Origin of the sequence: Streptomyces sp. NPDC048277, assembly GCF_040652235.1 — a bacterium.
Taxonomy (GTDB): domain Bacteria; phylum Actinomycetota; class Actinomycetes; order Streptomycetales; family Streptomycetaceae; genus Streptomyces.
In genome coordinates this window covers 276,380-334,050 of the sequence record NZ_JBEZLQ010000014.1, presented here as the reverse complement: position 1 = coordinate 334,050, position 57,671 = coordinate 276,380, and the positions used below count along the sequence as shown (strand labels likewise).

Annotated in this window: 50 protein-coding genes and 1 pseudogene (1 of these 51 cut by a window edge); 24 read left to right on the top strand and 27 right to left on the bottom strand. The window is 67.6% G+C overall.

The features are described from left to right. Nucleotides 1–478: the beginning of a serine hydrolase domain-containing protein gene (locus AB0D85_RS29690; protein ID WP_362326684.1), read on the bottom strand. The gene continues 908 nt to the left of window position 1, outside the view; 478 of the gene's 1,386 nt are visible here — the first part of the coding sequence; it begins with the start codon at nucleotides 476–478; its stop codon lies beyond the left edge, outside the window. Nucleotides 479–716: 238 nt separating this feature from the next. Here AB0D85_RS29690 and AB0D85_RS29685 point away from each other — a divergent pair. After that, nucleotides 717–1,091, top strand: a pseudogene (locus AB0D85_RS29685) (dihydrofolate reductase family protein); the annotation flags it as partial. A 287-nt stretch (nucleotides 1,092–1,378) separates the two neighbouring features. Here the strand turns inward: AB0D85_RS29685 and AB0D85_RS29680 are convergent. Beyond that, nucleotides 1,379–1,975: a hypothetical protein gene (locus AB0D85_RS29680; protein ID WP_362326681.1), complete on the bottom strand. Its 597-nt coding sequence runs from the start codon at nucleotides 1,973–1,975 to the stop codon at nucleotides 1,379–1,381. A 284-nt stretch (nucleotides 1,976–2,259) separates the two neighbouring features. Here AB0D85_RS29680 and AB0D85_RS29675 point away from each other — a divergent pair, with 284 nt between their 5' ends. The 5 genes from AB0D85_RS29675 (at nucleotide 2,260) to AB0D85_RS29655 (ending at nucleotide 9,499) form a co-directional block, all read left to right on the top strand. Beyond that, the gene (locus AB0D85_RS29675) at nucleotides 2,260–3,510 is read left to right on the top strand and encodes a hypothetical protein (protein WP_362326678.1); all 1,251 of its coding nucleotides are present in this window, start codon (nucleotides 2,260–2,262) and stop codon (nucleotides 3,508–3,510) included. Nucleotides 3,511–4,522: 1,012 nt separating this feature from the next. After that, entirely contained in the window at nucleotides 4,523–6,676 is a 2,154-nt protein-coding gene (locus tag AB0D85_RS29670) for a hypothetical protein (RefSeq protein ID WP_362326675.1), read from the top strand. Then, nucleotides 6,676–7,146: a hypothetical protein gene (locus tag AB0D85_RS29665; protein ID WP_362326672.1), complete on the top strand. Its 471-nt coding sequence runs from the start codon at nucleotides 6,676–6,678 to the stop codon at nucleotides 7,144–7,146. The genes AB0D85_RS29670 and AB0D85_RS29665 overlap by 1 nt, the downstream gene beginning before the upstream one ends. 312 nt (nucleotides 7,147–7,458) lie before the next feature. Next, nucleotides 7,459–8,496 (top strand): hypothetical protein, encoded by a 1,038-nt coding sequence (locus AB0D85_RS29660; RefSeq protein ID WP_362326669.1) that lies wholly within the window; start codon nucleotides 7,459–7,461, stop codon nucleotides 8,494–8,496. A 283-nt stretch (nucleotides 8,497–8,779) separates the two neighbouring features. Next, nucleotides 8,780–9,499: a hypothetical protein gene (locus AB0D85_RS29655; protein WP_362326665.1), complete on the top strand. Its 720-nt coding sequence runs from the start codon at nucleotides 8,780–8,782 to the stop codon at nucleotides 9,497–9,499. 91 nt (nucleotides 9,500–9,590) lie between these two features. Here the strand turns inward: AB0D85_RS29655 and AB0D85_RS29650 are convergent, their stop codons facing one another. The 4 genes from AB0D85_RS29650 to AB0D85_RS29635 all read right to left on the bottom strand — a co-directional run bounded on the left by AB0D85_RS29650 (nucleotide 9,591) and on the right by AB0D85_RS29635 (nucleotide 11,769). After that, nucleotides 9,591–9,881, bottom strand: coding sequence for a hypothetical protein (locus AB0D85_RS29650; protein ID WP_362326661.1), 291 nt, complete (start codon nucleotides 9,879–9,881; stop codon nucleotides 9,591–9,593). 85 nt (nucleotides 9,882–9,966) lie between these two features. Next, complete coding sequence (locus AB0D85_RS29645) at nucleotides 9,967–10,368, bottom strand: DUF6527 family protein (protein ID WP_362326658.1); 402 nt, start codon at nucleotides 10,366–10,368, stop codon at nucleotides 9,967–9,969. Continuing rightward, nucleotides 10,365–11,534 (bottom strand): ThiF family adenylyltransferase, encoded by a 1,170-nt coding sequence (locus tag AB0D85_RS29640; RefSeq protein WP_362326655.1) that lies wholly within the window; start codon nucleotides 11,532–11,534, stop codon nucleotides 10,365–10,367. Before AB0D85_RS29640 ends, AB0D85_RS29645 begins: the two co-directional genes overlap by 4 nt. Further along, nucleotides 11,509–11,769: a multiubiquitin domain-containing protein gene (locus AB0D85_RS29635; protein WP_361671989.1), complete on the bottom strand. Its 261-nt coding sequence runs from the start codon at nucleotides 11,767–11,769 to the stop codon at nucleotides 11,509–11,511. The genes AB0D85_RS29640 and AB0D85_RS29635 overlap by 26 nt, the downstream gene beginning before the upstream one ends. 152 nt (nucleotides 11,770–11,921) lie before the next feature. Here AB0D85_RS29635 and AB0D85_RS29630 point away from each other — a divergent pair, with 152 nt between their 5' ends. Next, the gene (locus AB0D85_RS29630) at nucleotides 11,922–12,284 is read left to right on the top strand and encodes a helix-turn-helix transcriptional regulator (protein ID WP_362326652.1); all 363 of its coding nucleotides are present in this window, start codon (nucleotides 11,922–11,924) and stop codon (nucleotides 12,282–12,284) included. Between the two features lie 31 nt (nucleotides 12,285–12,315). Beyond that, on the top strand, nucleotides 12,316–12,876 hold the full coding sequence (locus AB0D85_RS29625) for an ImmA/IrrE family metallo-endopeptidase (protein WP_362326649.1): 561 nt from the start codon (nucleotides 12,316–12,318) through the stop codon (nucleotides 12,874–12,876). 40 nt (nucleotides 12,877–12,916) lie between these two features. On the opposite strand, the gene AB0D85_RS29620 is transcribed toward AB0D85_RS29625, so the two are convergent. The 5 genes from AB0D85_RS29620 to dnaB form a co-directional block, all read right to left on the bottom strand. Beyond that, on the bottom strand, nucleotides 12,917–15,571 hold the full coding sequence (locus AB0D85_RS29620; protein WP_362326646.1) for a TniQ family protein: 2,655 nt from the start codon (nucleotides 15,569–15,571) through the stop codon (nucleotides 12,917–12,919). Beyond that, nucleotides 15,568–16,686: an AAA family ATPase gene (locus AB0D85_RS29615; protein WP_362326643.1), complete on the bottom strand. Its 1,119-nt coding sequence runs from the start codon at nucleotides 16,684–16,686 to the stop codon at nucleotides 15,568–15,570. The genes AB0D85_RS29620 and AB0D85_RS29615 overlap by 4 nt, the downstream gene beginning before the upstream one ends. Continuing rightward, a complete protein-coding gene (locus AB0D85_RS29610; protein WP_362326640.1) occupies nucleotides 16,683–18,812 on the bottom strand; it encodes a helix-turn-helix domain-containing protein in 2,130 nt (709 codons plus the stop codon). The genes AB0D85_RS29615 and AB0D85_RS29610 overlap by 4 nt, the downstream gene beginning before the upstream one ends. Continuing rightward, a complete protein-coding gene (locus AB0D85_RS29605; protein ID WP_362326637.1) occupies nucleotides 18,809–19,477 on the bottom strand; it encodes a TnsA-like heteromeric transposase endonuclease subunit in 669 nt (222 codons plus the stop codon). Before AB0D85_RS29605 ends, AB0D85_RS29610 begins: the two co-directional genes overlap by 4 nt. A 251-nt stretch (nucleotides 19,478–19,728) precedes the next feature. After that, nucleotides 19,729–21,204: a replicative DNA helicase gene (dnaB, locus tag AB0D85_RS29600; RefSeq protein ID WP_362326634.1), complete on the bottom strand. Its 1,476-nt coding sequence runs from the start codon at nucleotides 21,202–21,204 to the stop codon at nucleotides 19,729–19,731. Nucleotides 21,205–21,663: 459 nt separating this feature from the next. Here dnaB and AB0D85_RS29595 point away from each other — a divergent pair, with 459 nt between their 5' ends. Beyond that, a complete protein-coding gene (locus tag AB0D85_RS29595; RefSeq protein ID WP_362326631.1) occupies nucleotides 21,664–23,001 on the top strand; it encodes an MATE family efflux transporter in 1,338 nt (445 codons plus the stop codon). A 182-nt stretch (nucleotides 23,002–23,183) separates the two neighbouring features. Here AB0D85_RS29595 and rplI read toward each other — a convergent pair whose 3' ends face one another. The 4 genes from rplI to rpsF form a co-directional block, all read right to left on the bottom strand. Then, nucleotides 23,184–23,630, bottom strand: coding sequence for a 50S ribosomal protein L9 (gene rplI, locus AB0D85_RS29590; RefSeq protein ID WP_046727591.1), 447 nt, complete (start codon nucleotides 23,628–23,630; stop codon nucleotides 23,184–23,186). Nucleotides 23,631–23,648: 18 nt separating this feature from the next. Beyond that, a complete protein-coding gene (gene rpsR / locus AB0D85_RS29585; RefSeq protein ID WP_003949403.1) occupies nucleotides 23,649–23,885 on the bottom strand; it encodes a 30S ribosomal protein S18 in 237 nt (78 codons plus the stop codon). 57 nt (nucleotides 23,886–23,942) lie between these two features. Next, a complete protein-coding gene (locus tag AB0D85_RS29580; protein WP_362326626.1) occupies nucleotides 23,943–24,548 on the bottom strand; it encodes a single-stranded DNA-binding protein in 606 nt (201 codons plus the stop codon). A 79-nt stretch (nucleotides 24,549–24,627) separates the two neighbouring features. After that, nucleotides 24,628–24,918 (bottom strand): 30S ribosomal protein S6, encoded by a 291-nt coding sequence (gene rpsF, locus AB0D85_RS29575; RefSeq protein WP_005482942.1) that lies wholly within the window; start codon nucleotides 24,916–24,918, stop codon nucleotides 24,628–24,630. A 264-nt stretch (nucleotides 24,919–25,182) separates the two neighbouring features. Between rpsF and AB0D85_RS29570 the strand changes: the two genes are divergently transcribed. From AB0D85_RS29570 to AB0D85_RS29560, 3 genes are all read left to right on the top strand, one after another. Continuing rightward, a complete protein-coding gene (locus AB0D85_RS29570; protein WP_362326622.1) occupies nucleotides 25,183–25,485 on the top strand; it encodes a hypothetical protein in 303 nt (100 codons plus the stop codon). 162 nt (nucleotides 25,486–25,647) lie between these two features. After that, a complete protein-coding gene (gene femX / locus AB0D85_RS29565; RefSeq protein ID WP_362326619.1) occupies nucleotides 25,648–26,769 on the top strand; it encodes a peptidoglycan bridge formation glycyltransferase FemX in 1,122 nt (373 codons plus the stop codon). Nucleotides 26,770–26,835: 66 nt separating this feature from the next. Then, nucleotides 26,836–27,867: an alanine racemase gene (locus AB0D85_RS29560; RefSeq protein WP_362326616.1), complete on the top strand. Its 1,032-nt coding sequence runs from the start codon at nucleotides 26,836–26,838 to the stop codon at nucleotides 27,865–27,867. Between the two features lie 89 nt (nucleotides 27,868–27,956). On the opposite strand, the gene AB0D85_RS29555 is transcribed toward AB0D85_RS29560, so the two are convergent. Beyond that, nucleotides 27,957–29,453: a glycosyltransferase 87 family protein gene (locus AB0D85_RS29555; protein ID WP_362326613.1), complete on the bottom strand. Its 1,497-nt coding sequence runs from the start codon at nucleotides 29,451–29,453 to the stop codon at nucleotides 27,957–27,959. A gap of 240 nt (nucleotides 29,454–29,693) precedes the next feature. Next, nucleotides 29,694–31,949: a transglycosylase domain-containing protein gene (locus tag AB0D85_RS29550; RefSeq protein WP_362326610.1), complete on the bottom strand. Its 2,256-nt coding sequence runs from the start codon at nucleotides 31,947–31,949 to the stop codon at nucleotides 29,694–29,696. Between the two features lie 756 nt (nucleotides 31,950–32,705). On the opposite strand from AB0D85_RS29550, the gene AB0D85_RS29545 reads away from it, so the two are divergent. The 4 genes from AB0D85_RS29545 (at nucleotide 32,706) to AB0D85_RS29530 (ending at nucleotide 36,256) form a co-directional block, all read left to right on the top strand. Beyond that, entirely contained in the window at nucleotides 32,706–33,389 is a 684-nt protein-coding gene (locus AB0D85_RS29545; RefSeq protein ID WP_362326607.1) for a helix-turn-helix transcriptional regulator, read from the top strand. A 43-nt stretch (nucleotides 33,390–33,432) separates the two neighbouring features. Continuing rightward, complete coding sequence (locus AB0D85_RS29540; protein ID WP_362326604.1) at nucleotides 33,433–34,515, top strand: inositol-3-phosphate synthase; 1,083 nt, start codon at nucleotides 33,433–33,435, stop codon at nucleotides 34,513–34,515. 130 nt (nucleotides 34,516–34,645) lie between these two features. Further along, nucleotides 34,646–35,968 carry an MFS transporter gene (locus AB0D85_RS29535; protein ID WP_362326601.1) on the top strand — a complete coding sequence of 441 codons (1,323 nt, stop codon included), beginning with the start codon at nucleotides 34,646–34,648 and terminating at the stop codon, nucleotides 35,966–35,968. Nucleotides 35,969–36,109: 141 nt separating this feature from the next. After that, the gene (locus AB0D85_RS29530) at nucleotides 36,110–36,256 is read left to right on the top strand and encodes a hypothetical protein (protein WP_362326598.1); all 147 of its coding nucleotides are present in this window, start codon (nucleotides 36,110–36,112) and stop codon (nucleotides 36,254–36,256) included. Between the two features lie 98 nt (nucleotides 36,257–36,354). Here the strand turns inward: AB0D85_RS29530 and AB0D85_RS29525 are convergent, their stop codons facing one another. Beyond that, on the bottom strand, nucleotides 36,355–37,797 hold the full coding sequence (locus tag AB0D85_RS29525; protein WP_362326595.1) for a CCA tRNA nucleotidyltransferase: 1,443 nt from the start codon (nucleotides 37,795–37,797) through the stop codon (nucleotides 36,355–36,357). A 289-nt stretch (nucleotides 37,798–38,086) separates the two neighbouring features. On the opposite strand from AB0D85_RS29525, the gene AB0D85_RS29520 reads away from it, so the two are divergent. From AB0D85_RS29520 to trxA, 7 genes are all read left to right on the top strand, one after another. Next, nucleotides 38,087–40,504 (top strand): DUF6049 family protein, encoded by a 2,418-nt coding sequence (locus tag AB0D85_RS29520; protein ID WP_362326592.1) that lies wholly within the window; start codon nucleotides 38,087–38,089, stop codon nucleotides 40,502–40,504. A 46-nt stretch (nucleotides 40,505–40,550) separates the two neighbouring features. Then, entirely contained in the window at nucleotides 40,551–42,872 is a 2,322-nt protein-coding gene (murJ, locus tag AB0D85_RS29515) for a murein biosynthesis integral membrane protein MurJ (protein WP_362326589.1), read from the top strand. 119 nt (nucleotides 42,873–42,991) lie between these two features. Beyond that, nucleotides 42,992–44,713, top strand: coding sequence for a protein kinase family protein (locus tag AB0D85_RS29510; protein ID WP_362326723.1), 1,722 nt, complete (start codon nucleotides 42,992–42,994; stop codon nucleotides 44,711–44,713). Nucleotides 44,714–44,748: 35 nt separating this feature from the next. Beyond that, nucleotides 44,749–45,474 carry an RNA polymerase sigma factor SigM gene (gene sigM, locus AB0D85_RS29505; protein WP_362326586.1) on the top strand — a complete coding sequence of 242 codons (726 nt, stop codon included), beginning with the start codon at nucleotides 44,749–44,751 and terminating at the stop codon, nucleotides 45,472–45,474. After that, nucleotides 45,471–46,358, top strand: coding sequence for a hypothetical protein (locus AB0D85_RS29500; protein ID WP_362326583.1), 888 nt, complete (start codon nucleotides 45,471–45,473; stop codon nucleotides 46,356–46,358). The genes sigM and AB0D85_RS29500 overlap by 4 nt, the downstream gene beginning before the upstream one ends. A 194-nt stretch (nucleotides 46,359–46,552) precedes the next feature. Further along, nucleotides 46,553–47,521, top strand: coding sequence for a thioredoxin-disulfide reductase (gene trxB, locus AB0D85_RS29495; RefSeq protein WP_362326580.1), 969 nt, complete (start codon nucleotides 46,553–46,555; stop codon nucleotides 47,519–47,521). Nucleotides 47,522–47,567: 46 nt separating this feature from the next. Further along, nucleotides 47,568–47,900 carry a thioredoxin gene (gene trxA / locus AB0D85_RS29490; RefSeq protein ID WP_362326577.1) on the top strand — a complete coding sequence of 111 codons (333 nt, stop codon included), beginning with the start codon at nucleotides 47,568–47,570 and terminating at the stop codon, nucleotides 47,898–47,900. A gap of 78 nt (nucleotides 47,901–47,978) precedes the next feature. Here trxA and AB0D85_RS29485 read toward each other — a convergent pair whose 3' ends face one another. The 9 genes from AB0D85_RS29485 to rpmH form a co-directional block, all read right to left on the bottom strand. Then, nucleotides 47,979–48,596 (bottom strand): GNAT family N-acetyltransferase, encoded by a 618-nt coding sequence (locus tag AB0D85_RS29485; RefSeq protein ID WP_362326574.1) that lies wholly within the window; start codon nucleotides 48,594–48,596, stop codon nucleotides 47,979–47,981. Nucleotides 48,597–48,932: 336 nt separating this feature from the next. After that, the gene (locus AB0D85_RS29480; RefSeq protein ID WP_362326571.1) at nucleotides 48,933–50,045 is read right to left on the bottom strand and encodes a ParB/RepB/Spo0J family partition protein; all 1,113 of its coding nucleotides are present in this window, start codon (nucleotides 50,043–50,045) and stop codon (nucleotides 48,933–48,935) included. Beyond that, entirely contained in the window at nucleotides 50,042–51,115 is a 1,074-nt protein-coding gene (locus AB0D85_RS29475; protein WP_362326720.1) for a ParA family protein, read from the bottom strand. Before AB0D85_RS29475 ends, AB0D85_RS29480 begins: the two co-directional genes overlap by 4 nt. A 298-nt stretch (nucleotides 51,116–51,413) precedes the next feature. Beyond that, nucleotides 51,414–52,130 (bottom strand): 16S rRNA (guanine(527)-N(7))-methyltransferase RsmG, encoded by a 717-nt coding sequence (gene rsmG, locus AB0D85_RS29470; protein WP_362326568.1) that lies wholly within the window; start codon nucleotides 52,128–52,130, stop codon nucleotides 51,414–51,416. 117 nt (nucleotides 52,131–52,247) lie between these two features. Next, on the bottom strand, nucleotides 52,248–52,760 hold the full coding sequence (locus tag AB0D85_RS29465) for a R3H domain-containing nucleic acid-binding protein (protein WP_362326565.1): 513 nt from the start codon (nucleotides 52,758–52,760) through the stop codon (nucleotides 52,248–52,250). A 15-nt stretch (nucleotides 52,761–52,775) separates the two neighbouring features. Then, nucleotides 52,776–54,089 (bottom strand): membrane protein insertase YidC, encoded by a 1,314-nt coding sequence (gene yidC / locus AB0D85_RS29460; RefSeq protein ID WP_362326562.1) that lies wholly within the window; start codon nucleotides 54,087–54,089, stop codon nucleotides 52,776–52,778. A 3-nt stretch (nucleotides 54,090–54,092) separates the two neighbouring features. Further along, complete coding sequence (gene yidD / locus AB0D85_RS29455) at nucleotides 54,093–54,458, bottom strand: membrane protein insertion efficiency factor YidD (protein WP_362326560.1); 366 nt, start codon at nucleotides 54,456–54,458, stop codon at nucleotides 54,093–54,095. After that, nucleotides 54,455–54,826, bottom strand: a complete 372-nt coding sequence (rnpA, locus tag AB0D85_RS29450) for a ribonuclease P protein component (protein ID WP_362326558.1) — start codon at nucleotides 54,824–54,826, stop codon at nucleotides 54,455–54,457. The genes yidD and rnpA overlap by 4 nt, the downstream gene beginning before the upstream one ends. A gap of 21 nt (nucleotides 54,827–54,847) precedes the next feature. After that, nucleotides 54,848–54,985: a 50S ribosomal protein L34 gene (rpmH, locus tag AB0D85_RS29445; RefSeq protein ID WP_015659252.1), complete on the bottom strand. Its 138-nt coding sequence runs from the start codon at nucleotides 54,983–54,985 to the stop codon at nucleotides 54,848–54,850. Nucleotides 54,986–55,359: 374 nt separating this feature from the next. Here rpmH and dnaA point away from each other — a divergent pair, with 374 nt between their 5' ends. Beyond that, nucleotides 55,360–57,267 (top strand): chromosomal replication initiator protein DnaA, encoded by a 1,908-nt coding sequence (gene dnaA, locus AB0D85_RS29440; protein WP_362326556.1) that lies wholly within the window; start codon nucleotides 55,360–55,362, stop codon nucleotides 57,265–57,267. Nucleotides 57,268–57,671 lie beyond the last annotated feature (404 nt).

Sequence of the window (57,671 nt, the reverse complement as noted above, 5' to 3'; positions counted from 1 at the left end):
TGTAGCCGGGGTTGGAGTAGTGGTGCCGGCGGCCGACGGGGTGCAGGAGGGGCTGTTCGCCGAGGACATCGCTCAGCTCAGGACGCAGCGAGCCCGGGGTGCGCTCCCACCAGGGCGCGGGCGACTCGGCCGCCAGCCCGCCGGTGTGCGCGAGGAGTTCGGCGATCGTCGCCTCCCCCGCACCGGTGCCCGGCAGATGCTTCTCCAGCGGATCGCCGAGATCGAGCAGCCCTTCGTCGCGCAGCCGGAGTACCAGAACGGCGGTGAACGTCTTGGTGATCGAGCCGATCCGGTACTGCACGTTCTCGTCGGGTCCGTGCCCGTCCACCGAGGTTCGCGCCCCGTGCCAGACGGCCCGCCCGCCCCGCACCACCGCCGCCACCAGCGACGGCGCCCGTCCTTCGGCCTGAGCCACGGCGATCCGGTGCAGCAGTGCCCGCCGGGTGGCGGGGAGCAGCTCTTCCTGGGTTGTCGTCATGTGCCCAGTCCACCCGGTGGGCGGACCGGCGTCGAGCTCATTTCGGTGGCGCGGTGGCACTTCCTCACGAGGGCGAGGCCGAGATCAGGCGGCTTGCCCGTGTCGGCCGAGTACACCACGCTGAGCCCCGAGGACGAGGAGTACCGGCGGGCCCAGATCGCGCACCGATGGGTTTCCCGAGCCGCGCTGGTCCATACGCCGGGCACCCACGGACGGAAGGCTGGGCCATGCGGAAACTGACCAGCAGCCCGGCGCCACCCCGGCGGAGATCGAGTTCGCGCGGAACTGGCGGGACACGCCGAAGGTGGTGTTCTCCTCGACGATCGACAAGGTCGACTGGAACGCCCGACTGGTCACCGGCGACGCGGTCGCCGAGATCACCCGGCTCAAGGCCGAGGACGGCGGCCCGATGGACATCGGCGGCGCGACGCTCGCCGGGGCGGCCATGCGCGCCGGGCTGATCGACGAGTACGTGATCGCCGCGCATCCGGTCCTGGTGGGCGGCGGCACGCCGTTCTTCACCGCGCTGGACAGCTGGGTGAACCTGAACCTGGTGGAGACGCGGACGTTTCCCGGCGGCGTGGTCCTGACCAGGTACGAGACGAGGCGCTGAGCGCCCGCCACGGAACAGCCGATGACAGCAGGGCCGTCCGTGGCATACCCCCAGCGCGGACTGTTGCCCGAAGGCCGCGCCGCCAGGACATGTAGGTTCTCACTTTCGGTGTCATGCGCCGACGCTATGACCTGGACGTTCCCCTCCAGTCTCACGACGTGTCGGCAGGCGGCTGTCTCAGATCGGTGTCATTTCCTCAGACTGCCCAGCCGGCTGCACCGCTTGTCCGCGTCCCGTCTGAGTGCACCACCACGTACGGAGATACGTGCACCGGCAAGCAGTTCATGTCATCGCGCGGGCATGACGGTGGCAGGGAGGCAAACCTCCAGGATGACTGCGGTGCCAGCCACGGCTCGGTCCTCGTGCATGGTGATCTGCTGGCCGGGCTGGACGTGCGTCCAGTGGGAGGGAGTGAGGGGCACAAGGCGAACCGTGGCTCGCCCGCCGGGCTCTAGCATGGGCATGTTCTCAACCCAGAGCCCAGCGATGCTGACCGCACGTCCGCCGGTGGGTGAGAGGAGACCGATGTCCCACATGGGCCGCAGAACACCCGCACCGGAGATTGGCGTCGTGCGTCGCGCCTCGGCGGCAGGGCGGAGCGTCAAATCCGCCCTGACCACGCCGTTGCGGAGCTCGGAGCATCGCCAATGGCACCAAGCCGCACTCCGCTCCAGCTGGAGCTGATCAGCCGCTTCGGCGAGCTTCTCCCAGAAAGCCAAAGGGAGCGAGTGAGCCTCCCCAAACTCCTCCAGCAGACCCAGGGCGATCTCCCACTCGTCGTGAACGAGGTAGTCCCAGACGTCTCCCACCGTGATGTCATTCTCGGTGGCGGTCTCTTCCGGAACCAACAGGAAAGCTGCTTCGAGCAACTCAGGGACGTCCATGCGCTCATTGTCGACCGCATGAACCTGCTGCCCGGTCCGGATGTCAGACCCTGCGCTTAGAGTGCGGCGAGATGGGGCCGGTCCCGAGGCCGCCAGCACCGGAAAACGGCAGCCTCCCTGGCCTGCTCGGGGGTGGTTTCGGCCCAACCAGCGTCCAGGCATCGTTGAGGGCCACGAGTGCAGCCTGTCAGCCCGGCCCCTTTGAGTACCTAATCGGAGTCAGTATCGAGCGACCCGGTGCATCGCACCCGCCCCGGGTACATTCACCGCGATCGGAGAGCATCGTGAAGAACAGCCCGTTGTGGCGAGTGGTTGACAACCAGAGTGGTACCCAGTCCATCGTCAGCACGCCCTCCGAGGCGGTCGCGTTCGTCAACAGCCGGTTCGACACCGATGACGACGACGAGCCGTTCAGCATCACCGAGGTCGGCCCTCTCCTTCCGAAGCCGCTCGGGATCATCACCGCATGGGCCGCCAAGAAGGACGGCGAGCGAACCGACGGGCGTACTGCTCCGATCACCATCAGGCCGGTTGTGACGGACAACGCCAGCGAGTGCGATGACGTCGTGCTCTGGGGCGACGTGTACGTCTCCTGGGACCACGACATGTACACCGTCGAGGAGCCGGACAGCTCCGAGTACAGCGAGGCTTACAGCGCAGCCGAGTTGAGCGCGATCCTCGACGAGTACGCCGACGACTACGAGTACGCGCCTGAAAGGCCTGAAGGGCCCGACAGCCACAGGTGGCCGAAACCGGAAGAGTTGATCACCTACGGCGCCCAGGAGTGTGCCAAGCGGTTCGGGCACCTCGACGACGACGCCCTGCTGTGGCTCGCTGCCACCCGCATCACGCTCGCCGTGTGGCGCAACACACCCGTCGAAAACTGGCATGCCGGGAAGAGTCCGCTCCACGACGGCACAATGATGCGGATCAACACGGCAACCACCCGACTCGTGCGCTCGATGCTGTCGTTCGACCATGTCGACTGGATCGGTCTCGGTCTCGCGATCGTCAACCCGTCCCGGGTTCTACCGACAGGGCAGTCCGTACTCGAGCTCGGGCTGGCCTGCCACAACCCTGACGACCCGGCGCACGAGGTTGATCCGCGAGAAGAACTCGCAGAGATGGCACAGGTCGCGATCTCATGGGGGCGAAGGTACTGCCTTCGCGAGAAGGAGTTCGGCCTGCGAACCCTGATCGAATCCTTCTGTGCGTCCGACAACGGCTGGTTCGGAGCACCGAGTTGGGGGCGCATCGTCGATCGGTTCCTTACGGCTGTCGACGACCGGGAGAATGCGCACTGGCGCATACACCAGGACAAGCCTTGGTTCGACGAGTGGTTCACCAACCGGCCGGCCGACATTGCGGAGACCACGGAATTTCGTCGGCTGCTCCTTGCCGGGCCCGACCTGCTGTCCGAGGAGGCCGCCGAATGGTGCGTGGATGGTGCCATCGGCTACGTCTGCCAGGACGACCACGCGAACGAATGCTGGCGGTGCGGTATCCCACCGGCAACGGAGTCCCCCAACGAGTGAACGTGGGCACCAGCATAGAAAGCATCAAATCCACTGACCGCGCTCTCTCCCACCTGCTCGGCGGCCTCCCCTGCTTAGCCAGTCGCGGCTCCACTGACTGGAGATGTGCGGGTGCTTCTGACGGATCTGTGGCAGCAACGCTGGCCCGGCTGCCCGCCGGTCGGTCACAAGCTCCGTGAGCCCTACAGGAATGTCTGGGTCCGCTTCCACAGTCCGTCGGGTCTTTGTCATCAGCATCACCGGCCTGCCGGTTTCTTGATAACCACGGCTTCCACGACACGGAGGTCGAGCAGGTCCACACGTTTGAGCGAATTCGGCCTCAAGAGCCTGGCCAATCTCACGGCGATGTCGTATCTGACATCCATCCGACATCGATCGTGAGATTCCGACACGCGAAATGAGGCCCTACAAGTCCTGTAGGATCCTGCGGCTCATATCCCCGGGCATCGCGGTGACCAGTGGGTTTTCGGGTTGTCTCACGTCCTGGCCAACCGCTTTCGCCTCAGGACGGGTGTCATTTCCTCAGCGAGGGCTAAGGGTAGGACTCGTGGCCGGGCCCAGTAAGTTGTCGCAATCGGCTGGCGATAGTTGGCCACACTGAGCGTGGTAGTTGATCAGGGTCAAGTCCCGAACGGAGCATCTGCCAGCGTACGTTCACCTGCACATTTGACAACTCCGCGCGATGACACCACAGTTAGTCACCGCCATATGACTACTGGTTACATGGCATCGCGTAACCGCTCCGGCTACACCGGAATCGCACACGCCAGACCTGTGAGCTGCGTGTGACGAGCGACTGGCACTTCACCACGGGACACCTCTCCGTGTGACCAGCGGCTCACCTGATCCCGCCGAATGCCGGTCGGCACGAACGGACCGGAGACGTGAACCGGGCTCGTGACGTGACGGCGCACGCCGCCCTCGGGAGGCGCGCAGCGGCCGTTTCGACGCCCAGCGTCAACGGTGAGGGGCTCTGCCCCGAAGCGCGCTACCTCCAAAGAGGACGCCTCTGATGATTACCAACTCGGCCGGGGACTTCGACTCCGATGAGTCGGCCATCCCGCCCTTGACGCGCCGTCCCGACGAGCCGAAGGCTCCGGAACCGGTTGCGAAGTTGCGCCATGCGTGGAAAACCATGGCGAGCAATTCTCTGTGCAAGGACGCCCTGGACGATGAGGCCAGGAACACCGTCACCTTCGGCGCCGTGGACCCGGCCCACCTTACGGCGCTTGCCAGTGTGAACAGCGACGTCAACCTGCTGTTCCGCAAGCCTGTCGCGGGCGGAGTTCTGTACCTGGTCGGACCACATCGTCGGTACCTCGACCTCATGATCCTGCCCGACCTCATCAACGGGCGCTGGGGCGACACCATCCTGACCGCCATGGATCCCAAGGCGGACGGACAGCCTCCGGCCTACAGCACGTTGCATGTCGCTGATGACACGGGTACGCAGCGCCCTCTGGCTGTGCTCACCATTCGGATGCGAGACCGGCACGCCCTGGCTGAGGCCGTGTACGACAGCATGGTCAACACCTACATGGCCGACTCGGCGCGGCGGAATGTCTACACCACCAGCATCCTCCAAGAGGGCGTCAAGGAGCCCCTGACGCTGTTCCTGATCCGGGTGCTGTTCGACGACGGCACACACGAGACCTACCTGGTCACCGGGGACGGCAACAGTAGGTTGATCAGCTTGTGGCTCGCCCGGACTGGCGGCGACATCCACGAGGCTGCCAGCGCGTGTGTGGCCTCCGTCATCGGTTCGGTCGACCGCAAGTCCCCCCGCAGCGCGGCGGAAATACGCCGTGCCCGGAACGCGGTGGCGGCCATGGCGCACCGTGTCAGGGCCGGCCTGGAGGAAGAGACGCTCACCGAGGCGACCCGACGTGAGGGCCATACCCTTAGCTTTCCGGCCATGGTCGTGGTCGGTGCCATGGACGACAGCGGTGCTGCTATGGACGACCTCGTCGTTGCCCGTGATGACCTTCTGAGTAACCTCCACACCCGAGTTACACCGTGGTCGGAGACCGCACAGAATTCCCAGGGCATGCGACGGGTCTACCGCAACGCCGGGACCACCGGTCTGGTCAACGATAACGAGTACAAGATCCTCACCGGTACCGCCCGAGTCGACGAACTCCGCACCCTCCACGGCCTTCCTCCGCACCGGCTGTGGGCCTCGGCTGTGCACCAGCAGGTTCTCCTGGCCGGAAGTCGGGCGGTGGAGATGACGGAACTGCTGCGCCAGGAATTTGGATTCCGGCGCGCCGACCGGCAGTTGATCGGCAAGCGCACAGGCGCGTTGATCCTTTCTCCTTACCGGAGCGACACCATCGACCAGGCGCTACGCGCCTTTGACAACGGCGGGACCATCACAGACCTGGTCTGGAAGCGCCCTTGGGAGCTCACGAAGGGATCAGATCCGGTGGAGGTCCTCGACGAGATCCTCACCAAGGCCCTAGTCGGTGACCAGGCAGCCATCGCGGAACTGACCGTTCTCGGGGGGACCGCCGCCATCCTGCGTGGGCTGATCACCCGTGACCGCGGCTCCAAGCTGGGAGTGAAGGCCGAGCCGCTCAAGACCCCCTACCGGGCCACTCCCACCCGGCTCCTCACGCTCCTGGCCTCGACTCTCGGGGGCCGCAAAATGTTGCATTCGATCGCCTGCGCCCACGTCACAGGCACTCAAACCGTCAAGGCGTTCCACACGCGCGTCGATGTGATCGACGGCCGCACGATGGAAGACGGCGATCCCGTCATCGACAAGGCCCGTGCCCAGGTGTCGATCCGCTTCGAGTGGGACCTGGCCTGGTACGCCGACACTAAGCTAGCTGAGGAGACGGTTGCCGCGACCCGGAAGGAGCTGGCTTCGGCCGGCAAGGAAGACGGCGAACTCCCCCTTCCTCCGCACGTCAAGGAGCAACGGAACCTCGACTCCGCGCTGACCTCCGCGACCAAGGCAGCGCACGCGCTCGCCGAACTCTCCGAGACGGACCCTCTGGGATCGAAGGTGTTCGGTTCCTGGGAGGCGGTCGACGAGTGGAAGCAGCGCCTTGACGGCGTCAAGGGTTTCCTGGAGTACGGACCGAAGAAGCCGTTGAAGCCGCTCACCGACGCCATGACAGCGATCCTGAACCGCAGCAACGAGGACGGGGAGGACGACTGATGCTTTCTCGAACCATTCGCCGCCCCCTGCTCGGCGTGGCCACATTGCTCCAGCCGCTGCTCTCGCCGATCATGCTGGCCGACGGGCAGGTCGACGAAGGGAAGCTCCAGGCATACACCTGCGCCGCGAGCCCGCACATCGTCCGTGCCCGGATCGTCGCGCCTGCGGCGGTGTATGTGGTGTGGGACGGGCACGGGACCTGCCGTTACGTCGGCAGTGTCTCCCGCGCCCGCGGTGACGCGGTAGCCGTCCGCCTGTACGAGCACCTGAACGACAAGGTCCACTGCGAGTCCAGATCGATCACGTGGATGCTCCTGTCGGTCCTGCCACTGCTAGCCGGCGCCCCCAAGTCGGTAGTGCGGGCAGCAGAGGGATGGGCGGCTCGCAACCTGGCGCCGTACGACGGCTCCCGGCAGCCCAGTGTGGAGTTCCACCTGCCGCCGCGGCTGTTGGCCCGTCGCCTGAGCTGACAAGGGCGCATCCCTGTGGCGCTCTGGGCGGCGTCACCGGGATCTGGTGCTGACAGGTTCTACCAAGCTGTGCAGCGTCGTGCCCCGAGCAGAAGCCGTCCCCCGTCGGGACGGCGCCAGACCCCCAGCCGACTACGGTCATGCCAGGCGCGACACAGGATGTCGAACTCACCTTCACCCTCGCAGTAAAGCTGTCCATCGCACCCCCTGCCCACGGGCGATGGCCCGTGTTGCCAAGGTTGTGAGTCGGCGAGCGGACGGACTGAAGTCTCCGTCACCGAAAGGCCGAACCGAGAGGAGAGCACGCCCACGATGGCAAACGAGAAGGAGGGCTCGGCGCCGGCCGAGCAGGCAGCGCTGGCGGCGGGCGGCGAGGACCTGGCCGCCGAGGTGCACTACCCGCCGGTGGACAACGGCCTGGACTACCTGGTCAGCGTGGTCGATCACCTACGTGGCGAGGAGGTCGGCCGCCGGGAGCTGAAGTACGCAGTGGTGCACCTACAAGCCGCCGTCGAGTGCCTGCTGAAGTACCGGCTGGAGTTGGAGCACTGGAGCCTGGTGTTCAAGAACCCCGGCGACGCAAGGCGCAGCGAGCTGGACGACGGCAGCCTGACCACCTGCACCGTGGACCAGACGATCACTCGCCTCGTAAACCTCGCGGGCGTCGCCATCAGCCCGAAGGAGGACAAGGATCTTAAGCAACTGGCCAGCCTCCGCAACCAGCTCCAGCACTACGGCCGCCTGCACGACACCAAGGTCAACCGGTACGTGATCGAGGCAAAGGCCGCGGACGTGCTGGAGTTCCTGACCCACTTCGTGGACTCCGAACTGCTGCCCCGCCTCGACCCACCGGACGGGGAGACGGCCGATTCTCTGGCACGTATCCGCGAAGGACTCGACGAGATCCGTGGCTATGTCGCGGCGCGGATGCGGCGGCTGCGCCCCAACCTCGACCCTGTGAAGTCCCGTACCGTCCAGTGCTGGAACTGCGACCAGTGCGCCTTGGTTGTCGGGGACGAAGAGGGCGCCTACTGCTTGTATTGCCACTACCGGCGCGGGCACGACGACATCGCGTTGGCATACGCGTACGAGGTCCTTGACCGCACCGAGTGGTCGGCCGTCCGCGGCGAGCTGGATCCGGTTTACGGGTGTCCAGCCTGCGACGTCGAGGCCTTGGTGCGTGGGGTGCTCACTGCGGCCGCCCCGAGGAACCCGGTCGACCTGTGCTTCCACTGCGGCGAGACCTTCTCAGGGATGGAGGAGTGCGTCCGCTGCGGGAAGCCGTTCGCGCCGACGGACAGCGAATCCGTCTGCGACGGCTGCCTGCTTGAAGCGATCGCCCCTGAATAGCTTCCGCCCTTTGCCGGAACCATGCGCGTCCCTTGGACGCGGCCAGCTTCGTCCGTGAGCTATAGGTGTGGCCCGCCTTTGCATCGAAGTTGGCCCGGTGTGCCAGTCTTCCCGCATACTCCAGTTAGTCGGTACGGCCAAAGCCTCCACCTCACGGGCCAGCCCCCGGTTCATCCTCTCCGCGCGCGCCGCGGAAGGCGGATCGAGAGACGGAAAAGAGGAAAGTGGTAGCTCGTCCCGATGGCGTGGACAGATCACAGGTGGCAAGAACAACGGGGTGGCAATGGGTAACGGTGAGGGCTTTACCGAGATCTCCCTGAGAGATCTCGGCCCCAAGCCGAGGGGCCAGATGATCACTCCGGCATGGCAGTACCTCAAAGCAGCCCACTCCAGCGTCCAAGGCATCTTCGACGGCCTGTCCGTGGTACGACGGACCCGGGCCGAGGCGCGCGAGGAATTCCGTGGGCGCCTGGGCACCGATGAACAGAACCTGCTACGTGCCGCGCTGGTGTTCACCTCCAGCGGGTTGGACGCCTGTTGTAAACGCCTTGTCCGGGATACGGCCTCGGTACTGATCGAGGGCAACGCGGACGCGGCGCGGAAGTTCGACGAGTACTTGGCCCACGAACTTGCCGTCTGCCCATCTGATGCGGTCGCCACCGCGATCCGCAGCAAAACGCCCCGTGACGAGTTGATCAAGTTGTATGTAGCGGCGCGAACGAAGGCGAGCATGCAGGGGAGCGAGGATCTGCGCAAGCGGGTGCGCGACCCTCTGGGGATACCCAACGCGAAGGTATCCAAGCAGCGGCTCGCGCCGCTCGACCCTTTCTTCACCGCACGCAATGACATCGTGCATGACATGGACTACGAGGACCCCAGCGGCACCGGTGCGAAACGGCACACCCGGGTCATGGAATCGGTCCGCGGCCAGTGCGACGAGGTGTTCGCAGTGGCGAGTGAACTCATCGCGGGTACCGCAGCGAATGTGCGAACCCTGCCCTGACCATCCCAACGTCTACTCGACACCTCGAAGATCACGCTCTTGGACGGATCAACTGTTGTTACCGGGTCCTCCGCCGATTAGTCAGTCCCTCTCACTCAACGGGCAGTCTCGCCGAACGACGACGCTCAATGGCCGTGATGACGTCTATCGTCGGAAGCGTCCCGTTGAGCGAGGCCAGAGTTAGCCAGTCACCACCCGGGCCGGTATCCAGCATCGCCTCGCACCACCAGCGCTTGAGAATGGCCTCCGCTTCCTCCGGAGCTGCCACAAGCAGCTCGCGATAGAACTCAAGTCGCTTCACGCTGTCCAGCGCGGCCGCGATGCCTGCCCCGTTTCTCGGTACGCGGTCTGGCTTGTGCTGGCGGACCGACAGTGCACTCATCGGGTATCCCTTCCGTCTACTGCAAGTCTGCCGCGCGGCAGACTCCCGATGGCCCGTTCTCAGAACTGTCCCGCCCGACGAGGACTCACCAACGCCATGTGCCCAACCGCCGACGCATCCTGGCAAACCGGCCGCCCACGATCTCGCCAGCTTGCTGCGCAAGCTCGTGCTGATCGCGTTCACGGTTCTCGGCGACCTCGTCAGGCGAGTACCGACGGCTCCACTGCACCTTGCCCTTGCGGATCCAGTAGTGCGATTGACACGACAAAGCCCAGTTGCCGACCGAAGGGGTCAGGGAGACGTTCTCGCCGTCGTAGGTGAGCGACCACTGCGCCGGCGACAACGGCGTGATCACCTCCTGTCCGCAGCCGCAGCAGCACAGGTGGCCGCAGGTGTTGTACGCGATCGAGATGTACAGCACCCCCTGCTTCATAGCCGCTGGAAAGCTCTCGACGAACTCCGGCCCAAGGAAGCCGCCTGCGGTCATGTCAGGTCCTCGTTGGAGATCTCGTTCGTGGTCAACGAGTAGGTTGCGAAGCCCTCTCCCGTCGCATCCGCATAGGTGCCGACGTAGCGCTTCCAGCGAATGACCGCAAGCACCGCGTTGAGCGCGTTCAGGTCAGCGGTCTGGATGTTGCGCCCGTAGTCGTCTCGTTCGGGTGCCGGGATCGGAATCCTGCGGCGGGCCTGCTCACGGCGCCCCGGCAGACTTGTCGTGACCCGCAGCAGACCGCCGAGTCGGCCGTCGGTCTCGTCGATGCCCAGTCCAACATCGATGAACGGCACGTCACGGGCCTCCAACCAGTCCATGATGACGGGCTTTCCCGCGGCGTCGTCCGACGCGAGGAAGACGAACGTCGCTCCTTGGAGGACTTCGAGGTTGTCCTCGTCCAGGTAGTCCTCGCACGCGGTGATGCCACGGTGCATGTTCGAATAGGCCGCCGCGAAGTACGCCGCCTTGTTGGGGCGGTTGCGCAACGTGTCGAGGGTAGCCGCGCCCGGCGCTCGGAAGGCGTTGTGGTTGTCGAGGGTATCGCCGTCGACAACCAGGATCGAGTCGACTTCGGTCTTGGAAACCTGGTCGAGGATGTAGCTCCCGGTCCCGCCGAGGCCGACGATCACGATCCGATGGCCCCGGTACCGCCGGTTGACGGCAGCGAGGCCTGCTCGCGACGTGGCTGTGTCCCGGTAGACGAACGGCGTGTCGTCGTCGATCTCCTGCCAGGCCGCGCCGGGGGTGGGCGTCACCGATCTGTCGAGCGCCTGTGCCTGGTCGGCGACCATCCGCGCATAGGCCGTGACCTTCGAGTACTGGTCGGGGTACCCGTTCGGCGTCGGCTTGCTGGAGAGCATGAAGCTCGCCTGCAGCCCCTCAGCGATCGCACGGGATTCGGGATTGGCCATCGCCAGTTTTCGGCCCTGCTCGTCGCAGGGGGTCGAACCTCCGAACCAGATGCGGTGGTCAGTGTCGGATACGACGCGGTCTCCGCTGACCGTCACCGGATAGGCGAGGAAGCCGTACTCGATGGTCCTCGCCTCGGTGACGTAGGGGATGTGCCGAACGAGCAGGTGCCCCGCCTGCACGACGACGTCGAACCCTTCGTCGAGCAGGCGGGACAGGTCAGGATCACGAACGAGAGGTGCGGTAGACATCGAAGACCATCCCCTCCTTCACCCGCACGCTGTGGCCGGCAGTCAGGCTCCCCGACCCGTGACCGTCGTGGCCGCGGCTGTACCGGACCGTAATGGTGTCCTCGCCGGTCCCGGGCTGGCCGGGGTAGGCGAGCTCGACCACCTGCTCAAAGGAGATCTCCTTCGCCGCCCAGGGATGCGATCGGGTGTTGACGATGATCGTGACGGGGCGGGGCCCGTGGTTGTCCTGCGTCATCGGGTACTCCTGCGGCGTGAGAAAAGGCCGACCGACACTCACGCCAGATGTCAATCGATGCTCGAAGTTTCGAGCAGCTACACTGTAGCAGAAGTGATCGACATGTCGAGCGCCATAAGAAGTCAGGGGCAGTGATGGGTGGCAGCCCGAGCGTGGACGTCAAGGCCTTGCATGCGGCCTTGGAGGCGGCACGCCTGGAAAGGGATCTATCTGGCCGACAGCTGGCGAAGGAGATTGGGGTAAGCGCATCCACCATCTCGCGCATGGCCAACGGGCTGAAGCCCGACGTCACGGCGTTCGCGGCGATGACGACGTGGCTGCGCATGCCGGCGGAGGCCTTCTACGTGGTTCCTGGCGCGGAGACACACGCCGAGGAGCCGGAGCTCGTGGCGTCCCTCGTTCCGCTGCTTCGAGCTCGCCGGGACCTCTCCGAAGGCGACGTGGACTACCTCCAAGAGGTCATCGGAGCGGCCGCACGGCGGTTCCGCACGGAACGTGACCCTCGGAGCAACTGAGGTGCGCTGGACGCAGGCCCTTATGCGAGAAGTGACCCAGGAGGAGCGAGCCGCGCTCGGCTTGAGACCCAACGCCCCGTGCGACCCGTACGCGCTCGCCGAGGAACACGGCATCGACGTGTACACGCTCGGCAGTCTGGTTGATTTCGGCGTCAACGCTGAAGTCGTCAGCCACTTCACGACGGTCGACTCGTCCGCGTGGTCGGCCGCACTGGTGCCCCTGGGAACGGCACGGATCATCATCGAGAATGAGTCGCACGCCGTAGCCCGGCGCAGGTCTAACATCGCGCACGAGCTTGGCCACCACCTACTGGAACACCCATTCGACAACGTGATCTTCGGTGAGGACCACAAGCGCCAGTTCAATGATGAGCAAGAGAAGCAGGCAACCTTCATGGCAGGCGAGTTGCTGATCCCGCTCGCCGCGGCGGAGCGCATGGCGTTCGACGGTTGGGACAACGCGCGCATCGCCGCTGTATACGGAGTGAGTGAGCAGTTTGCGCAGATGCAGATGAAGGGGCAGCGAGTCCGCGCACAGCGGGCCGCGAGCAAGTACGGATTCCGGTCTCCGACAGGGCGCCCTGGATCCTGATCCCGCGACAGTCCTGTCGCCTCGGGGCGAACTTCAGCTTTCACGGCTGTGCCCCATCTTGAGATCGGCGAACAGCTCTAAGCACGTTTCTCCCCAAGGAGGTCAGCTTCATGGGCCGACCACGTTCGGCTCTGGCCAGCAGCGGTCCGCCAAGCTCTCGTTCGATCCGGTTGATCTGTGCGACGAGGGCGAATGTGTTGAGACCCAGGCCGCTCGCGGCCGCGCCAAGACTGGGGTAGGCGGATGCGGCCGCGAATCGACTCAGACGTTCTCTAGCCCCCTGACCGCCGAGCGCTGGCCGAAGGATGTGCGGCGCTGTACTGGCCTGCTCGGCAGCGCGAAGTGCCTGGCTGTGGCTGGCTCCTCCGCGTGGCCGGAGAGGGATGTTGTGGGTGTGGGCCCAGCGGGCCATGTTCGCGGTGCTCATGCCGGTTTCGCGGGCGAGGTCCGACAGGGTTCGCCGACGGTGGACGTACTGCTCGATGAGCCAGTCCCGTTCGACGGCGCCGCGGCGTTTGTAGTCCTGTGGTCCCTCGCGAAGCGGGATGCCGTACTCCTTGGCAAGGTCGGTCAGCACTCTGCGGGAGAAGCCGGTGAGGGTGGCGATCTGCTGAAGAGAACGGTGTTCTTCGAGGTAGAGCTGAGTGAAGCGCTCTTCCGGGATGGTTTGCCGGGCTTGCCGCCGGATGCGGCCGGTGGCTCTGGCGGCGTTCTTCGTCAGCGGGGCTGCGGGGGCCGGGTGTTCATCGAGGACATGCCGGATGGCCTCGACGGTCGTGTCCAGGACTTGAGCGGCGTGCTGAACGGGGTGCTGGCGCTCTCGGACGAGCTGGTGCAGACGGGGCAGGTCGATGCGCGCCGGGTCGGGTCCGGGAAGGGAGAGCCCGGCCAGCAGGGCGGTGGGAGGCTGCCAAGTCACGGGCTCGTCGTGGATGTTTTGCGAGGCCAGGAACTCAAGTGCTTCCTGCTGAAGGACGTGTGCGAGTTCCGTGGTCTGAAGCGCGGTGAACTGCAAGGACGCCGCCCGGAACTCTGCGCTGTCGAGCCCACCCAGGTCGTCGGGCACGGACTCGGCAGGCAGGCCGCTCAGACGTCGGAAGAGCTGGCTGCGGACGATGCGTTCGCGCCGACCGGTCCCCGGCGGTGTTCCAGTGCGGCGGCAGATCTCCAGCCAGCGGCCATGGGGAAGCAGGCCCCTGTAGTCCAGGAGTCGGCGCTGGCCGTAGTCGATGGGGGTGCCGTTGTCATCGAGGTGGTCGGCGAGCCGGTCCAGGGCGGTGACGATGTCCGGCCATTGCGGAAGGTCGTCGAGTTCCTGGAGGAGGCGTGAGATCTTGATGCCGTCGGTGACGTCGCCGACCAGCCCGGCGGCCTGGACCAAGGAGGTGCGGCTGTCGGGAATCAGCAGCAGGGCGGCGAGAACGGGGGCCAAGGCCCGTGCGTGGATTCCTGCGGGCGGTGTGAGCCGGACCGTCCAGGACGGCCAGAACATCGTGGGGATCTTCCTGGCCCTCTGCTCGATGTCCCGGGTAGTCCTTGCCGGCCTGCGGGGATTCTCAGCCGTGGTGCGGTAGCGGAGGCGCTCGCTGGGGCGGAGGGAAGGGGCGAGGGCGGCCAGGTGCACGGACTGCAGCACCGGGCTGATTCCCTGGCCCCAGTCGTCGATGCTGGTGGCCGAGATCTGCGTGAGTTCCTCGCGTACTGCTTCCAGCAGGCTCCGCAGGGCCTCGCCGGCCGGATGGATTCCTGGCTGCTCCAGGATGCCCAAGGCCATGGTGACCGCGACCGCGGCATCCACGGCTCGCGGCGGGGCCATGAACCCCGGTCGATCCACCGCCTGTTCGGTGTGCGGGACGACCGGATCGGTGGTGAGGTGCACTTCTGCGATGTCGGCCTGCATCCGTTGACGCAGGACAGCAGCGGGAAGGTCGCTCAGGACGCGAATGCCCAGGGCCCGGATGTCGGCCAGCGCCGCCGGTGCCGGCTGGGGAACAGTCCGGTAGGGGCCGAAGGCCACCGTTGCCCCGTCGATGATCTCAATCACCCGATCCTGCGCCATGAGAACCGGATGGCCTGGAGGCAGGAGAAGCGTCGAAGCGCGGATCAGATCGGCGCCGCAGCCAGCCGTGATCGGGCCGCCGGAGCGGATCGGCGGATTCCCGCAGAGTTCCGGTTGGGGGACGGACCGGCCGGAACGGGGCCGCTGCCGCGGAACCTGCCCGCAGTTCGGGCAGCAGTCTGCCAGCAGCCGGCAGTGCCGGGTGCAGGCAAAGGAGAAACCGAGCCTCCAGGACAACTGCCAACGCCCACCGCTGGAGCGGAGGCAGTCCGGACAGAACCGGGATCCCCGTCCACGTCCCCAAAGGACATGCCGCGACACAGCCCGGCCTCCGGCACTCATCTGCAGGGCCCGTCCGTCGTAGTGCGCCAGGGTCATGGCGGTGACCGCCTCCGGGGCAGTGCCGGTGGCGTGCGCGACGGCAGCAGTCAACCGCTCGTCGAGGAAGATCGTCCAGTCCGCCGGGATGCCCCGGAACTGGTTTCCGGCCCGCTGCCGGACCGGGAAACCGAAGTGCAGCAGGACATCACCGAGTGTGGTGTCCATCCGCCCGGCCGTCGCCTCCAGCCAGGAGTCCAGTGCCTCGCCAGGCAGTGGAGGCAGCCGGATCGGCAGGGTGCGGATCGGCAGTCTCATGCCGCTCGTCGGCTCCGGGATCGCGGGCGGCTGGTCAGCCGCTTCTTCTCCAGCGCGGCCTGAAGTTCGAGGCGGGCCGCCTCGGACGCCTCATCGTTCTTCACCCGGTCCATCAGCTCCTGGTCGAGACGTTCGGCGCCGGTGCGGACCGCCCTCTGGCAGCCGCGGTTGATCAACGTCATCAGCGAGCCGATGTGTCCGGTGCTGCGGGCGAAGAGGTAGTCCGACAGGTCGTCCGCGAGCATGCCGGGGTGCTTGTCAGTGAGCACGACGCGCTGTTCGAGGGCCAGCAACATCTGCCGCCATTCCCGTCGCCCGGCCTCCGCGTCGATGGTGAACGGGCGAAGCCCGAGGCGGGTGGTGCGGCGGCCAGTCTGGGCCAGAGCGGTGTCGCGCCCGTTCGTCCCCTCGCCGAACAGTCCCTTCTCCGCGAGTTCGACCCCCACCATCAGCAACGTCACCGGGAACTCGTTGGCGATCCACTTCAGGTGATTGCTCACCTCGATGCCGCTCTTCTGTCCCCATTTCAAAAAGTGCAGATCGTCCAGAACCACCAGTCGGACATCGCAGGACAACACGCAGTCCAGCACCCGCCGTCCGAACTGGGCCGTGGTGCCCCGCCCTGTTCCAGGGTGGCCGAAGAACTCCAGCATGGCGCGGTTGAGATCCTTCATCCCGGTGTTCCCGGTCAGCCCGACCCGGCAGACGGGGATCCGTTCGTGTCCCTGGCTCGTGAACGGGCCCGCCTCCTCGATCTCCCGCTGGTGGAAGTCGCGGGCGAAGGCAAGCACCGAGGTCGTCTTGCCCAGCCCCGGGAACGCGTCGACGGCCACCGCCCCCTTGGCCTTGTCACCGTCCTGTTCGTTGCTGTCGACGATGTCCCACAAGTCCTCGTGGAGTTCTGCCAGTTGCGGCGTCTTGACCGGGCCGATGTTCGCGTGCCACTTCCGGCGCTGCCGGTCGTAGTCCGCCCTCTCCTGCGTGGCCAGGGACTTCACCTGTTTGCGGGTCAGCAGATCGGGCCGACAGCGGCGAGGGCCCTCGGCGAACGCCTTGAAGTCCTCCTTCCGCGACAGGGCGAGATTGTCCGGCTCCGGAACGCTGTTGTCGTTCACACGTCCTCCAGAGCATCGGCGTAGAAGTCGTTCTCTTCGGCGAGGTCTTCCAGATCGGCCTCGTCGTCGTCCCCTGTTTCCGTCACCAGGTCGGGTTCCTGCGGTTCTGGCGTCTCCTCGTCCTGGCCGAGGGCCTTGCGTACGGACGGAAGCGAGACGACCGTCTCCGCCTCTTCCTCGGGCAGTTCGATGGTGGCCTGCTCGCGTGAGAGCCGCAGGGCCATGCGCCGCTCGGCGATCGTGGTGCCCAGTCCGAGGTTCCACCGCTGAAGCAAGTCGGCAACAGCGAGCCGGTCGTTGGGGAAGCGGTACTTCGAGGCGGCCAGCTGCCGGGCGAATGTCAGCGCGTCCTCGCTCAGCGGCATCTCGGCCGACGGTGCGTGCTCCCAGGTCAGCGTGTGCCACTCGCGGGTTGTGGGGTTGCGGAAATAGATCTTGGTGATGTCGTCGGGGTCCGCCTGGAAGGGCCAGCCGTTCTTGACTGGACCGTCGTAGGGGCTGCGGATGCCCGGCTCTGGCAGGCCGGGGCCGCTGTAGCGGCGACGGCCGATCTCGACCCCGTAGTGCTGGACCGTGCGCCACTTCGTCTGCAGGAACTCAAAGGCCAGGTCCCGTTCGCGGGGTGCTTCGATGTAGCCCGCCCGGGCCATGCCGTGCTCGAACATCTTCGCCGGGGACATCCGCAGTCCCGGCAGGCCAGGATCGACCAGGTTGGAGTGCGGCCTGCAGTGATAGACCGCAGCGGTCCACTCCCGGATCATTGCCTCAAGCTCGTCGAGGAAGAAGAACGCGTCGTCCTCCGGGCTCTCGCCCCGCGAGTGGATGTCGGGACCCTTGTAGCCGGGCAGCACCTGCAGCAGCCCCTCACGCAGGGTCCGGAAATAGCGCTCCACCGGCCCCTTGTCCCGGCCCGTCCGGAGCCGAGCCGGCTGGATGGAGATGCCCATCCGGCGGCAGACGCTGGTCAGATGCTCCGAGACATAGACCTTGCCGTGATCGACCACCAGCGTCTCGGGAACCAGAGGAGGCGAGGCCAATCCTGGTCCGGTGGCGCCCCCGACATCGACCAGGACGGTGCGGGGAATGCCGTGCTCGGGCCAGACCGCGTGCCGCGGCCAATCCCGCCCCGCCGGCCTCGGCCTGAACGACTGGAAGAGCACCGCGCTGACATCCACCGCCTTCGTAGAGACCGGCGTCAGCCGAATCCCCGTGATGCAGCGGGTGTACCAGTCCATCCCGACACTCAACTCGGCCTGCACCCACTTGAGCGTCAGCGGGTCGAACGCGAAGACGTCCAGGCGGGTGGAGTCCATCAGCAGGTACTCGCCCGGCCGTGTCGGCCGCAACTTGCCATACGGACCCTCGGGCCGACCGGCGATATCCCGATTGCGCTTCGTACTAAGCCGGAACAGCGGATGCCGGCGCTCCAGCTCCTCCAGCAGCCGAAACGCCGTCGCCCGACTCGGCTGTGGCACCACCCCTTCACCGAACCGCGCAACCACCCGAGCCCGGGTCCGCTCGATCACCATCGTCCGCGACGGCCGCGACTGGTCGGTGTGCTCGACCATCACCTCCACCGCGGTCTCGACCCACCGGTCATCGACCGCGATCTGCGACTTCCGTGTCGGCCCCTTCCGGGGGGCGAGTCCAGCCTCCCCATGCTCCCGGAACTCGGCGATCCACCGTTTCAAGGTACGTAGACCCACGCCGAGTTCAGCGATCTTCGCCGCGTATCTGGCCTCCAAAGGCTTCTCCGGCGAGTACTCGGAGCGAGGTTCCTCGTCGCGTGCAAGTTCGGGGCTGCCAGACCGATAACCCGTCAGCACTTCGCGGATGTGCTCAGCTCGTTCCAGGACCTTCCGCTTCTCCGCCACGCCGAGCTGCCCGAGAACCACTGAGGCGATCTCACCCTCATCGTCCGCCGACGGTCCCGGGCCATCAGGACTGATGGCAGCACGGTCAGAGAAGAGCAGTTCCTTGAGTGACAACCGCAGAAGCCTCCCATGACCGTCCTTCAAGACCACCTCGTTGCCCGCCGTGGTCGCTGCCATCTCCACCACCTCGACGGACTCCCCGTCGTAGCGGAAGTGCGTACCGACTCCGACCCGAGCTCCCGCCCTGCTCACGCTGCCCTCCTCAGAATGTGTGAAGGGCCGAGCGGCCGGTCGAGATCAGTGAAAAGAGTCTGCGTCCAGAGCAAATGATGGATGGCGGCGCGCACTTGCGGCTCCGGATGATTCGGCAGACACCCCGCAACTTGCCCCAGCAGAAGCCCGTCGAGATCCACGTCTCGGAGCTCTTCCAGAACCTGGGCTCTGAACAGCCAGTCTCTGCGGTAACCCGCCAGGAACCGAATGTTCTCCAGCTCCACGGCCGGAGGCTCGCTCCAGACCTCGTACTTCCACCCCCGCGATTCCACCACCCGCCGGGTCCAGTCGAAGGCGAAGGTCACGTCAGGCTTGGACAACCGGTGCAACGGCTTGACGTCGACGACCACCGGCACCTGCGGGGTGAGCAGGAGATAGTCCGGGACATGCCGACGTGCTTTCCCCTCAAGCACTGTCTTCAGAAGGAAAGGCTGGGCCACGATGCCGCGTACGGACGGATCGAAGTCGGCGAAGAGCAAGCGCGACAGTTCCAATCGCGACTCGTAGATCACGTGGTCGCGCATCGTCGCCGACCAGTAGGTACCCGAATAGTGCTTCTGACCCCTGTACCAGCGGAACGTCCGCCATGGATGAGCCGACTGCAGAAGCTCGACAGGCGCCGTACTCCAGTCTCGGTCCTCCACCAGGGGACCACGCCCTCGACGGACACTCACCGTCGCAACAACGCTGTCCACCGCGAACCCCCAGCCCACGGGCGATCGCCCGTGCAGCCAAGGGTGTCAGCGGAACTTCAACGCGCGGTACGAGCCGGAACCACCTCACCCGAAAGGGTGAACGCCCCGACCGGCGAGTCTCACAACGACGGCACAAATGCCAGCGATGTGCCATCGGAGGTGAGATTGTGCCGCGAAATCTGAGACCCTACAACATCGCCTCAGGTCTGTGCCATGTCCACGAAGCGGGAGTAGTGGCCCTGGAAGGCCACGGTGATCGTCGCGGTCGGGCCGTTTCGGTGCTTGCCGACGATGATGTCCGCCTCGCCCGCGCGCGGTGACTCCTTCTCGTAGGCGTCCTCGCGGTGGAGCAGGATGACCATGTCGGCGTCCTGCTCGATGGAACCCGACTCACGCAGGTCGGAGACCATCGGCTTCTTGTCCGTACGCTGCTCGGGACCACGGTTCAGCTGCGAGAGCGCGATCACGGGGACCTCCAGCTCCTTCGCCAGCAGCTTGAGGTTACGGGACATGTCCGAGACCTCCTGCTGACGGCTCTCGGAGCGCTTGCCGCCGGACTGCATCAGCTGCAGATAGTCGATGATCACGAGCTTGATGTCGTTGCGCTGCTTCAGCCGACGGCACTTGGCACGGATCTCCATCATCGACAGGTTCGGGGAGTCGTCGATGTAGAGCGGGGCGGCCGAGACGTCCGGCATCCGGCGGGCCAGCCGGGTCCAGTCCTCGTCGGTCATCGTGCCGGAGCGCATGTGGTGCAGAGCGACCCGGGCCTCGGCGGACAGCAGACGCATCGCGATCTCGTTGCGGCCCATTTCGAGGGAGAAGATGACGCTGGGCAGGTTGTTCTTGATGGACGCGGCCCGTGCGAAGTCCAGGGCGAGGGTCGACTTGCCCATGGCGGGACGCGCTGCGATGACGATCATCTGGCCCGGGTGCAGGCCGTTGGTGAGCGAGTCCAGGTCCGTGAAGCCGGTGGGTACGCCGGTCATCTCGCCGGTGCGGGAGCCGATCGCCTCGATCTCGTCGAGGGCGCCCTCCATGATGTCGCCGAGCGGCAGGTAGTCCTCGCTGGTCCGCTGCTCGGTGACGGCGTAGATCTCCGCCTGGGCGCTGTTGACGATCTCGTCGATGTCGCCGTCGGCCGCGTATCCCATCTGCGTGATGCGGGTGCCGGCCTCGACCAGGCGGCGCAGCACGGCCCGCTCGTGAACGATCTCCGCGTAGTACTCGGCGTTCGCCGCCGTCGGCACCGTCTGGACGAGGGTGTGCAGATAGGAGGCGCCGCCGACCTTGTTGATCTCGCCGCGCTTGGTGAGCTCGGCGGCGATGGTGATGGGGTCGGCCGGCTCGCCCTTCGCGTAGATGTCGAGGATCGCCTGGTAGATCGTCTCGTGGGCGGGCTTGTAGAAGTCGTGGCCCTTGAGGATCTCGACGACGTCGGCGATCGCGTCCTTGGACAGCAGCATGCCGCCGAGCACGGACTGTTCCGCGTCGAGGTCCTGCGGCGGAACCCGCTCGAAGGTGGCGCCGCCACCGTCCCAGTCGCTGTCGTCCCGGCCCCGGTCGTGCCGGTCGTCCCGGCCTCGGCCGCCTTCACCGCGTCGGCGGGAGGCGGGCAGACGATCACTGGGACCGGCGTCGGCCCACGGATCGTCCAAGGGCTCGGAAATGCTCACCGAGCCACCTCCTCCCGTCCGCCCGGCGGACCTCGCCATGCCCTCTTTTGTACGGCACGGCACTGACAACTGGGACGCCCCATTCCGGTTCTGGACGCGTCGGTTTTGTGAGGTTTCCGAGGCCGTGACAAGGAGCGGGTGCCGCACCACGTTAGGCCCGTCGGCACCGTCAGCCAATCTGGTTATCCACAGGCCATGTGGACGACGGCCCGTATGCTGTGGAGAACCCGCCAAAACCTGTGCACGACGCGGTGGACAGTGCTGTGAACAAGGCCTCGATCTCCCTCGACAATCGCGCCTGACCAGCAGTTTTCCCATCCACCGGCTGTGCAGAAGAAAAACTTTCCCAGTCGGATCAAGATCGCCTCGAACGGTGCGCGAACGCACGGGCCACGCAAACCGAAGTAAGGGACAGAGTGGCATTGCATCTCTTACCTGTGGACGATTAGATTGGTGCTCATGCCACAGGCTCCCGCGATCCCCCAGGCCACCCGCCGACAGCACGACCGAGAGATCGTCGCCCTGGCCGTCCCGGCCTTCGGGGCACTCGTGGCCGAGCCGCTTTTCGTGATGGCCGACAGCGCGATCGTCGGCCATCTCGGCACCGCACAGCTCGCCGGTCTCGGGGTCGCCTCGGCCCTCCTCACCACCGCCGTGAGCGTCTTCGTCTTCCTCGCCTACGCCACCACGGCCGCCGTCTCCCGCCGGGTCGGCGCCGGCGATCTCCAGGCGGCCATCCGCCAGGGCATGGACGGCATCTGGCTGGCGCTGCTGCTCGGTGCCGCGGTGATCGCCGTGGTCCTGCCCCTGGCGCCCGGCATCGTGGACGTCTTCGGCGCCTCGGCCACCGCCGCCCCCTACGCAACGACCTACCTGAGGATCTCCTCACTCGGCATCCCGCCCATGCTGGTCGTACTCGCCGCCACCGGTGTCCTGCGCGGCCTCCAGGACACCCGGACCCCGCTGTACGTCGCCGTCGCGGGCTTCGTCGCGAACGCCGGGCTCAACGCGGGGCTGGTCTACGGTGCCGGACTCGGCATCGCCGGCTCCGCCTGGGGCACCGTCATCGCCCAGAGCGGGATGGCGGTGGTCTATCTGACCGTCGTGGTCCGGGGAGCCCGTGAGCACGGGGCGTCGCTTCGCCCCGACGCCACCGGGATACGGGCCTCGGCACAGGCAGGCGCCCCTCTTCTCGTCCGGACGCTCTCGCTGCGGGCCATCCTGATGATCGCCACGGCGGTGGCGGCCCGGCTGGGCGATGCCGACATCGCCGCCCACCAGATCGTGCTGTCCCTCTGGAGCCTGCTGGCCTTCGCCCTGGACGCCATAGCGATCGCCGGGCAGGCCATCATCGGTCGCTATCTCGGTGCCGGGGACGCGGTCGGCGCCCGTGAGGCCTGCCGGCGCATGGTCCAGTGGGGCATCGCCACCGGAGTTGCTCTGGGCCTGCTCGTGGTGGTCGCCCGGCCGCTGTTTCTCCCGCTGTTCACCAGCGACCCCGTCGTGAAGGACACCGCACTGCCCGCGCTGCTCATCGTGGCGCTCTCCCAGCCGATCTCCGGCGTCGTCTTCGTACTCGACGGCGTACTGATGGGCGCCGGAGACGGGCCGTATCTCGCCGGCGCCATGGTGGTGACCCTCGCGGTCTTCGCGCCGGTGGCACTCCTCGTTCCCGTCTTCGGTGGCGGGCTCACGGCGCTCTGGGGAGCCATGACGCTGATGATGACCGTGCGCATGCTGACCCTCTGGCTGCGTGCCGGCTCGGGACGCTGGATCGTGACGGGCGCGACGCGCTGACGACGGGCTCGCGGTGTTTCACGTGAAACACCGCGAGCCACCACGTTTCACGTGAAACACGGTTGACCCGCCGGTTCGACGACGCACCGGTTCGACAAACCACTCGTCGGTTCGACAAACCAAAGGGGCCGCACCCTCACGGGTGCGGCCCCTTTCAGCTACTGCTCAAGCCGAGCGCAGCGTCAGGCCGCGACGACCTCGATGTTGACCTTGGCGGCAACCTCGGGGTGCAGACGCACGGACGTCTCGTGGGCGCCCAGGGTCTTGATCGCGGAAGCGACCTCGATGCGGCGCTTGTCGACCTCGGGGCCACCGGCAGCCTTGATCGCCGAAGCGATGTCGGCCTGGGTGACGGAACCGAAGAGACGACCCGCGTCGCCGGCACGGACGGCCAGGCGGACCTTGACGCCCTCGAGCTGGGCCTTCACCTGGTTGGCCTGCTCGATGGTCTGGATCTCGTGGATCTTGCGAGCACGACGGATCTGCTCGACGTCCTTCTCGCCGCCCTTGGTCCAGCGGATAGCGAACTTCCGCGGGATCAGGTAGTTGCGAGCGTAGCCGTCCTTGACGTCGACAACGTCGCCGGCGGCACCGAGGCCGGAGACCTCGTGGGTGAGGATGATCTTCATTAGTCGGTCACCCTTCCCTTAGCGCGCGGTGGAGGTGTAGGGCAGCAGCGCCATCTCACGGCTGTTCTTGACGGCCGTGGCGACGTCACGCTGATGCTGCGTGCAGTTGCCGGTCACGCGGCGGGCACGGATCTTGCCGCGGTCGGAAATGAACTTCCGCAGCATGTTCGTGTCCTTGTAGTCCACGTACGTGACCTTGTCCTTGCAGAAAGCGCAGACCTTCTTCTTCGGCTTGCGCACAGGCGGCTTCGCCATGGTGTTTCTCCTGTGTGATCAAGAAGTTTGGGTAAGTCCCACCCTCGGCCCGAAGGCCTAGAAGGGGGGCTCGTCCGAGTAGCCGCCACCGCCGCCGGAACCGCCGGAGCCGCCGGAGCCGCCGCCCCAGCCGCCGCCACCCTGGTTGCCGCCACCGGCGGGAGCGCCGGAAGCCCAGGGGTCGTCGTTGGGAGCGCCGCCCTGCTGGCCGCCACCGGAGCCGCCGCCCCAGCCGCCGCCACCCTGGCCGCCACCGCCACCGCCGCCGTAACCGCCCTGGCCACCGCGGCCGCCACCACCGGCGGTCTTGGTGACCTTGGCCGTGGCGTTCCGCAGGCTGGCGCCGACTTCCTCGACGTCCAGCTCGTAGACCGTGCGCTTGACACCGTCACGGTCCTCGTAGGACCGCTGCTTCAGCCGGCCCTGCACGATGACGCGCATGCCTCGCTGGAGCGACTCCGCGACGTTCTCCGCCGCCTGCCGCCAGACCGAACAGGTGAGGAAGAGGCTTTCGCCGTCCTTCCACTCGTTCGTCTGGCGGTCGAAGGTGCGGGGAGTGGACGCGACGCGGAACTTCGCGACCGCCGCACCGGACGGGGTGAAGCGCAGCTCGGGGTCGTCGACAAGATTGCCGACGACCGTGATGACGGTCTCGCCTGCCATGGGGAACCTCTCGGCGGGTTTGCTGCTCTGGCTGCTTGGTTGCTGCTACTCGAATCCCGGGATCAGCTGAGCGGGAAGCTCAGTGGGTCTCGGGGCGGAGGACCTTGGTCCGGAGGACCGACTCGTTCAGGTTCATCTGGCGGTCGAGCTCCTTGACGACCGCAGGCTCGGCCTGCAGGTCGATGACCGAGTAGATGCCCTCGGGCTTCTTCTTGATCTCGTACGAGAGACGACGACGGCCCCAGGTGTCGACCTTCTCCACCTTGCCGTTGCCCTCACGGACGACGGAGAGGAAGTTCTCGATCAGGGGGGCGACGGCGCGCTCCTCCAGATCGGGGTCGAGGATGACCATCACCTCGTAGTGACGCATGTGGAACCCACCTCCTTTGGACTCAGCGGCCACGGTCGTTCCGTGGCAGGAGGGTTGTGATGCGTACGCAACGGTATCGGCCGCCACTGACATTCGGGGGCTTCCCTCGGGATGCCCTGCCGCGGCCAGGGCAGACACCGGTGCAGACGGTACAGAGTACCCGCACACGTGCTTCCGGTTGAAATCCGGCGGCCGGGACCCTCAATCTGTACACATCGGGTGTGTACGGCGCTACGATGCGCCGCCTTCCGCAGGAGGTGCCCTATGGCACAGGCATTGCGACCCAACATCGCCGGATCCCTGTTCGCGACGGACGGCAAGACCCATGCGCTCCAGGACTCGCTGATGGCGATCACGCTGGCGCTCGGGCTGATCGCCTTCATCACCTCGTTCTTCCACGGCCTGCACCTGCTCAGCTCCTGGACCGGTCTGATCGGCATCCTCACCGGTCTGTACGGGCAGTGGATCTCGATCACCACACGCGAGCGCTTCGGTCTGATCCTGGGTCTCGGTGCCTCGGGCATCGGCTTCTTCATCGGCATGGCACACGGCGGGCTGTTCGGGTAGGTCCGGCACCTCCGCACCACAGCGGTACGCCCCGGCCGCGCAGAAGCCGGGGCGCAGGTGCAGTACGCCCGGTCGGGCCGCGAGGATGGCGCAGTAGGCTTCGGCGCGAGAGCCGGAGCCCCTGTACCCATGGGGACACACCAGCCCGAGGAGCGCCCCGACATGAGCCTGACCCTGAGGACCATCAGCCGCGAACAGCATCTGGCGTACATCCAGAGCCTGCCTGCGGCTAGCCACATGCAGGTCCCGGCCTGGGCCGATGTCAAGGCGGAGTGGCGTTCGGAGAACCTCGGCTGGTTCGACGAGCGCACCGGCGACATGGTCGGCGCGGGCCTGGTGCTGTACCGCCAGCTGCCCAAGATCAAGCGCTACCTCGCGTACCTGCCCGAGGGCCCGGTCATCAACTGGTTCGCGCCGAATCTGGACGAGTGGATCCAGCCGATGCTGGCCCACCTCAAGCAGCAGGGCGCGTTCTCGGTGAAGATGGGCCCGCCGGTGATCATCCGGCGCTGGGAGGCCAACTCCATCAAGGCCGGCATCCAGAACCCGGACGTGAAGCGGCTGCGGGACATCGAGGCCGACTTCATCGAGCCGCGCGCCTTCGAGGTGGCCGACAAGCTGCGCCGGATGGGCTGGCAGCAGGGTGAGGACGGCGGCGCCGGCTTCGGCGACGTGCAGCCCCGCTACGTCTACCAGGTGCCGCTGGCGAACCGCTCCCTGGAAGAGGTCCACAAGAACTTCAACCAGTTGTGGCGGCGCAACATCAAGAAGGCCGAGAAGGCCGGTGTCGAGGTCGTCCAGGGCGGCTACCAGGACCTGGCGGAGTGGCAGCGGCTGTACGAGATCACGGCCGTGCGCGACCACTTCCGGCCGCGCCCGCTGTCGTACTTCCAGCGCATGTGGACGGCCCTCAACACCGAGGACCCCAACCGGATGCGGCTGTACTTCGCCCGGCACAACGGGGTGAACCTGTCGGCGGCGACCATGCTGATCGTCGGCGGGCACGTCTGGTACTCCTACGGCGCCTCCGACAACATCGGCCGTGAGGTACGGCCCTCGAACGCCATGCAGTGGACGATGCTGCGCGACGCCTACGCGCTCGGCGCCACCGTCTACGACCTGCGCGGCATCTCCGACTCGCTGGACGAGACGGACCACCTCTTCGGCCTGATCCAGTTCAAGGTGGGCACCGGCGGTCAGGCCGCCGAGTATCTGGGCGAGTGGGACTTCCCGCTGAACAAGCTGCTCCACAAGGCTCTCGACATCTACATGTCGCGCCGCTGACGCCGCGTTCAGTGCTTCGATACCTCTGACACACCGCTGCCACCAAGAAGGGTTCCGGGTCCGGCCATGGCGCTCACGCTCTACGTCGACACCGCGCGCTGGCGTGCGCACCACAAGCACGTGCAGGAGCAGTTCCCGGGCCTGGTCCCGGTCTGCAAGGGCAACGGCTACGGCTTCGGGCACGAACGCCTCGCGGAGGAGGCCACCCGGCTGGGCTCGGACGTCCTCGCCGTCGGCACGACGTACGAGGCCGCGCGCATAAAGGACTGGTTCGGCGGCGACCTGCTGGTGCTGACGCCGTACCGGCGCGGTGAGGAGCCCGTCCCGCTGCCCGACCGTGTCATCCGCTCGGTGTCGTCGATCGACGGTGTGTACGGCCTGGTGGGCGCGCGCGTGGTCATCGAGGTGATGTCCACGATGAAGCGGCACGGCATCAGCGAGCAGGACCTGCCGCAGCTGCACTCCGCCATCGAGAACGTCCGTCTGGAGGGCTTCGCCATCCATCTGCCGCTGGACCGCACCGACGGCTCGGACGCCGTCGAGGAGGTCATCGGCTGGATGGACCGGCTGCGCGCGGCCCGGCTGCCGCTGCACACGATGTTCGTCAGCCATCTCAAGGCCGACGAACTCGCCCGGCTCCAGCAGCAGTTCCCGCAGACCCGGTTCCGGGCCCGGATCGGCACCCGGCTGTGGCTGGGGGACCACGACGCCACCCAGTACCGCGGGGCGGTCCTGGACGTCACCCGTATCGCCAAGGGCGACCGGTTCGGCTACCGGCAGCAGAAGGCGGCCTCGGACGGCTTCCTGGTGGTCGTGGCGGGCGGTACGTCGCACGGGGTGGGCCTGGAGGCCCCGAAGGCCCTGCACGGCGTCATGCCGCGCGCCAAGGGCGTCGCACGGGCCGGTCTGGCCACGGTGAACCGGAACCTTTCTCCGTTCGTCTGGGGCGGCAAGCAGCGCTGGTTCGCGGAGCCGCCGCACATGCAGGTGTCGATCCTCTTCGTGCCCTCGGACGCGCCGGAGCCGAAGGTGGGCGAGGAACTGGTGGCTCATCTGCGGCACACCACCACCCAGTTCGACCGGATCGTGGACCGCTGAGGGTCCGCAGCACAGCGAAAGGGCCGTACACGGAGCTCCGTGTACGGCCCTTTTCTTCGCCCTGGACCGACCCGGCCAGGGCTGTTCGCTCAGAGCGAACTGTCCTCGGAGGATCGGCTTCCCCATTCCACCGGCGTCCCCTCGAAGTGGGCGTGGCGCGGGATACGGGCCGCGGTGCCGAGCACGAAGACGTCCTCGGCGCCGTCCAGCACCCCGCCCGAGGGGTCGTCGTCGCCGGAGCGGCGCACCACGTCCCGCTCGGGCATCAGGATGTCGCGCACGACCATCGCGCACAGGTAGAGCGTGCCCAGCAGGTGGACGGCGATCGCCCAGTGGTAGCCGTTGGTCGGCAGGCCCTTGTGGGCGTCTCCGCTGGTCGTGTACGCGAGGTACATCCAGATCCCCAGGAAGTACGCCACCTCGCACGCCTGCCAGATCAGGAAGTCCCGCCACTTGGGCCGGGCGAGGACGGCCAGCGGCACCAGCCAGAGGACGTACTGCGGGGAGTAGACCTTGTTGGTGAGGATGAAGGCCGCCACCACCAGGAAGGCCAGCTGGGCGAAGCGCGGCCGGCGCGGGGCGGTGAGGGCCAGGGCGGCGATGCCCAGGAAGCAGAGCAGCACCAGGACCATGGCCGCTTTGTTCACGAAGTCGGTGGACGGCGGGGTGGTCGTGTTCTGCGCCCAGATCAGCCAGAAGGAGCCGAAGTCGACGCCTCGTTCCTGGCTGAACGTGTAGAACTTCGACCAGCCGTCGAAGGCGAAGATCATCACAGGCAGGTTCACGACGAGCCAGGCGGCCACCGCGCCGCCCGTGGCGATCCAGAACTCCCGCCATTTGCCCGCGCGCCAGCACAGCAGGAACAGCGGCCCCAGCAGGAACACGGGATACAGCTTGGCGGCCGTCGCAAGCCCCAGGAGGACACCGAAGGCGAGGGGACGGCTCCGGGACCACATCAGCATCGCCGCGGCCGTCAGAGCGACCGCCAGGAGGTCCCAGTTGATGGTGGCGGTCAGGGCGAAGGCAGGCGCCAGGGCGACCAGCAGACCGTCCCAGGGGCGCCGGCGGTGCGTACGGACCACGCACACCGCGATGACGGCGGCGCACACCATCAGCATCCCGGCGTTGACGAACCAGTACACCTGTTCCTGGAGCTGGATGCTGCCGCTGCCCGGCGTGAGCCATGCGGCCACCTCCATGAACACACCGGTCAGCACCGGGTATTCGAGGTAGTCCATGTCGCCCGGGAGCTTGTCGAAGTACGGCACCAGGCCGTCGGCGAAGCCCCGCCCCTGATAGAGGTGCGGGATGTCCGAGTAGCACGCGTGCGTGTACTGGGAACTCGCGCCGAAGAACCAGCCGCTGTCGTAGCAGGGCACCTTCTGGACCATGCCGAGGGCGAACATCCCGATCGCCACGAGCACCACGATCCGCAGGGGCGTCCACCAGGACGTCCCGAGCAGCGCGCGCCGCCCGATGGGGCCACCGATCAGCTCACTCCCGGCCGCGGCGACCTTGTCTTCCCTGGTCGGCCGCACCGGCTCCGGCTCGCGCACGCTCGCGGGCGTCGTCTCTGCACTGGGCATGGGGCACATCCTGCCGTACGTACCTGAGCGCGGGACCCCGCACGGGGAACCCAGGCGGTCATGGGGGTCCCCAGCCCGCGACACCGAGGTCGCGGCCATGGCGGCCTTAGTGATGTCGACCACACACCAGAGGGGCCCGCGAGCAGGCGGCAGCCCGTCGCGGGACCGGCCAAAACGAAGCGGACAGGTTCCCGGTCCCAAGGCCGGGCTCCTGTCCGCTCGTTTCGCCGATGTCAGCGGCTAACCGGTCGAACCTCCGAAGAGGTTTCCGCCGTTGGCATTGCCTCTGGTGTTTCCGTTACCGGTCGTCTCCGTGGCCGTCGGCGAGGACGTCGTACCGGACGTGCTGCCGGTGCTGCCGCCGTCGGTCGAGCAGTTCCAGGCGAACTGACAGGTCTCGGTCGCGGTGGGCGAGGGCGAGGTGGCCGTCTCGCTGGGCGTGGCGCTCGGCGTCTCGCTGGGCGACTCGCTCACCGTGATGCTCGGGCTCGGCGTCGGCGAGGGCATCCCCAGTTCGTCGGAGATCTCACCGAGCTTGGTCGCGTCGGGGAAGCCCAGGTCGTTCTTGCCCTGAAGCGCGGCCTTCATGTACTCGGTCCACACCGCGGTCGGGATGTCACCACCGTGGATGGACGCCACGCCGGCGGTGCCGTTCATGGAGAGCAGCTCGGCGTCCTTCGGGTTCTCGCGGAACATCGCCACCGACGTCGCCAGCTGCTGGGTGTAGCCGACGAACCAGGCCGACTTGTTGCTGTCGGTGGTACCGGTCTTGCCCGCCGCCGTACGGCCCAGGGCCTTGGCGTTGGTACCCGTACCGTTCTGGATGACGTTCTGCAGGACGTCCGTGACGTTGTTCGCGACGTTCGCGTCCATCGCCCTGGTCAGCTTCGGCTTGTCGAAACCGGTCAGCTCCTGCCCGTCCTTCTTGACCGAGGTCACGGAGTACGGGTCCACATGTTCGCCGGACGCCGCGAAGGTCGCGTAGGCGTCGGCCATGCGGATGGCGCTGGGGGTGGACGTACCGATGGCGAACGACGGGTTCAGGTTCTGCGACATGCTGTTCAGCAGGATGCCGGACGCCTGGGCCATGTCCCGCACCTTCGTCATCCCGACGTCGACGCCGAGCTGTACGAACGGTGTGTTGATCGACTGCTCCATCGCCTTGCGCAGGGTGATGTAGCCCCAGGGGTACGCGCTCTCGTTCCGCTGACGGAAGATCGAGTTGTCCTTGTTCAGGTAGTACGTACCGTCCGGCCTGCGCACCTTGAGGTTGTCGTCGCCGTTGTACTTGCTCAGCGGCGACACCCCGACACCGTCGGTCTTGTACGTCCCGTCCTCCATGGCCGCGGCCAGCACGAACGGCTTCCACGTCGAACCGACGGGGACACCCGAGGTGTCGGCGTTGTTCGTGAAGTGGTTGTTCTCGTAGCCGGCGCCGCCGTACAGGGCGACGATCGCGCCGTCCTTGGGCACCACCGACGCGGCGCCGAACTGGACGTACTTGTCCTTGTCGCGGTTCTTCGGATCCAGACGCGCCTTCTGGATCTTCGCCACGGCCGCGCTCAGGGCGTTGACCTTGGCCTTGTCGAAGGTCGTGTAGATCTGGTAGCCGCCCTGGTCGAACTGCGACTCGGTGATGTTGGAGTGCGCGAGGACGTACTTCTTGGCCGTGTCGGCGAGGTAGCTGATCTGGCCGGTCATGCCCTTGACGGCCTTGCGGCCCTGGGGCATCGGGTACTTCTTGATGGCCTGCTGGTACTGGGCGTCGGTGAGGTGCTGGTCCTTGTGCATCTCCTCGAGGATCCAGGCCCAGCGGTCGTGCGAACGCTTGTAGTTCGCGTCCTTGGTCGCGGCGGGGTCGATGTCCGGGTTGCCCGCGGGGTCGTAGTACGTCGCACCCTTGAGCAGGGACGCCAGCACGGCGCACTCGCTCGGGGTGAGGTCCTTCGCGTTCACGCCGTAGTAGGTCTGGGCGGCGGCCTGGATCCCATAGGCACCACGACCGAAGTACGAGGTGTTGAGGTAGCCCTGCAGGATCTGGGGCTTGGGAACCTTGGTACCTACCTTGATGGCGATGAACATCTCTTTGAACTTGCGCGTGAGCGTCTGGTCCTGGCTGAGGTAGGTGTTCTTGACGTACTGCTGGGTGATCGTCGAACCACCCTGCGTCTGACCGCCCTGCGCCATGTTGACGATGGCACGGGCGATGCCCTTGAAGTCGACGCCCGGGTCCGAGTAGAAGGTCTTGTTCTCCGCCGAGATCACCGCATACTGCATGGCCTCGGGGATCAGGTCGATGGTGACGTTCTGCCGGTTCACGCCCGTGCCCGAGGCGACCATCTGCTGGCCGTTGCCCCAGTAGTAGACGTTGTTCTGGGACTGGGCCGCGGTGTTCTCGCTGGGGACGCTCACCATGGCGTAGCTGACGCCGACCAGCGCCACCAGACTGCCGAAGAAGGTGATGCACAGCCCGGAGACGAGCCTCCAGGAGGGCACCCAGCGGCGCCAGCCGAACTTGTGCGCCCTGGGGTAGTCGATGAGGCGCTTCTTGCCGGGCGCGGATGTCGCCCGGCCTCTGCCGCGCCCCGGACCGGCCCCGCCGGGGCCACGCCCGCCCGCACTCGCGTTGTCGGCCGTTCTGCGACGGCCTCCGGTGTTTCTCTGCGCCGCCCGGCGTGCGTCGGCACGGCTTCCATAGGGGCGCTCTTCGGCGCCCGGGCCTTGCGGGTCCGCCCCATAGGAACGGAACCCGTAGTCGGAGGGAGACCCGGTGGCGCCTCCCGGTGCCGCACGGCGGCCGGAGGACGGGCCGGGCTGGCCGCGTCGGGCCGCGGCACGTCCGCCTCCGCCTCCCTGCGGCTGCGGCGGTTTGCGACGGTGCTCGCTCATCGAACGATTACTCCTCGGGCAGGCGCACCCGTGCGCGCCTGGAAACGGCGGCTGGTTTCCGGTCCCCCCGAAATACGGATGTGGTCGGTCGTGCATTCACCCGTACGGCACCGAGGACAGGGACGCCCCCCAAGCGTCACTTGGTTCCCGGTGGTGTGCATGCCGCACAGACTACGCACCACCAAAACCCGCCGAGCCCCGAAGTTCACCCCAAATCAGGCAACTCGCCTCCCACGAATCGGTGATGTGATCCCGTTCACCGTCGCTCCTCTTGTCGCATAGGACGGCCCGATCTATCGTCGGGATGTATCGAGTCGATACATCAGAGCGAGATAAGCGACCAGCGGACGAGAGGAGGCGACGATGAGCCGGCGTTCCGGCATCCTCGAGTTCGCCGTACTCGGCCTGCTCCGCGAGTCCCCGATGCACGGCTATGAGCTGCGGAAACGGCTGAACACGTCACTGGGTGTCTTCCGGGCGTTCAGCTACGGGACGCTCTACCCCTGCCTCAAGACGCTGGTCGCCAACGGCTGGTTGATCGAGGAACCGGGGAACACCGCCGAGGACGCCCTCGCCGCACCGCTCTCCGGCCGCCGCGCCAAGATCGTCTACCGGTTGACGGCCGAAGGTAAGGAGCACTTCGAGGAGCTCCTCTCCCAGACCGGCCCCGACGCGTACGAGGACGAGCACTTCGCCGCCCGGTTCGCGTTCTTCGGGCAGACCTCGCGCGATGTGCGGATGCGGGTGCTGGAGGGCCGCCGCAGCCGGCTGGAGGAGCGCCTGGAGAAGATGCGCGCCTCGCTGGCACGCACCCGGGAGCGCCTCGACGACTACACGCTTGAGCTCCAGCGCCACGGAATGGAGTCCGTGGAGCGCGAAGTGCGCTGGCTGAACGAGCTCATCGAGAGCGAGCGGGCCGGACGGGACCTGAAGGGTCCCGCCTCCGGGGGGTCCGCTCAGCAGAACACCACCAATGGAGCGCCGGGCGTCCTGCCCCGGTCCGGGGATTCCCTCCGGCCGGATTCGCCCGGCGACACCGCCACGTGAGACCCGCTCAGGGCCTCACTCGTACACACAGGGAGCAACCGGAATGGGTTCGGTTCGCGTAGCCATCGTCGGCGTGGGCAACTGTGCCGCGTCACTGGTGCAGGGAGTCGAGTACTACAAGGACGCCGACCCGGCGTCCAGGGTCCCCGGCCTGATGCATGTCCAGTTCGGCGACTACCACGTCAAGGACATCGAGTTCGTCGCCGCCTTCGACGTGGACGCCAAGAAGGTCGGCCTGGACCTGGCGGACGCCATCGGCGCCTCCGAGAACAACACCATCAAGATCTGCGACGTCCCGAACACCGGTGTGAAGGTACGGCGCGGCCACACCCTGGACGGTCTCGGTAAGTACTACCGCGAGACCATCGAGGAGTCCGCAGCCGAGCCGGTCGACGTCGTGAAGATCCTCAAGAAGAAGCAGGTCGACGTCCTCGTCTGCTACCTGCCCGTCGGCTCCGAGGACGCGGCGAAGTTCTACGCCCAGTGCGCCATCGACGCCAAGGTCGCCTTCGTCAACGCCCTCCCGGTCTTCATCGCCGGCACCAAGGAGTGGGCGGACAAGTTCACCGAGGCCGGTGTCCCGATCGTCGGTGACGACATCAAGTCGCAGGTCGGCGCCACCATCACGCACCGCGTCATGGCGAAGCTGTTCGAGGACCGGGGCGTCGTCCTGGACCGCACGATGCAGCTGAACGTCGGCGGCAACATGGACTTCAAGAACATGCTCGAGCGCGAGCGCCTGGAGTCCAAGAAGATCTCCAAGACGCAGGCCGTCACCTCCCAGATCCGTGACCGGGAACTCGGCGAGGGCAATGTCCACATCGGCCCGTCCGACTGGGTGGCCTGGCTGGACGACCGCAAGTGGGCGTACGTCCGCCTCGAGGGCCGTGCCTTCGGCGACGTCCCGCTGAACCTGGAGTACAAGCTCGAGGTCTGGGACTCCCCGAACTCGGCCGGTGTCATCATCGACGCCCTGCGCGCCGCGAAGATCGCCAAGGACCGCGGTATCGGCGGCCCGATCCTCTCCGCGTCGAGCTACTTCATGAAGTCCCCGCCGGTCCAGTACTTCGACGACGAGGCCCGCGAGAACGTGGAGAAGTTCATCCGCGGCGACGTCGAGCGCTAGCCCGGCACAACGCCGTGCGCTGAGTCTCCGCCAAAAAAATAACGCTCCTGCCAGGGCTGTGAGGGTCCCCGGGTCATCCGACCCGGGGACCCTTCCCATACGCGCGGTCCCATATGTGAGGCTGTGCACCATGCCCGTCGTCCGCGACCTGCGTGTCCTGCTGCGCCTGCGGAACTTCCGCCGTCTGCTCGCCGTACGCCTGCTCTCCCAGGGCGCCGACGGCGTCTACCAGGTAGCGCTCGCCGCCTACGTCGTCTTCTCCCCGGAGAAGCAGACCTCACCGGCCGCGATCGCCTCGGCCATGGCGGTGCTGCTCCTCCCGTACTCCCTCGTGGGCCCCTTCGCCGGCGTCCTGCTGGACCGCTGGCGGCGCCGCCAGGTCTTCCTGTACGGCAATCTGCTGCGCGCGCTGCTGGCAGCGGTCACCGCCGTGCTGATGGTCAGCCATGTTCCCGCCTGGCTCTTCTACGTCTCCGCCCTGTGCGTAACGGCCGTCAACCGCTTCGTCCTTTCGGGTCTGTCCGCCGCGCTGCCACGGGTGGTCGACACCGAGCGGCTGGTCCTGGCCAACTCCCTGTCCCCGACCGCCGGAACCCTCGCGGCGACCGCCGGTGGCGGCCTCGCCTTCGCCGTACGACTGGTGGCCTCGGACTCGGACGCCGCGGTGGTCCTGCTGGGCGCCGCGCTGTACCTGTGCGCGGCCCTCGCCTCGCTGACCATGGCTCCGGGGCTGCTCGGCCCGGACCGGCGGTCGGCACAACCGAGCCTGGGCACGGCCGTCGTCACCACCGCCCGGGATCTGCTGGCGGCGATACGGCATCTCGCCGCACCCCGGCGCCGTGAGGCGGCCTGGGCGCTGTTCGCCATGACGCTGATGCGCTTCTGCTACGGCGCACTGCTGGTCCTGGTGCTGATGCTGTGCCGCTACGCCCTCGCCTCGAACCCGGACGCCGGCCTGCGGCTGCTGGGGCTGGCGCTGGGAATCTCCGGCGCGGGCTTCTTCGCGGCGGCCGTGGTGACACCGTGGACCGCAGGACGGCTCGGCCCCGGCCGCTGGATCGTCGTGTGCGCCGCGTCCGCCGCCGTGCTGGAGCCCGCCCTGGGGCTGCCGTTCTCGACCGGTCCCATGCTCGTCGCCGCCTTCGTCCTGGGGCTGATCACCCAGGGCGCGAAGATCGCGACGGACACCATCGTGCAGTCGTCCGTCGACGACGGCTTCCGCGGCCGGATCTTCTCCGTGTACGACGTGCTCTTCAACGTCGCCTTCGTGGGGGCCGCCGGTGTCGCCGCCCTGATGCTCCCGCCGGACGGCCGCTCCGCGACCCTCGTCATCACGGTCGCCCTCGTCTACGCAGCGGTTGCCGTGGCCATGGCCCGCTTCGAGCGCCGCCGGGGGGCACAGCAGAGTCACGAAATGCCACCTGGTCACAGCAATGTCAGTGGCGACAGCTAACTTACGCGGGCCCGCCGCAGCCGCAGCGTAAGGTCGGCCCCAGGACGATCAAGAACATCGTCATCGTCGCACCGAGGCAGCAGCAACGACAGCAATCCGGATCTCGAGGTCGTCGAATGCACGTCCTCCAAGGCGCAGTACGTGGTGCTCGCCAAGATCGACGGCACCTACTCGGGCACCTCCGCGCAGATCTCCTGCGAGACCAAGGCCAAGGACTTCCAGTACGCCTACACCGAACAGAGCGGAAGTGAGACCTTCCTGCTCTGCCTGAAGGACTACTCGAAGTAAGGGAGAAGTGGAGAGGGGCGATGTTTCACGTGAAACATCGCCCCTCATCGCGTTCCCGTCGAGTCATGTTTCACGTGAAACATGAGCTCGTTCCACACTCAGCCCTGCTCGGCCCACCACTCCTTGAGCGCGGCCACCGCGACATCGTGATCCATCGGCCCGTTCTCCAGCCGGAGCTCCAGCATGTGCTTGTAGGCCTGCCCCACCTCCGGGCCGGGACGGATCCCGAGGATCTCCATGATCTGGTTGCCGTCGAGGTCAGGACGGATCGCGTCGAGCTCCTCCTGATCCTGGAGCTCGGCGATGCGCTGCTCCAGGCCGTCATAGGCACGGGAGAGCGCCGCGGCCCTCCGCTTGTTGCGGGTGGTGCAGTCGGACCGGGTCAGCTTGTGCAGCCGGTCGAGCAGCGGGCCCGCGTCACGGACATAGCGGCGGACAGCCGAGTCCGTCCACTCCCCGGTGCCGTAGCCGTGGAAGCGCAGATGGAGTTCGACCAGCCGTGAGACGTCCTTCACCAGCTCGTTGGAGTACTTCAAGGCCGTCATGCGCTTCTTGGTCATCTTCGCCCCGACCACCTCGTGGTGGTGGAACGAGACCCGGCCGTCCTGCTCGAAGCGACGGGTACGCGGCTTGCCGATGTCGTGCAGCAGCGCGGCGAGGCGGAGGGTGAGGTCGGGACCGTTCTCCTCCAGTGCCATCGCCTGCTCCAGGACGATGAGCGTGTGGTCGTAGACGTCCTTGTGCCGGTGGTGCTCGTCGCTCTCCAGACGCAGGGCCGGCAGCTCGGGCAGGACATGGTCGGCGAGACCGGTGTCGACGAGCAGTGTCAGTCCCTTGCGGGGGTGCGCGGAGAGGATCAGCTTGTTCAGCTCGTCCCGGACCCGCTCGGCGGAGACGATCTCCAGACGTCCGGCCATGTCCTTCATCGCGGCGACGACCTCGGGGGCCACTTCGAAGTCCAGCTGCGCGGCGAAGCGGGCGGCACGCATCATCCGCAGCGGGTCGTCCGAGAAGGATTCCTCGGGCGTCCCGGGGGTGCGGAGCGCGCGCAGGGCCAGGTCATCGAGGCCGCCGTGCGGGTCGATGAACTCCTTCTCCGGCAGCGCCACCGCCATCGCGTTGACCGTGAAGTCACGCCGGACGAGGTCCTCCTGGATGGAGTCGCCGTACGACACCTCGGGCTTGCGCGAGGTGCGGTCGTAGGCCTCGGAGCGGTAGGTGGTCACCTCGATCTGGTAGCCGTCCTTCTGTGCCCCGACCGTGCCGAAAGCGATACCGACCTCCCAGAGGGCGTCCGCCCAGGGCCGGACGATCTTCAGTACGTCCTCGGGGCGGGCGTCGGTGGTGAAGTCCAGGTCGTTGCCGAGCCGGCCCAGCAGCGCGTCCCGGACCGAGCCGCCGACCAGGGCAAGTGAGAACCCGGCCTCCTGGAATCGGCGGGCGAGGTCGTCGGCGACGGGCGCCACCCGCAGCAGTTCGCTCACCGCGCGCTGCTGCACCTGGCTCAGGGCAGTGGGAGTGTCTTCATTGGCGTTCGGCACAACAGAACAGGGTACGTGCCTCCGGCGGCCCGAAGCGCCTCCATATTCCGGCGGCGCCCCTTACGGCGCCACCGTATAAAGAGGGTGGGACATCTCACTCGACACCAGCACAAGTGCAGTGATCGACGCTTAACAGAATCCTCTGCCGACACCGGTATATAGGGGACAGGCCGGTCCCCTCACGCGATCTTGTGGAGCAGACCGCGGCACTTCCATTCAGCGCGCCTCGTTACCATGCGTGGACGCACATTCCGACGACCACTGACGACGACGAGGGACGGACGAGCGCGTGGCCGAGGCGGCAGACTTCCAGGGGACGCCCTCACCTGCCCGCCGCTGGCTGCGGCGCACCGGGGCACTGCTCGCGGGTGCGCCTCTGCTGGCCGGACTGATACAGCTGTCCATGGCGGCTCCGGCGCAGGCGGCCGGCTCCGACGCGGTGTCCGTCGCCCTGGACTCTCTCAGCCCCAGTGCCCCCGGCGACGGGGACACACTGACGGTCTCCGGCACGGTGACCAACAACGGCAAGCAGGCCGTCACGGACGCCCAGGTGGACCTGCGGGTGGGTGCTCAGCTCAGCACACGGTCGGCGATCGACTCCGCCGCCCAGCACTCCGACGACCTCCAGTCGAGCCTCGGCACCGCGGTCGGCGGCAAGTACACCGAGGACTTCGACTCGCTGGCCCCGGGGGTCGCCGAGCACTTCAGCATCTCCGTGCCGGTCGACAAGCTCGACCTCGGCCAGGACGGCGTGTACCAGTTCGGCGTCTCGCTGTCCGGCCAGACGGCCGCACAGCCGTGGAACCAGGTCCTCGGCATCCAGCGAACGTTCCTGCCGTGGCAGTCCTCCGAGGCCGGCACGAAGACGAAGACCACGTATCTGTGGCCGCTGATCTCCACCGTCCATGTGACGGCGAAGACGGGGGCGGGCGAGCTGCAGACGCCGGTCTTCCTCAACGACGACCTCGCCAAGGAGATCTCGCCCGGCGGCCGGCTGGCCCAGATGCTGGCGCTCGGCAAGGACCTGGACGTCACCTGGGTGATCGACCCGGACCTGCTGGCCTCCGTGGACGCGATGACCCGTGGCTACCGGATCCAGGGCGCCGGTGACAGCACCACAGCCGGTACCCACCAGGCGGTGGCCAAGCAGTTCCTGGCCGACCTGCAGGACGCGGTGGCGGACAAGGAGGTGGTGGCCCTGCCCTTCGCCGACCCGGACCTGGCCTCCCTCGCCCACAACGGCACCAGCGTGACCGGCTCGCTGAGCCATCTCAAGGACGCCACCGACGTCGCCGCCACCACCGTGCAGACCGTGCTCCATGTCACACCGAGCACCGACTTCGCATGGCCCGTGAACGGCGCCGTCGACCCCTCGATCATCAAGGTCGCCACCTCGGCCGGCGCCGACACGGTGATCGCCCGCAGCGACAGCCTCCAGGAGACCGGCGGGCTGTCCTACACGCCGTCGGCGGCACGTCCGATCGGCGGCGGCACGACGGCGGTGGTCGCGGACGCCCGGCTGTCCACGGCCTTCGAGGGCGATCTGACGGAGGCCGACTCGGCCACCCTCGCGGTGCAGCAGTTCCTGGCGCAGAGCCTGGAGCTGAGCGCCCAGACCGACAAGCAGCGCAGCATCGTCGTCGCCCCGCAGCGGACGCCGTCGGCGAGCCAGGCCCAGGCGATGGCGACGGCGATCACGGCGTTGCAGGGCAGCAACTGGTCGCAGTCGCAGGACCTCGCGGCGGCCGCCAAGGACAAGCCCGACGCCGGCGCGACCACGAAGATCCCCTCGTCGTCGGCGTACCCCTCCTCGCTGCGCAAGCAGGAACTGCCCCGAACGGCCTTCGAGCAGATCGCCCGCACCCAGGACAAGCTCGACAACTTCCAGGTGATCCTCACCAACCAGTCCCGGGTGGTGACCCCCTTCGGGCGGGCCATAAACCGTGAGATGTCCACGTCGTGGCGGGGCCGCGGCAGCGAGGCGGACAGCTTCCGCACGGGTGTGGAGTCCTGGCTCGACAGCCTCACCGACCAGGTCAAGCTGATCGACAAGTCCGAGACCAAGCTCTCCGGCCGCAGCGCCACCATTCCGGTGACCGTCCAGAACAACCTGGTCCAGGGCGTCGACCACCTCGTCCTGCGGCTCACCTCGACGATGCCGACCCGCCTGGAGATCGGCGGCAAGGCCTACTACGAGCAGCCGGTCGAGGTCTCCGGCGGCCACAGCCAGTCCGTGAAGTTCTCCACCTCGGCCAACGCCAACGGCCGGGTGGGGGTGATCGCCCAGCTCTACACCGAGGACGGCCAGGAGTACGGCGCCCCCGTCCAGTTCGACGTGAAGGTCACCGAGGTCACGCCCACCGTGATGCTGGTCATCGGCGGCGGTGTGCTGCTGCTGGTGCTCGCCGGCTTCCGCATGTACACCCAGCGCAAGCGGGCGGCCGCCCGCCGGGCCGAAGAAGGCGACGGCCCCGACGCGACCGACGACGGCACCACGGACGCTCCCGACGCCCCGGAGACCCCGGAGACCAAGAGCTCCGAGGGCACCGAAGGGCCGGGAAACCCCGACGCCGGTGGGCATCGCCGCCTGGAGGAGTCCGGGGCCCGGTCCGGGGCAGACGACCCGGAGCAGCCGAGTGACCCGACACCGGACACCGCACCGGAAAGCGCCGACCCGTCCGGGACGGGTGAGAGAGTGGACCGTTGAGCGATGTCGTGGCCGGTGTGGCCCGGGACGATGAGGTGGGGTAACCATGAACGCGCCGTACGACGGTGAACGCGGCCAGGGCGCGGCCGGTTCGGGCTACCCCGAGCCGCCGCCGGAGCCCGGCCAGGTCCCGCCGCAGCACGCGGCTGACATGTACCTCCAGGACGCCTACGACCAGGACCCCTACCGGGCACAGGACCTCTCCGCCCAGGACCCGGTCGCCGAGGCGCTCTACGACCGTGCCGCGCACCCCCCGCCGCCCCCGGGCACGTATCCGCAGCAGCCGCTGTACGGGCAGCCCTCCCAGTCACCGTACGCCCCCGACCCGAACGTATGGGCCCAGACCCCGGCGCCGGAGCCGGAGGGCCCGACCCAGTACCTCCCGTACGGCGACAACCCGCGCACGACCCAGTTCGTGGGCGTGGACGACCTGGTCACGCACTCCGGCGAGGAGCGCCACGAGCCGGACGCCTTCGCGCACCTCTTCAGGGACCAGCAGCAGGGCGGCTACCGGGATCCGCAGCAGGCCGGCGGACACCTGCCGTCGGAGCCCCCGTCGGTGCCGGGACCCGCAGTCGCCCCGGGTGGGCCGTCGCTGACCCCGCAGTACCAGACACCGTCGGCTCCGCAGCCCGCGGCCGATCAGACGATGAACCTCGGTGCGGCGCGCGTGGCGCCCCCGGCGTCCGTCCAGACCGCGGCTCCGGCTGCTTCCGCGTCCGCCCCCGCGAAGAAGGGCGGGAAGGCCGGGGGGCTGCTGAAGTCCAGCGCCGTGATGGCGGCGGGCACGATGGTCTCCCGCCTCACCGGCTTCGTCCGCTCCGCGCTGATCGTCTCCGCACTCGGCGTGGGTCTGCTCGGTGACACGTTCCAGGTCGCCTACCAGCTCCCCACGATGATCTACATCCTGACCGTCGGCGGCGGCCTCAACTCCGTCTTCGTGCCGCAGCTGGTGCGCGCCATGAAGGAGGACGAGGACGGCGGCGAGGCGTTCGCCAACCGTCTGCTGACCCTCGTGATGGTGGCGCTGGGCCTGCTCACCGCGGCCACCATCGCGGCCGCGCCCTTCCTCATCCGCCTGCTGTCCGACTCGGTCGCCAGCGACCCGGCGGCCAACGAGGTCGGCGTCACCTTCGTCCGCTACTTCCTGCCCTCGATCTTCTTCATGGGCATCCACGTGGTGATGGGTCAGATCCTCAACGCGCGGGGCAAGTTCGGCGCGATGATGTGGACCCCGGTCCTCAACAACATCGTCATCATCGTCACCCTCGGCCTGTTCATCTGGGTGTACGGCACCGCCGCGCACTCCGGCATGAAGGTCACCACCATCCCGCCGGCGGGCCAGCGACTGCTCGGCGTCGGCGTACTGCTCGGCCTCGTGGTCCAGGCCCTGGCGATGATCCCCTATCTGCGCGAGACCGGGTTCCGGCTGCGGCTGCGCTTCGACTGGAGGGGCCACGGTCTCGGCAAGGCCGCCACGCTCGCCAAGTGGACCGTGCTGTTCGTCCTCGCCAACCAGGCGGGCGCACTCGTCGTCTCCCAGCTGTCGACCTCGGCCGGCAAGCACTCCCCGGTCGACGGCACCGGCTTCGCCGCCTACGCCAACGCCCAGCTGATCTGGGGCCTGCCGCAGGCCATCATCACGGTCTCCCTGATGGCCGCCCTGCTGCCGCGGATCTCCCGCTCGGCCGCCGAGAACGACACGGGCGCCGTCCGCGACGACATCTCTCAGGGCCTCCGGACGACCGCCGTCGCGATCGTCCCCATCTCCTTCGGCTTCCTGGCCCTCGGCATCCCGATGTGCACGCTGATCTTCGGCTCGTCCGGCACCAGCGAGGCCACCAACATGGGATTCATGCTGATGGCCTTCGCCCTCGGCCTGATCCCCTACTCGGTGCAGTACGTCGTCCTGCGCGCCTTCTACGCGTACGAAGACACCCGCACCCCCTTCTACAACACGGTCATCGTGGCCGCGGTCAACGCGGGTGCCTCGGTCGCCTGTTATGTTCTGCTGCCGGCCCGCTGGGCGGTCGCCGGTATGGCCGCCTCCTACGGCCTCGCCTACGCGACCGGCGTGGGCGTCGCCTGGAAGCGGCTGCGCAAGCGCCTCGGCGGCGACCTGGACGGCTCCCGGGTCACCCGCACCTACGCCCGGCTGTGTATCGCCTCCGTACCGGCAGCACTCCTCAGTGGTGCGGCCTGCTACGGCATCGGTCACACTCTGGGGCAGGGTGCGATCGGTTCGCTCGCCGCCCTGCTGGCCGGTGGAGCCGTCCTGCTCGGCGTTTTCTACGTCGCCGCGCGCCGCATGCGCATCGAGGAGCTCAACTCCCTCGTGGGTATGGTGCGGGGGCGTCTGGGGCGCTGAGCCGGGGGTAAGCGCACAACCATCGTCCGCCGCCGCGTGTCGTGCATAGCGGGGGACTGTGGGCACAATTGGATTCGGCGTCGGACAGCGTGCAACGGATGGGGAGGCAGGGAACGACGGTGGCGGAACGGAGCACGGCTGCCGTCGACGTGGCAGACAACAGCGGTGACAAGCCGCTGACCGCCAAGGCGGGGCAGTCCACGGCCGACGGGGTGGCACAGAACCCGGAGCGGGACACGGACAGCGACGAGGCACAGGGGACCGGCACAGCCGCGGACCCCGGAAAGAAGACCTCACCTCCCGAACTGCACAGCGGTCACAAACTCGCCAGACGGTATCGCCTCGAGGAGTGCGTCACCCGTCTGGACGGATTCAGCAGTTGGCGCGCGGTCGATGAGAAACTCCGGCGTGCCGTCGGCGTCCACATCCTCCCCGCCGACCATGCGCGCACCCGTGCGGTGCTGGCTGCCGCCCGCTCCGCCGCGCTGCTCGGCGACCCGCGGTTCGTGCAGGTCCTGGACGCCGTCGAGGAGAACGACCTCGTCTACGTCGTGCACGAGTGGCTGCCCGACGCCACCGAGCTGACCGCGCTGCTCGCGGCCGGCCCGCTGGAGCCGCACGACGCGTACCAGATGGTCAGTCAGATCGCCTCGGCCATGGCGGCCGCGCACCGCGAGGGTCTGGCCCATCTCCGTCTCAACCCGAACGCCGTGCTGCGCACGTCCAGCGGCCAGTGGCGCATCCGCGGGCTCGCGGTGAACGCGGCGCTGCGCGGCATCAGTTCCGACACCCCGCAGCGCGCCGACACCGAGGCCATCGGCGCCCTGCTGTACGCGGCGCTGACCCAGCGCTGGCCGTACGAAAGCGATGCCTACGGTCTGGCCGGGCTGCCCAAGGACGTCGGACTGATCGCACCCGACCAGGTGCGCGCCGGTGTCCACCGCGGTCTGTCCGAGCTCGCCATGCGGGCCCTCGTCAACAACGGTGCCACCGCCTCGCGCCATGAATCCGCGTGCACGACGCCCGAGGAGCTGGTGAAGGCGATCGGCGAGATGCCGCGCATCCGCCCGCCGGAGCCGGCGTTCACGGCACCGCCCGAGTACCAGCGCACGACCTACCAGCAGGGCACCTACGGACGCCCCGCGCCTCCCGGCGTGACGCAGCCCATCCAGACCCCGCCACCGCCGCTCCAGAGCCGTACCGGCAGGGCGCTCAAGTGGGCCGTCTCCGCCCTCCTGATCGCCGCCCTGGGGCTGGGCAGCTGGCAGCTCGCCGAGGCCCTGATGGACCAGGGCGACAAGTCCGACGACACCAACAACACCCAGACGACGGACGACGGCGACAAGAACAGCGCCAGCCCCACGCCCGCCGCTGCGATAAAGATCCAGGACGCCCAGGAGTACGTGGCCAAGGGCGACGCCCAGCATCCGAACGACGTCAAGAAGACGTACGACGGAAGCACCTCGACGTACTGGAGGACCAACACCTTCGTAGCGGGCCCGGAGCTGGCGCCGTACAAGCCGGGTGTGGGCATCGTCTACGACCTCGGCTCTGCCAAGGAACTCGCCACGGGAACCATCTCCCTTCGCTACGCTGGCGATCACACGACGATCGACCTGTACGCCGCCGACTCGCTGACACCGGGCTCGCTCAGCTCGATGACGAAGATCGGCAGCGTCACCACCACCGGGAACACCGCCGCGGTGAAGGTCACCAAGAAGGTGAAGAGCCAGTACGTGCTCGTATGGATGACCGCCGTGCCCAATTCGGGTGCGGACCCCGCCGCGTACTCGGGAGCCGGCTACAAGCAGGCCATCACCGAAGTGAAGTTCACCGGCTGACGTCTCACCGGAAGCACCGAAGGCGGAGGGGGCAGATGGCGGAAGGCGCCGGATACGACGGAGTGAGCGATCAGGATCTGCTCGCCCGCCATGTGGAAGGCGACCCCGAGGCCTTCGGTGAGATCGTCCGGCGGCACCGGGACCGGCTCTGGGCGGTCGCCCTGCGGACCCTGGGGGACCGCGAGGAGGCCGCTGACGCCGTCCAGGACGCCCTGGTGTCCGCCTACCGGGCCGCCCACACCTTCCGGGGCCAATCGGCCGTCACCACCTGGCTGCACCGGATCACGGTGAACGCCTGCCTCGACCGGGCCCGTAAGGCGGCCTCCCGGAAGACCGCCCCCGTCGACGACACCGAGCGGCTGGAGCAACTGCTGGAGCCGCATGAATCGGCCTCCGCTCCGGCCGAGCGGAACGATCTGCACCGCCAGCTCCTCGAAGCCCTCGGCACACTGCCGCGCGACCAGCGCGCCGCCCTCGTCCTGGTCGACATGCAGGGCTATCCGGTCGCCGAAGCGGCCCGGATCCTCGATGTGCCCACAGGGACGGTGAAGAGCCGCTGCGCTCGCGGCAGAGCCAGACTCCTGCCGCTGGTCACCCATCTACGGCCGGAAAGCACCGGCGACGAGAATGACCCGGACCCGGCACGGAACCGGGCGGAGGGGACATCCGTCCCACCGGCAGCGGGGCCCCAGGACGGAGGCCCGCAGAACACCGGGCCGAGTGATTCAGCCGCAGTGAAGGGCGGAGGTGGGCGAGCGTGACTTCCACGACAGACACGACCGGGCACCCGGACGTCGCGGAGATCTCCGACCTCACCGAAGGCCTGCTCCCACCTGCCCGTACCGCGGAGGTACGCCGGCACCTGGACGAGTGCGAGCTCTGCGCGGACGTCCATACCTCGCTGGAGGAGATCCGGGGTCTGCTGGGCACCCTGCCGGGACCGCCACGGATGCCGGCCGATGTCGCGGGCCGGATCGATGCCGCCCTTGCCGCAGAGGCTCTCCTGAGTGCTGCTACACCCGAGGCGCATGTTTCACGTGAAACATCGCCCCGTGAGATCTCGTTCCCGGGGGACCGCCCCTCCGGGCGGCCGAACGCCGCCACCGGTCCCGGTCGCCGTGACCGCGGCCGCGGCCGACGTCGCCGGACCGTCGTCCTCGGTACCGTCTTCACCGCCGCCGTCCTGGGCGCCGGCTCCTTCTTCCTCCAGTCGCTCGGCGGCAATGGATCGACGACAGCTCAGGGAAATCCGTCCACCTCAGCCGGGACCTTCTCCAAGAGCACCCTCCCGAGCCAGGTGAAGGACATCCTCGGCACGAAGAAGAGCATCCCTCGGGGCTCTTCGAAGCCTCATTTCCATATCGAGGGACAGTCCATCGGGCCCAGCTCAACGGCAAGTCCGAGCACCCTGAGCCTGCCCCCGGAGTCGGTGCCGGTGTGTGTCCGCAACGGCATCAGCCAGACCGGCACCGTCCTCGGCTCGAAGCAGGGGACATACGAGGGGAAGGACGCCTACCTCGTCGTGCTGCCCGATGACTCCGACAGCACCCGGGTGACGGCCTTCGTCGTCGACGCCTCATGCGTCAGCCAGCAGTCCGCCTCCCCCGGCAAGGTTCTGCTGACGGAGTCCCTGGCACACCCCTGAGCTCCCCCGGCACAGCCGCTGAGCCTGGAACGCATCGTCTTGTCCTGGTGTGGAAATCCGTACGGTGTGGGATGCCCGTGTGCCCGGACACACCGGGAATGCGCGCCCCGTAGGATCCGTTGGGTGGGGTGGGAGCTTTCGAGAGAAACTCCCACCGGTCGAAATGACGTAGACCAGAGACGAGGAATCAAGCCGTGAGCGACGTCCGTAACGTGATCATCATCGGCTCCGGGCCCGCCGGCTACACGGCGGCGCTCTACACCGCGCGCGCGTCGCTGAAGCCCCTCGTGTTCGAGGGCGCCGTCACCGCGGGCGGTGCGCTGATGAACACCACCGAGGTGGAGAACTTCCCGGGCTTCCGCGACGGCATCATGGGCCCCGACCTCATGGACAACATGCGGGCGCAGGCCGAGCGCTTCGGTGCCGAGCTCGTTCCGGACGATATCGTCTCCGTCGACCTGGCCGGTGAGATCAAGACGGTCACGGACACCGCCGGCACGGTCCACAAGGCGAAGGCCGTCATCGTCACCACGGGCTCCCAGCACCGCAAGCTCGGCCTGCCGAACGAGGACGCGCTCTCCGGCCGCGGTGTCTCCTGGTGCGCCACCTGTGACGGGTTCTTCTTCAAGGACCAGGACATCGCCGTGATCGGCGGCGGTGACACCGCGATGGAGGAGGCCACCTTCCTCTCGCGGTTCGCCAAGTCCGTGACGATCGTCCACCGCCGGAACACCCTGCGCGCCTCGAAGGCGATGCAGGAGCGGGCCTTCGCCGACCCGAAGATCAAGTTCGCCTGGGACAGCGAGATCGCCGAGGTCCAGGGCGAGCAGAAGCTGGCCGGTCTGAAGCTGCGCAACGTCAAGACCGGCGAGCTCTCCGACCTGCCGGTGACCGGCCTGTTCATCGCGATCGGCCACGACCCGCGCACCGAGCTCTTCAAGGGCCAGCTGGACCTCGACGAAGAGGGCTACCTGAAGGTCGCCTCGCCCTCGACGCGCACCAACCTGACGGGTGTGTTCGCCGCCGGTGACGTCGTGGACCACACCTACCGCCAGGCGATCACCGCGGCCGGTACCGGCTGCTCCGCAGCTCTCGACGCCGAGCGCTTCCTCTCCGCCCTCGCGGACGAGGAGAAGGCCGAGCCCGAGAAGACCTCCGTCTGACCATCTCCCTTCCGTCCCACCGCACCATCAAGTAAAGGAGCCCGCCGTGGCCGGCACCCTGAAGCATGTGACCGACGCCGACTTCGAAGAGGTCGTCCTCAAGAGCGACAAGCCCGTCCTGGTGGACTTCTGGGCCGCGTGGTGTGGCCCGTGCCGCCAGATCGCCCCGTCCCTCGAGGCGATCGCCGCCGAGCACGGCGAGAAGATCGAGATCGTCAAGCTGAACATCGACGAGAACCCGGCGACGGCCGCCAAGTACGGCGTCATGTCGATCCCGACCCTGAACGTGTACCAGGGTGGCGAGGTCGCCAAGACCATCGTCGGCGCCAAGCCGAAGGCCGCGCTCGTCCGCGACCTCGAGGACTTCATCGCCGAGTGATGTTTCACGTGAAACACGAATGGGCCAACCCCTTGGGGTTGGCCCATTCGCTTTGAGAGACCACTGCCGAAACACCGCTCACAGCGGCCGCAGCACCGGCTCCTTCTGTACGGCCCCCAGGAGCCGGTCGAGCGCCAGCTCCACGTCTTCCTTCCAGGAGAGCGTTGTCCGCAGCTCCAGCCGCAGCCGGGGGTTCGTGGGGTGCTGCCGGACCGTCTTGAAGCCCACGGCGAGCAGATGGTCGGCGGGCAGCAGACAGGCCGGCTCCTTGTAGCGGGCGTCGCCGAACGCCTCGATCGCCTTGAAGCCCCGCCGCAGCAGATCCTTGGCGACCGTCTGGACCATCACGCGTCCAAGTCCCTGCCCCTGATAGCCGGGCATGATGAAGCCGGTGATGAGCTGCACGGCGTCCGGCGAGACCGGGCTCGTGGGAAACGCCGTGGAGCGCGGGACGTAGGCGGGCGGAGCGTAGAGCACAAAGCCGACCGGTACGTCGTCCACGTACACCACACGGCCGCACGATCCCCAGTCGAGCAGGACGGCGGAGATCCAGGCTTCCTTCTCCAGTGCGGGTGTCCCCGCCCTTACCGCTGCTTCGCCGCTGACGGGGTCCAGTTCCCAGAAGACACACGAGCGACAGCGCTTGGGAAGGTCCTGGAGGTTGTCCAGCGTGAGAGGTACGAGCCGGCGCCCCATGAAGGCTGTTCCTCGCTTCCTTCGCCCGCGGCGTCGCGAGCGGCTGCCAGAGCGCTGCGCTCCCTGAGCAGGCTGCCGACGAACCCGCCGACCGCGCCCAGGCCCAGGACCGCGCTCACCAGTCCGGTGCGGCTCATCGATCGCATGGCCCCCGCCTCCCACTCAGAGGTGCTGCCAGCTGTCAGGTGGATGCGCCATACCTGTCGCATCGTATCCACACAGCGATTCCATCGACACCGCCTGAATGCAAAGAGCGGATCGTGTTCCGGTACCTACCGGACGCGATCCGCTCTCTGAGCGACGGGACACGGACCGGGCGGAAGCACCCGGTGCTGGTCAGTCCTCGGACTCCTCGGAGTCCATGGAGTCGCCGTCATGGAGTCCCTGATGGAGAACCGGCCCCTCGCCCGGGGCAAGCGAGCCGAGGATCCGCTCAAGGTCCTCCATCGAGGCGAACTCGACGGTGATCTTGCCCTTCTTCTGGCCCAGGTCGACCTTCACCCGGGTCTCGAAGCGGTCCGAGAGCCGGGTCGCGAGGTCGGTCAGCGCCGGGGAGACCCGAGCACCGGCCCGCGGTCCCTTGGAACGCGTCGCCGTCTGGGGGCGTGAGCCCATGAGGGTCACGATCTCCTCGACGGCCCGCACCGACAGGCCCTCGGCCACGATCCGGTGGGCCAGTCGGTCCTGCTCCTCCGAGTCGTCGACGGAGAGCAGGGCCCGGGCATGCCCGGCCGACAGGACTCCGGCGGCGACCCGGCGCTGGACCGCCGGCGAGAGCTTCAGCAGCCGCAGGGTGTTGGAGACCTGCGGGCGGGAGCGCCCGATACGGTCGGCCAGCTGGTCGTGCGTGCAGTTGAAGTCCTTCAGCAACTGGTCGTAGGCGGCTGCCTCTTCCAGCGGGTTCAGCTGGGCGCGGTGCAGGTTCTCCAGCAGCGCGTCCAGAAGGAGCTTCTCGTCGTCGGTCGCCCGGACGATCGCCGGGATCGCCTCCAGGCCCGCCTCGCGGCAGGCACGCCAGCGCCGCTCACCCATGATGAGCTCGTAGCGCGCGGGGCCCAACTGCCGGACGACGACGGGCTGGAGAAGGCCGACCTCCTGGATGGAGGTGACCAGCTCTTGCAGCGCGTCCTCGTCGAAGACCTCACGCGGCTGACGCGGGTTGGGGGTGATGTCGTCGAGAGGGATCTCCGCGAAGTGGGCACCCATGGGAGGAGCGGGTGTCTCCACGCCTCCGCCGAACACCGACGGCTCCTCGGTCTCCTGCGAAACGGGCGGCAGCATGGCCACCTTGGCCGCCGCAACCCCGCGGTCGGTCAGCGCCGGGACCCCTGCGGGTGCTACCGCGACCGGCTCCTCCACAGCGGTCTGAGCCGGGGTGCGCTCCGTCGGGGCAGCAGGGATCAGTGCGCCAAGACCACGGCCCAGGCCAATCCTCCGTCGGTCGCTCACTGCATCCCCTCCACCATGCTCGGATTCGTCTGGGCGCCGATATGGGCCTGCGTCGGGTCGTAGCTGACACCGACACCCCTCAGCGCGATTTCTCGGGCCGCCTCAAGGTAGGAGAGGGCACCGCTCGATCCAGGATCGTAGGTCAGTACCGTCTGCCCGTAGCTCGGTGCCTCGGAGATACGGACCGAGCGGGGAATGCTCGTCCGCAGCACCTCCTCGCCGAAGTGGCTGCGCACCTCGTCCGCGACCTGGGAGGCGAGACGCGTCCGGCCGTCGTACATGGTGAGCAGGATGGTCGACACATGCAGGTCGGGGTTGAGGTGCCCCCGCACCAGGTCGACGTTACGCAGCAGCTGGCCGAGGCCCTCCAGTGCGTAGTACTCGCATTGAATCGGGATGAGCACTTCGGCACCCGCGACCAAGGCGTTGACGGTCAGCAGGCCGAGCGAGGGCGGGCAGTCGATGAGGATGTAGTCCAGCGGCTGCTCATACGCCTGGATCGCCCGCTGAAGCCGGCTCTCCCGTGCCACCAGGGACACCAACTCGATCTCCGCACCGGCGAGATCGATCGTGGCGGGGGCGCAGAAAAGACCTTCGACATCCACCACCGGCTGGACAACCTCGGCCAGCGGCTTGCTCTCGACCAACACGTCGTAGATGGACGGAACTTCGGCGTGATGGTCGATCCCCAGCGCTGTGGACGCATTGCCCTGAGGGTCGAGGTCGATCACCAGGACACGGCCGCCGTGCAGGGCCAGCGATGCGGCAAGGTTGACCGTGGTGGTCGTTTTGCCGACGCCGCCCTTCTGGTTGGCGACCACGATGACTCTGGTCTGCTCCGGACGCGGCAGGCCTTCACCGGCGCGGCCCAGAGCCTCCACCGCGAGTTGGGCAGCACGACCGATGGGAGTGTCGTCCATCGGAGGCGGTGTTTCACGTGAAACATCCACCCCCATCGACTCGGTACGGGGACCGGGGACCGGATCGGTCATCGGTCCCGCGATGTTGGCGTCGGACCGCAAGGATTCACTCTCCTCGACTTCAGGCTCGCAATGAACAGAGCCTCCCATGTCTTCGGGGTCATGAACCAGTGAGGCCTGTTGTTCTGTGGAGAAATCCACCTCTGTGGACAACTCCGTGCCCCTCAAGGGGGACGGAGTGTCACCAGAGGCCCCCTCTCCGAGGGCTCCGAGAGATTTTCGGTCGCGTGGTTCGGCCGCGGCGCGGGTTCGACCGATGATGCCGTGCAGCAGTGAGCGACGTTTCACGTGAAACACGATGCACAGCGAGCGGTACCGAAAAGCCGCGACACTCCGTCATGCGTAGGTTTGGCAGCTTGTGTGGAGTACGTCTCGTCCGCAGGACGGATCAGCGGCGCCTACGTGCCCTCCCCGTACGAGCCGCCTTGGCCCGCTTGGCCGCGAAGCGCACACCACCCGGGCTCTCCCCGACCTCCACCCGCACGACGGTGGACAGCGGATCCACCACCCCCTCACCCACATGCAGGATCGACGTGGAGACCGCACCGAGCTTGGTCAGGGCGGTGGCCGCGGCCTTCAGCTCCTCCTCCGCCGTGTCCCCCTTGAGGGCGAGCATCTCGCCGTAGGGACGCAGCAGCGGAATGCCCCAGGCGGCCAGCCGGTCCAGGGGCGCCACGGCACGGGCCGTCACCACATGCACCGGAGGCAGCTTGCCCATGACCTCCTCGGCGCGGCCACGTACGACGGTCACATGGTCCAGGCCCAGCAGTTCGACGACCTCGGTGAGGAAGTTGGTGCGCCTCAGCAGGGGCTCCAGCAGGGTGATGTTGAGGTCGTCCCGCACGAGAGCCAGGGGGATGCCCGGCAGGCCCGCACCGGAGCCCACATCGCACACCGTCACCCCTTCGGGGACGGCCTCCGAGAGCACCGCGCAGTTCAGCAGGTGCCGCTCCCACAGGCGTGGCACTTCCCGTGGGCCGATCAGACCACGCTGAACGCCTGCCTCGGCGAGCAGCTCCGCGTAGCGGACCGCATCGGCGTAGCGCTCACCGAACACTTCCCGCGCCTGCTCGGGCGCCGGGGGGAGCTCCGCAGCCTCCGTCACGGGGACCGTCCTTCCGTACAGCGCCGACGCTCCGCGCGTCGGCCACCAGAACTACCAGGCTGACAAAGTTCGGCCCCGCCTGCTCAACAGACGGGGCCGGGGATATGCGGGGACCGATCAGGCCGGCAGCACGACGACGAACCGCTGCGGCTCCTCGCCCTCCGACTCGCTGCGCAGTCCGGCCGACTTGACCGCGTCGTGCACGACCTTGCGCTCGAACGGGGTCATCGGCTTGAGCTTGACGGGCTCGCCGGTGCTCTTCACCTCAGCCGCGGCCTTGGCGCCCAGCTCGGAGAGCTCGGCCCGCTTCTTGGCCCGGTAGCCCGCGATGTCGAGCATCAGACGGCTTCGATCACCGGTCTCCCGGTGCACGGCCAGGCGGGTCAGCTCCTGGAGCGCCTCCAGCACCTCGCCGTCGCGGCCGACCAGCTTCTGCAGGTCGCGACCGCCCGTGTCGCTGATGATCGACACGGAGGCCCGGTCGGCCTCGACGTCCATGTCGATGTCGCCGTCGAGATCGGCGATGTCCAGCAGACCTTCGAGGTAGTCCGCCGCGATCTCGCCCTCCTGCTCCAGGCGGGTCAGGGTGTCTGCACCCTCGGCAGCGGCGGAGGTGGTGCCTTCCGTCACGGGATGGGCTCCTTCTTACTTCTTGGACGGGGACTTGGGGCGCTGCGGACCGCCCTTGCGCTGGCCGGACTGGGCCCTGCTACGGCCGTTGGAGCCGCCCTTCGGCGTCTGTGCGGCGTTCGGCTTGGCGTCCTGCGGCTCGTCGGACTTCTCCAGCGAGGTCGTCTTCTCCGGCTCCGAAGAATCCGAGGAGTCCGAGGAGTCCGACGTGGCGTCGCCGGCCGCCTTCGGGCCGCCCGACTGCCGCTGGGACTTGGTCTGGCGCTTGGGCTGCTGCCGCTTGGCGGCGCCGGTGGTCGTCGTGACGCCGTCCTCGGTCGTCTGTGCGACGGCCTGGGCCTCGCTCTTCACCACGGTGCCGTCGGTCTGGGCCGCGAGGCCGGCCTTGTTCAGCGCGTTGATGAACTTGCGCTCGAACTCGTTGCGGTCACGGCCCTTGGCGACGATCGCCTTGACGATGGTCTTCTCGCTCCGGCGACGGGTCTTGCCGTGGTCCGTGACGTGCTTGGTGAGGCGCTCCAGGTAGGCGGCCTGGGCCTTGGAACCCGGGGTCGGGTTGTTGCGGATGACGTACATCTGCTGGCCCATGGTCCACACGTTGGTGGTCAGCCAGTAGACGAGGACACCGACCGGGAAGTTGATGCCGAAGACGGCGAACATGACCGGGAAGACGTACATCAGCATCTTCTGCTGCTGCATGAACGGCGTCTTCACCGTGGTGTCGACGTTCTTCGTCATCAGCTGGCGCTGCGTGTAGAACTGCGACGCCGACATCAGGACGATCATGATCGCGGTGACCACCCGGACGTCGGTGAGGGAGGCACCGAGCGCCTCCACCTTCGACGAGCCGTCCGTGAACTTCGCGGCGAGCGGAGCCCCGAAGATGTGGGCCTTACGGGCGCTGGCGAGCAGCGACTCGTTGATGACACCGATCGTCGTGCCCGTCGCGATGCCGTTGAGCACGTGGTACAGGGCGAAGAAGAACGGGGACTGCGCCAGGATGGGAAGGCACGAGGAGAGCGGGTTGGTGCCCGACTCCTTGTACAGCTTCATCATCTCTTCGGACTGGCGCTGCTTGTCGTTCTTGTAGCGCTCCTGGATCTTCTTCATCTCGGGCTGCAGCGTCTGCATGGCCCGGGTCGCCTTGATCTGCTTCACGAAGAGCGGGATCAGGCAGATGCGGATCAGGATCACCAGGGACACGATGGACAAGCCCCAGGCCCAGCCGGTGTCGGGACCGAAGATCTTCCCGTACACCGAGTGGAACTGGACGATGACCCATGAAACGGGTGTCGTGATGAAGCTGAACAGGCTGGCAATCGTGTCCACTAATCATGCTCCTTGGGCATGGGACGAAGTCTCTGCGGCCGGGCTCGAAGGAGCCTCTGAGGACGGCTTCGCTTCGGTGGCCGGTTCGGCGGCGGAGGGCCCGCCCTTGCGTGCGCGCCAGGCGCCACGCAGCATTTCGTGCCACCGCGGGCGCTTGCGCGGCGGGACATGGTCCACACCGCCCAGCGACCACGGGTTGCACCGCAGGATGCGCCAGGCCGTGAGGGCCGTCCCCTTGATCGCACCGTGCCGGTCTATGGCCGTGTAGCCGTAGTGGGAGCACGACGGGTAGTACTTGCACACCGGCCCGAGCAGCGGACTGATCGTCCACTGGTACAGCTTGATCAGAGCCAGCAGCGGGTACTTCATCGCGCGCCCCCTCCCAGCAGCCGCTCCACGGCGGCATCCAGGTCTCGGGCCAGCTGTGCATGGTCGGCGTCGCCCGCTCCGGGCAGCGCTCGTACGACTACCAGGCTACCGGGGGGAAACAGGGCGACTCGCTCACGCATCAGATGACGCAGTCTGCGCTTCACTTTGTTGCGCACGACCGCGCCACCCACTGCCTTGCTCACGACGAAACCCGCACGCGTCGGGGGAGCGCTCTCCCCAGGCGCGTGCGGGTCCGTGGCACCGCTACGAAGGTGGACGACGAGGGACGGGCGACCGGCCCGGCGACCCCGTCGTACTGCGGTCGCGAAGTCCTCGCGCCGCCTCAGCCGATGCTCGGTAGGCAGCACGACGTCATGACCTGATCGGGATCAGGCGGACAGGCTGGCGCGACCCTTGGCACGACGGTTCGCGAGAATCGCGCGGCCGGCACGGGTACGCATCCGCAGGCGGAAGCCGTGGGTCTTCGCGCGACGACGGTTGTTCGGCTGGAAGGTGCGCTTGCTCACTCGGGGGCTCCAGAAATCAAATCGGTGGTGGCGGGTGCCGTCCTGGCTGTCACCGTGCGCCCACGAGTAGCTCGCATCACGCCCGAGTGCACCGCTTCCCGATCACCTTCAGCGATCTGTGCCCATCGGAGGCAGGCGGCAGCAGCCATCGACAACTCGACCTGGTTACGGTACGCGGGGCTACGCCATTCGGTCAAACCAGCGGTGACGGAGAGACACTATCCACAGGCTGGGGACAACAACTTGAACCGCAGCCGCCACGCTGACTACCGTGGCTGAACTCCGATTCGTTCCTTTATCCCCGCCCGACCTGATTTTCATCCCGACCCGTCCTCGAACCACACGTTCGTGGGACCTGTGAGAGAGCGTGCCCTGTGGCTGACGTACCTGCCGATCTTGCCGCAGTGTGGCCACGAGTACTGGAGCAGCTCCTCGGTGAGGGCCGCGGTCAGGGTGTGGAGGCAAAGGACGAACACTGGATCCGGCGCTGCCAGCCGCTCGCGCTGGTCGCGGACACCGCCCTGCTCGCCGTGCCGAACGAATTCGCGAAGAACGTACTGGAGGGCCGTCTCGCCCCCATCGTCAGCGAGACCCTGAGCCGGGAGTGCGGCCGCCCGATCCGGATCGCGATCACCGTGGACGAGTCGGCCGGCGAGCCCCCGGCTCCGCCGGCGCCGCCCGTGCAGCAGCAGCGTTATGAGGAGCCCGAGCTCCCCTCGGCTCCGTACGAGGGCGGCTACGGCCGTCATCGCGCCGAGGACCAGGGCGGACGGGACCTTCCCAGCGCCCGACCGGCCTACCCCTCCGAGTACCAGCGCCCCGAGCCCGGCGCCTGGCCGCGCCCCGGACAGGACGAGTACGGCTGGCAGCAGCCGCGGCTCGGCTTCCCCGAGCGCGACCCCTATGCCTCGCCGTCCCAGGACGGGTACCGCTCGGACGGCTACGGCGACTCCTACTCCCAGGAGTACCGGCCGCAGCAGCCGATGGACCGGCCGTCGTACGAGCAGCAGCGCGCCGAGTACGAGCCGCCGCGCCCCGACTACGACAAGCGACCGGACTACGACAAGCGACCCGGCTACGACCGGTCCGACTACGACCAGCGCGACGCGGGCCGCCGTGAGCTGCCCGAGCCCCCGGGCGGGGCGGGCCAGGGCCACCGGGGCGGTCCCGGACGGCCGGACCTGGCGGGCCCCGGCGGGTCCGGGTCGATGGGCGCGAAGCCCGCGCCGGCCGGCGGGCCGGGTGAGCCGACCGCGCGGCTGAACCCGAAGTACCTCTTCGACACGTTCGTCATCGGCGCGTCCAACCGCTTCGCGCACGCGGCCGCGGTCGCCGTCGCCGAGGCGCCCGCGAAGGCGTACAACCCCCTCTTCATCTACGGGGAGTCAGGGCTCGGCAAGACGCATCTGCTGCACGCGATCGGGCACTACGCGCGGAGCCTCTACCCGGGCACGCGCGTGCGGTACGTGAGCTCGGAGGAGTTCACCAACGAGTTCATCAACTCGATCCGCGACGGCAAGGGCGACAGCTTCCGCAAGCGCTACCGCGAGATGGACATCCTGCTCGTCGACGACATCCAGTTCCTCGCGGACAAGGAGTCGACGCAGGAGGAGTTCTTCCACACGTTCAACACGCTCCACAACGCGAACAAGCAGATCGTGCTGTCCAGCGACCGGCCGCCCAAGCAGCTGGTCACCCTGGAGGACCGGCTGCGGAACCGTTTCGAGTGGGGTCTGATCACCGACGTCCAGCCGCCGGAGCTGGAGACGCGGATCGCGATCCTGCGCAAGAAGGCGGTCCAGGAGCAGCTGAACGCCCCGCCGGAGGTACTGGAGTTCATCGCCTCCCGTATCTCGCGCAACATCCGTGAGCTGGAGGGCGCGCTGATCCGGGTGACGGCGTTCGCGTCGCTCAACCGGCAGCCGGTCGATCTCGGGCTGACGGAGATCGTCCTCAAGGACCTGATCCCCGGCGGCCAGGACACGACGCCGGAGATCACCGCGACGGCCATCATGGCGTCGACCGCCGACTACTTCGGCCTCACCGTCGATGACCTGTGCGGGAGCTCGCGCGGGCGGCAGCTGGTCACGGCGCGGCAGATCGCGATGTACCTGTGCCGGGAGCTGACGGATCTGTCGCTGCCGAAGATCGGGGCGCAGTTCGGGAACCGGGACCATACGACGGTGATGCACGCCGACCGGAAGATCCGGGCGTTGATGGCCGAGCGACGGTCGATCTACAACCAGGTGACCGAGCTGACCAACCGCATCAAGAACGGCTAGCCGACGGTTCTACGGCGCTCAGGGCGCCCTTGGGAGAGATCCCGGGGGCGCCTTTTGGCGTCCTGGGGTGGTTCGGGGGTGCGTCGCTGCGGGCCCGGTGGGGGCTGGTCGCGCCCACGCGGGGTCGCAAGGAAACGCCCTCCGCTGTTCGATTACCGGCCGGGTTACGGCCGTCCTCCACAGATTTGCCGACTTTCTTGCGTCCACACCCTGGGGACTGTGAAGTTGTCCCGAACGTCGTCCACAGGCTGGGGGTTGAAAAGGCATCAGGGCAGCTCAGGTGGCTGTGGAATCGTGGATGACGGATCTCCACAGACTGTGGACGAAGAAATGATCCACAGGGTGTGCATGAAGTTGTCCACCGGTAGCCCACAGGCTGAGGGGCAGTTGTCCCCAGCGATCCC

Coding starts and splice junctions, on each gene's coding strand:
- AB0D85_RS29680 (WP_362326681.1), bottom strand. CDS start 1,975: ATGGACGTCCCTGAGTTGCTCGAAGCAGCTTTCCTGTTGGTTCCGGAA.
- AB0D85_RS29670 (WP_362326675.1), top strand. CDS start 4,523: ATGATTACCAACTCGGCCGGGGACTTCGACTCCGATGAGTCGGCCATC.
- AB0D85_RS29665 (WP_362326672.1), top strand. CDS start 6,676: ATGCTTTCTCGAACCATTCGCCGCCCCCTGCTCGGCGTGGCCACATTG.
- AB0D85_RS29660 (WP_362326669.1), top strand. CDS start 7,459: ATGGCAAACGAGAAGGAGGGCTCGGCGCCGGCCGAGCAGGCAGCGCTG.
- AB0D85_RS29655 (WP_362326665.1), top strand. CDS start 8,780: ATGGGTAACGGTGAGGGCTTTACCGAGATCTCCCTGAGAGATCTCGGC.
- AB0D85_RS29650 (WP_362326661.1), bottom strand. CDS start 9,881: ATGAGTGCACTGTCGGTCCGCCAGCACAAGCCAGACCGCGTACCGAGA.
- AB0D85_RS29645 (WP_362326658.1), bottom strand. CDS start 10,368: ATGACCGCAGGCGGCTTCCTTGGGCCGGAGTTCGTCGAGAGCTTTCCA.
- AB0D85_RS29640 (WP_362326655.1), bottom strand. CDS start 11,534: ATGTCTACCGCACCTCTCGTTCGTGATCCTGACCTGTCCCGCCTGCTC.
- AB0D85_RS29635 (WP_361671989.1), bottom strand. CDS start 11,769: ATGACGCAGGACAACCACGGGCCCCGCCCCGTCACGATCATCGTCAAC.
- AB0D85_RS29620 (WP_362326646.1), bottom strand. CDS start 15,571: ATGAGACTGCCGATCCGCACCCTGCCGATCCGGCTGCCTCCACTGCCT.
- AB0D85_RS29595 (WP_362326631.1), top strand. CDS start 21,664: ATGCCACAGGCTCCCGCGATCCCCCAGGCCACCCGCCGACAGCACGAC.
- rplI (WP_046727591.1), bottom strand. CDS start 23,630: ATGAAGATCATCCTCACCCACGAGGTCTCCGGCCTCGGTGCCGCCGGC.
- rpsR (WP_003949403.1), bottom strand. CDS start 23,885: ATGGCGAAGCCGCCTGTGCGCAAGCCGAAGAAGAAGGTCTGCGCTTTC.
- AB0D85_RS29580 (WP_362326626.1), bottom strand. CDS start 24,548: ATGGCAGGCGAGACCGTCATCACGGTCGTCGGCAATCTTGTCGACGAC.
- rpsF (WP_005482942.1), bottom strand. CDS start 24,918: ATGCGTCACTACGAGGTGATGGTCATCCTCGACCCCGATCTGGAGGAG.
- AB0D85_RS29570 (WP_362326622.1), top strand. CDS start 25,183: ATGGCACAGGCATTGCGACCCAACATCGCCGGATCCCTGTTCGCGACG.
- femX (WP_362326619.1), top strand. CDS start 25,648: ATGAGCCTGACCCTGAGGACCATCAGCCGCGAACAGCATCTGGCGTAC.
- AB0D85_RS29560 (WP_362326616.1), top strand. CDS start 26,836: ATGGCGCTCACGCTCTACGTCGACACCGCGCGCTGGCGTGCGCACCAC.
- AB0D85_RS29555 (WP_362326613.1), bottom strand. CDS start 29,453: ATGCCCAGTGCAGAGACGACGCCCGCGAGCGTGCGCGAGCCGGAGCCG.
- AB0D85_RS29545 (WP_362326607.1), top strand. CDS start 32,706: ATGAGCCGGCGTTCCGGCATCCTCGAGTTCGCCGTACTCGGCCTGCTC.
- AB0D85_RS29540 (WP_362326604.1), top strand. CDS start 33,433: ATGGGTTCGGTTCGCGTAGCCATCGTCGGCGTGGGCAACTGTGCCGCG.
- AB0D85_RS29535 (WP_362326601.1), top strand. CDS start 34,646: ATGCCCGTCGTCCGCGACCTGCGTGTCCTGCTGCGCCTGCGGAACTTC.
- murJ (WP_362326589.1), top strand. CDS start 40,551: ATGAACGCGCCGTACGACGGTGAACGCGGCCAGGGCGCGGCCGGTTCG.
- sigM (WP_362326586.1), top strand. CDS start 44,749: ATGGCGGAAGGCGCCGGATACGACGGAGTGAGCGATCAGGATCTGCTC.
- AB0D85_RS29485 (WP_362326574.1), bottom strand. CDS start 48,596: ATGGGGCGCCGGCTCGTACCTCTCACGCTGGACAACCTCCAGGACCTT.
- AB0D85_RS29475 (WP_362326720.1), bottom strand. CDS start 51,115: ATGGGAGGCTCTGTTCATTGCGAGCCTGAAGTCGAGGAGAGTGAATCC.
- yidD (WP_362326560.1), bottom strand. CDS start 54,458: ATGAAGTACCCGCTGCTGGCTCTGATCAAGCTGTACCAGTGGACGATC.